The sequence below is a fragment of the Vibrio gazogenes genome (genome assembly GCF_023920225.1).
GTDB lineage: Bacteria > Pseudomonadota > Gammaproteobacteria > Enterobacterales > Vibrionaceae > Vibrio > Vibrio gazogenes.
In genome coordinates, this window is the sequence record NZ_CP092588.1 from 980,414 (window position 1) to 1,038,084 (window position 57,671).

60 protein-coding genes, 1 pseudogene and 1 riboswitch (3 of these 62 only partly in view) are annotated in these 57,671 nt (G+C 45.4%); of the genes and pseudogenes, 27 read left to right on the plus strand and 34 right to left on the minus strand.

Annotation, left to right across the window (positions count from 1 at the left end):
- From MKS89_RS20015 to MKS89_RS20025, 3 genes are all read left to right on the plus strand, one after another.
- Positions 1-234: the 3' portion of a MerR family transcriptional regulator gene (locus MKS89_RS20015; protein ID WP_072955324.1), read on the plus strand. It extends 126 nt beyond the left edge of the window; the window shows 234 of its 360 coding nt (coding positions 127-360); its start codon lies off the left edge, out of view; it ends in the stop codon at positions 232-234.
- A 48-nt stretch (positions 235-282) separates the two neighbouring features.
- The gene (locus MKS89_RS20020) at positions 283-858 is read left to right on the plus strand and encodes an NAD(P)H-dependent oxidoreductase (RefSeq protein ID WP_072955323.1); all 576 of its coding nucleotides are present in this window, start codon (positions 283-285) and stop codon (positions 856-858) included.
- A 381-nt stretch (positions 859-1,239) separates the two neighbouring features.
- Positions 1,240-2,877, plus strand: a complete 1,638-nt coding sequence (locus MKS89_RS20025; protein WP_072955321.1) for a phosphoethanolamine transferase — start codon at positions 1,240-1,242, stop codon at positions 2,875-2,877.
- Between the two features lie 115 nt (positions 2,878-2,992).
- On the opposite strand, the gene MKS89_RS20030 is transcribed toward MKS89_RS20025, so the two are convergent.
- The 14 genes from MKS89_RS20030 to MKS89_RS20095 are packed head-to-tail and all read right to left on the minus strand — an operon-like array spanning position 2,993 to position 13,553.
- Positions 2,993-3,799 carry an ATP-binding cassette domain-containing protein gene (locus MKS89_RS20030; protein WP_072955317.1) on the minus strand — a complete coding sequence of 269 codons (807 nt, stop codon included), beginning with the start codon at positions 3,797-3,799 and terminating at the stop codon, positions 2,993-2,995.
- Positions 3,799-4,473 carry a cobalt ECF transporter T component CbiQ gene (gene cbiQ / locus MKS89_RS20035; protein ID WP_072955316.1) on the minus strand — a complete coding sequence of 225 codons (675 nt, stop codon included), beginning with the start codon at positions 4,471-4,473 and terminating at the stop codon, positions 3,799-3,801. Before cbiQ ends, MKS89_RS20030 begins: the two co-directional genes overlap by 1 nt.
- Positions 4,457-4,741, minus strand: coding sequence for an energy-coupling factor ABC transporter substrate-binding protein (locus MKS89_RS20040; protein ID WP_021021057.1), 285 nt, complete (start codon positions 4,739-4,741; stop codon positions 4,457-4,459). The genes cbiQ and MKS89_RS20040 overlap by 17 nt, the downstream gene beginning before the upstream one ends.
- A complete protein-coding gene (locus MKS89_RS20045) occupies positions 4,738-5,493 on the minus strand; it encodes an energy-coupling factor ABC transporter permease (protein WP_072955314.1) in 756 nt (251 codons plus the stop codon). The genes MKS89_RS20040 and MKS89_RS20045 overlap by 4 nt, the downstream gene beginning before the upstream one ends.
- Before the next feature lie 11 nt (positions 5,494-5,504).
- Positions 5,505-6,332: a cobalt-factor II C(20)-methyltransferase gene (locus MKS89_RS20050; protein WP_072955313.1), complete on the minus strand. Its 828-nt coding sequence runs from the start codon at positions 6,330-6,332 to the stop codon at positions 5,505-5,507.
- Positions 6,329-7,174, minus strand: coding sequence for a sirohydrochlorin cobaltochelatase (cbiK, locus tag MKS89_RS20055; protein WP_072955312.1), 846 nt, complete (start codon positions 7,172-7,174; stop codon positions 6,329-6,331). Before cbiK ends, MKS89_RS20050 begins: the two co-directional genes overlap by 4 nt.
- A complete protein-coding gene (cobK, locus tag MKS89_RS20060; protein WP_072955309.1) occupies positions 7,149-7,970 on the minus strand; it encodes a precorrin-6A reductase in 822 nt (273 codons plus the stop codon). Before cobK ends, cbiK begins: the two co-directional genes overlap by 26 nt.
- Positions 7,967-8,692 carry a precorrin-3B C(17)-methyltransferase gene (locus MKS89_RS20065; protein WP_072955307.1) on the minus strand — a complete coding sequence of 242 codons (726 nt, stop codon included), beginning with the start codon at positions 8,690-8,692 and terminating at the stop codon, positions 7,967-7,969. Before MKS89_RS20065 ends, cobK begins: the two co-directional genes overlap by 4 nt.
- Positions 8,677-9,771 carry a cobalt-precorrin 5A hydrolase gene (locus MKS89_RS20070; protein WP_072955305.1) on the minus strand — a complete coding sequence of 365 codons (1,095 nt, stop codon included), beginning with the start codon at positions 9,769-9,771 and terminating at the stop codon, positions 8,677-8,679. Before MKS89_RS20070 ends, MKS89_RS20065 begins: the two co-directional genes overlap by 16 nt.
- The gene (locus MKS89_RS20075) at positions 9,758-10,525 is read right to left on the minus strand and encodes a cobalt-precorrin-4 methyltransferase (RefSeq protein WP_072955302.1); all 768 of its coding nucleotides are present in this window, start codon (positions 10,523-10,525) and stop codon (positions 9,758-9,760) included. Before MKS89_RS20075 ends, MKS89_RS20070 begins: the two co-directional genes overlap by 14 nt.
- The gene (locus tag MKS89_RS20080) at positions 10,522-11,097 is read right to left on the minus strand and encodes a decarboxylating cobalt-precorrin-6B (C(15))-methyltransferase (RefSeq protein ID WP_072955300.1); all 576 of its coding nucleotides are present in this window, start codon (positions 11,095-11,097) and stop codon (positions 10,522-10,524) included. The genes MKS89_RS20075 and MKS89_RS20080 overlap by 4 nt, the downstream gene beginning before the upstream one ends.
- 28 nt (positions 11,098-11,125) lie before the next feature.
- Positions 11,126-11,743, minus strand: coding sequence for a cobalt-precorrin-7 (C(5))-methyltransferase (locus tag MKS89_RS20085; RefSeq protein WP_072955297.1), 618 nt, complete (start codon positions 11,741-11,743; stop codon positions 11,126-11,128).
- Positions 11,740-12,876: a cobalt-precorrin-5B (C(1))-methyltransferase CbiD gene (cbiD, locus tag MKS89_RS20090; protein ID WP_072955295.1), complete on the minus strand. Its 1,137-nt coding sequence runs from the start codon at positions 12,874-12,876 to the stop codon at positions 11,740-11,742. Before cbiD ends, MKS89_RS20085 begins: the two co-directional genes overlap by 4 nt.
- On the minus strand, positions 12,873-13,553 hold the full coding sequence (locus tag MKS89_RS20095) for a cobalt-precorrin-8 methylmutase (RefSeq protein WP_205409138.1): 681 nt from the start codon (positions 13,551-13,553) through the stop codon (positions 12,873-12,875). Before MKS89_RS20095 ends, cbiD begins: the two co-directional genes overlap by 4 nt.
- A gap of 159 nt (positions 13,554-13,712) precedes the next feature.
- A riboswitch (cobalamin riboswitch) is annotated at positions 13,713-13,907 on the minus strand.
- A gap of 320 nt (positions 13,908-14,227) precedes the next feature.
- Between MKS89_RS20095 and cobA the strand changes: the two genes are divergently transcribed.
- A complete protein-coding gene (gene cobA / locus MKS89_RS20100) occupies positions 14,228-15,013 on the plus strand; it encodes a uroporphyrinogen-III C-methyltransferase (protein WP_072955292.1) in 786 nt (261 codons plus the stop codon).
- A 13-nt stretch (positions 15,014-15,026) separates the two neighbouring features.
- Here the strand turns inward: cobA and MKS89_RS20105 are convergent, their stop codons facing one another.
- On the minus strand, positions 15,027-15,635 hold the full coding sequence (locus MKS89_RS20105; protein WP_072955714.1) for a histidine phosphatase family protein: 609 nt from the start codon (positions 15,633-15,635) through the stop codon (positions 15,027-15,029).
- A 444-nt stretch (positions 15,636-16,079) separates the two neighbouring features.
- Between MKS89_RS20105 and MKS89_RS20110 the strand changes: the two genes are divergently transcribed.
- Positions 16,080-18,113: a starch-binding protein gene (locus MKS89_RS20110; protein ID WP_072955289.1), complete on the plus strand. Its 2,034-nt coding sequence runs from the start codon at positions 16,080-16,082 to the stop codon at positions 18,111-18,113.
- A gap of 99 nt (positions 18,114-18,212) precedes the next feature.
- Here the strand turns inward: MKS89_RS20110 and MKS89_RS20115 are convergent, their stop codons facing one another.
- A complete protein-coding gene (locus MKS89_RS20115; RefSeq protein ID WP_072955286.1) occupies positions 18,213-19,205 on the minus strand; it encodes a hypothetical protein in 993 nt (330 codons plus the stop codon).
- Positions 19,206-19,513: 308 nt separating this feature from the next.
- Between MKS89_RS20115 and MKS89_RS20120 the strand changes: the two are divergent.
- Positions 19,514-19,624, plus strand: a pseudogene (locus MKS89_RS20120) (IS110 family transposase); the annotation flags it as partial.
- 77 nt (positions 19,625-19,701) lie between these two features.
- On the opposite strand, the gene MKS89_RS20125 reads toward MKS89_RS20120, so the two are convergent.
- On the minus strand, positions 19,702-20,325 hold the full coding sequence (locus tag MKS89_RS20125; protein ID WP_072955284.1) for a LysE family translocator: 624 nt from the start codon (positions 20,323-20,325) through the stop codon (positions 19,702-19,704).
- A gap of 132 nt (positions 20,326-20,457) precedes the next feature.
- A complete protein-coding gene (locus MKS89_RS20130) occupies positions 20,458-20,937 on the minus strand; it encodes a YehS family protein (protein ID WP_072955281.1) in 480 nt (159 codons plus the stop codon).
- 360 nt (positions 20,938-21,297) lie between these two features.
- Between MKS89_RS20130 and MKS89_RS20135 the strand changes: the two genes are divergently transcribed.
- Positions 21,298-22,047 (plus strand): 5'-methylthioadenosine/adenosylhomocysteine nucleosidase, encoded by a 750-nt coding sequence (locus MKS89_RS20135; RefSeq protein WP_072955275.1) that lies wholly within the window; start codon positions 21,298-21,300, stop codon positions 22,045-22,047.
- Positions 22,048-22,360: 313 nt separating this feature from the next.
- Here MKS89_RS20135 and MKS89_RS20140 read toward each other — a convergent pair whose 3' ends face one another.
- The 3 genes from MKS89_RS20140 to MKS89_RS20150 all read right to left on the minus strand — a co-directional run bounded on the left by MKS89_RS20140 (position 22,361) and on the right by MKS89_RS20150 (position 23,826).
- Entirely contained in the window at positions 22,361-22,774 is a 414-nt protein-coding gene (locus tag MKS89_RS20140) for a GNAT family N-acetyltransferase (protein WP_072955273.1), read from the minus strand.
- Positions 22,775-22,864: 90 nt separating this feature from the next.
- Positions 22,865-23,380 carry a hypothetical protein gene (locus MKS89_RS20145; RefSeq protein ID WP_205409139.1) on the minus strand — a complete coding sequence of 172 codons (516 nt, stop codon included), beginning with the start codon at positions 23,378-23,380 and terminating at the stop codon, positions 22,865-22,867.
- A gap of 230 nt (positions 23,381-23,610) precedes the next feature.
- Positions 23,611-23,826 (minus strand): hypothetical protein, encoded by a 216-nt coding sequence (locus tag MKS89_RS20150; protein WP_072955270.1) that lies wholly within the window; start codon positions 23,824-23,826, stop codon positions 23,611-23,613.
- 664 nt (positions 23,827-24,490) lie between these two features.
- On the opposite strand from MKS89_RS20150, the gene MKS89_RS20155 reads away from it, so the two are divergent.
- Entirely contained in the window at positions 24,491-24,691 is a 201-nt protein-coding gene (locus MKS89_RS20155) for a hypothetical protein (protein WP_072955268.1), read from the plus strand.
- Between the two features lie 218 nt (positions 24,692-24,909).
- Complete coding sequence (locus MKS89_RS20160; RefSeq protein WP_072955265.1) at positions 24,910-25,113, plus strand: hypothetical protein; 204 nt, start codon at positions 24,910-24,912, stop codon at positions 25,111-25,113.
- 55 nt (positions 25,114-25,168) lie between these two features.
- Here MKS89_RS20160 and MKS89_RS20165 read toward each other — a convergent pair whose 3' ends face one another.
- Positions 25,169-26,050, minus strand: a complete 882-nt coding sequence (locus tag MKS89_RS20165) for a HEPN domain-containing protein (protein ID WP_072955711.1) — start codon at positions 26,048-26,050, stop codon at positions 25,169-25,171.
- A gap of 273 nt (positions 26,051-26,323) precedes the next feature.
- Between MKS89_RS20165 and MKS89_RS20170 the strand changes: the two genes are divergently transcribed.
- The 6 genes from MKS89_RS20170 (at position 26,324) to MKS89_RS20195 (ending at position 31,677) form a co-directional block, all read left to right on the plus strand.
- Positions 26,324-26,530: a hypothetical protein gene (locus tag MKS89_RS20170; protein WP_072955262.1), complete on the plus strand. Its 207-nt coding sequence runs from the start codon at positions 26,324-26,326 to the stop codon at positions 26,528-26,530.
- Between the two features lie 439 nt (positions 26,531-26,969).
- Positions 26,970-27,962 (plus strand): ABC transporter substrate-binding protein, encoded by a 993-nt coding sequence (locus MKS89_RS20175; RefSeq protein ID WP_072955259.1) that lies wholly within the window; start codon positions 26,970-26,972, stop codon positions 27,960-27,962.
- On the plus strand, positions 27,959-28,972 hold the full coding sequence (locus tag MKS89_RS20180) for a FecCD family ABC transporter permease (RefSeq protein ID WP_072955256.1): 1,014 nt from the start codon (positions 27,959-27,961) through the stop codon (positions 28,970-28,972). The genes MKS89_RS20175 and MKS89_RS20180 overlap by 4 nt, the downstream gene beginning before the upstream one ends.
- The gene (locus MKS89_RS20185; RefSeq protein ID WP_072955253.1) at positions 28,965-29,993 is read left to right on the plus strand and encodes a FecCD family ABC transporter permease; all 1,029 of its coding nucleotides are present in this window, start codon (positions 28,965-28,967) and stop codon (positions 29,991-29,993) included. The genes MKS89_RS20180 and MKS89_RS20185 overlap by 8 nt, the downstream gene beginning before the upstream one ends.
- A gap of 150 nt (positions 29,994-30,143) precedes the next feature.
- Complete coding sequence (locus MKS89_RS20190; protein WP_198298238.1) at positions 30,144-30,908, plus strand: ABC transporter ATP-binding protein; 765 nt, start codon at positions 30,144-30,146, stop codon at positions 30,906-30,908.
- Positions 30,886-31,677 (plus strand): IucA/IucC family C-terminal-domain containing protein, encoded by a 792-nt coding sequence (locus tag MKS89_RS20195; RefSeq protein ID WP_205409161.1) that lies wholly within the window; start codon positions 30,886-30,888, stop codon positions 31,675-31,677. Before MKS89_RS20190 ends, MKS89_RS20195 begins: the two co-directional genes overlap by 23 nt.
- Before the next feature lie 144 nt (positions 31,678-31,821).
- On the opposite strand, the gene MKS89_RS20200 is transcribed toward MKS89_RS20195, so the two are convergent.
- The 3 genes from MKS89_RS20200 to MKS89_RS20210 form a co-directional block, all read right to left on the minus strand.
- Positions 31,822-33,921, minus strand: a complete 2,100-nt coding sequence (locus MKS89_RS20200; RefSeq protein WP_072955251.1) for a TonB-dependent receptor — start codon at positions 33,919-33,921, stop codon at positions 31,822-31,824.
- Between the two features lie 193 nt (positions 33,922-34,114).
- The gene (locus MKS89_RS20205) at positions 34,115-35,029 is read right to left on the minus strand and encodes an alpha/beta hydrolase (protein WP_072955248.1); all 915 of its coding nucleotides are present in this window, start codon (positions 35,027-35,029) and stop codon (positions 34,115-34,117) included.
- Positions 35,030-35,155: 126 nt separating this feature from the next.
- Positions 35,156-36,028 (minus strand): PhzF family phenazine biosynthesis protein, encoded by an 873-nt coding sequence (locus MKS89_RS20210; protein ID WP_072955245.1) that lies wholly within the window; start codon positions 36,026-36,028, stop codon positions 35,156-35,158.
- Between the two features lie 300 nt (positions 36,029-36,328).
- Here MKS89_RS20210 and MKS89_RS20215 point away from each other — a divergent pair, with 300 nt between their 5' ends.
- The 4 genes from MKS89_RS20215 to MKS89_RS20225 all read left to right on the plus strand — a co-directional run bounded on the left by MKS89_RS20215 (position 36,329) and on the right by MKS89_RS20225 (position 38,938).
- Complete coding sequence (locus MKS89_RS20215) at positions 36,329-37,213, plus strand: fatty acid desaturase family protein (protein WP_072955243.1); 885 nt, start codon at positions 36,329-36,331, stop codon at positions 37,211-37,213.
- A complete protein-coding gene (locus MKS89_RS20220; protein WP_072955241.1) occupies positions 37,213-37,821 on the plus strand; it encodes a LysE/ArgO family amino acid transporter in 609 nt (202 codons plus the stop codon). Before MKS89_RS20215 ends, MKS89_RS20220 begins: the two co-directional genes overlap by 1 nt.
- Positions 37,822-37,823: 2 nt before the next feature.
- Positions 37,824-38,066, plus strand: coding sequence for a 2Fe-2S iron-sulfur cluster-binding protein (locus MKS89_RS21005; protein ID WP_039837567.1), 243 nt, complete (start codon positions 37,824-37,826; stop codon positions 38,064-38,066).
- Between the two features lie 191 nt (positions 38,067-38,257).
- Positions 38,258-38,938 carry a B3/B4 domain-containing protein gene (locus MKS89_RS20225; protein ID WP_072955238.1) on the plus strand — a complete coding sequence of 227 codons (681 nt, stop codon included), beginning with the start codon at positions 38,258-38,260 and terminating at the stop codon, positions 38,936-38,938.
- A 165-nt stretch (positions 38,939-39,103) separates the two neighbouring features.
- Here MKS89_RS20225 and MKS89_RS20230 read toward each other — a convergent pair whose 3' ends face one another.
- A complete protein-coding gene (locus MKS89_RS20230) occupies positions 39,104-39,724 on the minus strand; it encodes a TetR/AcrR family transcriptional regulator (RefSeq protein WP_072955236.1) in 621 nt (206 codons plus the stop codon).
- A 94-nt stretch (positions 39,725-39,818) separates the two neighbouring features.
- The gene (arcC, locus tag MKS89_RS20235; RefSeq protein ID WP_072955233.1) at positions 39,819-40,727 is read right to left on the minus strand and encodes a carbamate kinase; all 909 of its coding nucleotides are present in this window, start codon (positions 40,725-40,727) and stop codon (positions 39,819-39,821) included.
- A gap of 281 nt (positions 40,728-41,008) precedes the next feature.
- Here arcC and MKS89_RS20240 point away from each other — a divergent pair, with 281 nt between their 5' ends.
- The 3 genes from MKS89_RS20240 (at position 41,009) to argF (ending at position 44,670) form a co-directional block, all read left to right on the plus strand.
- Positions 41,009-42,412, plus strand: a complete 1,404-nt coding sequence (locus tag MKS89_RS20240) for an APC family permease (RefSeq protein ID WP_072955231.1) — start codon at positions 41,009-41,011, stop codon at positions 42,410-42,412.
- Positions 42,413-42,423: 11 nt separating this feature from the next.
- Positions 42,424-43,515, plus strand: a complete 1,092-nt coding sequence (gene aguA / locus MKS89_RS20245) for an agmatine deiminase (protein ID WP_072955228.1) — start codon at positions 42,424-42,426, stop codon at positions 43,513-43,515.
- A gap of 108 nt (positions 43,516-43,623) precedes the next feature.
- A complete protein-coding gene (argF, locus tag MKS89_RS20250) occupies positions 43,624-44,670 on the plus strand; it encodes an ornithine carbamoyltransferase (protein ID WP_072955225.1) in 1,047 nt (348 codons plus the stop codon).
- Between the two features lie 245 nt (positions 44,671-44,915).
- Here argF and MKS89_RS20255 read toward each other — a convergent pair whose 3' ends face one another.
- Complete coding sequence (locus tag MKS89_RS20255) at positions 44,916-46,310, minus strand: DHA2 family efflux MFS transporter permease subunit (protein ID WP_072955223.1); 1,395 nt, start codon at positions 46,308-46,310, stop codon at positions 44,916-44,918.
- Positions 46,311-46,444: 134 nt separating this feature from the next.
- Between MKS89_RS20255 and MKS89_RS20260 the strand changes: the two genes are divergently transcribed.
- The gene (locus tag MKS89_RS20260; protein ID WP_072955703.1) at positions 46,445-47,374 is read left to right on the plus strand and encodes a LysR family transcriptional regulator; all 930 of its coding nucleotides are present in this window, start codon (positions 46,445-46,447) and stop codon (positions 47,372-47,374) included.
- Positions 47,375-47,544: 170 nt separating this feature from the next.
- Here MKS89_RS20260 and MKS89_RS20265 read toward each other — a convergent pair whose 3' ends face one another.
- A complete protein-coding gene (locus MKS89_RS20265; protein ID WP_072955220.1) occupies positions 47,545-48,153 on the minus strand; it encodes a TetR/AcrR family transcriptional regulator in 609 nt (202 codons plus the stop codon).
- A 380-nt stretch (positions 48,154-48,533) separates the two neighbouring features.
- On the opposite strand from MKS89_RS20265, the gene MKS89_RS20270 reads away from it, so the two are divergent.
- On the plus strand, positions 48,534-49,985 hold the full coding sequence (locus tag MKS89_RS20270) for an APC family permease (protein ID WP_077316576.1): 1,452 nt from the start codon (positions 48,534-48,536) through the stop codon (positions 49,983-49,985).
- Positions 49,986-49,990: 5 nt separating this feature from the next.
- Here the strand turns inward: MKS89_RS20270 and MKS89_RS20275 are convergent, their stop codons facing one another.
- A complete protein-coding gene (locus MKS89_RS20275) occupies positions 49,991-50,491 on the minus strand; it encodes a DUF2938 domain-containing protein (protein ID WP_072955218.1) in 501 nt (166 codons plus the stop codon).
- A 95-nt stretch (positions 50,492-50,586) separates the two neighbouring features.
- Between MKS89_RS20275 and MKS89_RS20280 the strand changes: the two genes are divergently transcribed.
- Positions 50,587-50,976, plus strand: coding sequence for a helix-turn-helix domain-containing protein (locus MKS89_RS20280; protein ID WP_072955215.1), 390 nt, complete (start codon positions 50,587-50,589; stop codon positions 50,974-50,976).
- A 1,047-nt stretch (positions 50,977-52,023) separates the two neighbouring features.
- Here the strand turns inward: MKS89_RS20280 and MKS89_RS20285 are convergent.
- Both MKS89_RS20285 and MKS89_RS20290 read right to left on the minus strand, forming a co-directional pair.
- Positions 52,024-52,278: a hypothetical protein gene (locus tag MKS89_RS20285; protein WP_077316234.1), complete on the minus strand. Its 255-nt coding sequence runs from the start codon at positions 52,276-52,278 to the stop codon at positions 52,024-52,026.
- A gap of 90 nt (positions 52,279-52,368) precedes the next feature.
- The gene (locus MKS89_RS20290) at positions 52,369-53,997 is read right to left on the minus strand and encodes an MFS transporter (RefSeq protein WP_072955209.1); all 1,629 of its coding nucleotides are present in this window, start codon (positions 53,995-53,997) and stop codon (positions 52,369-52,371) included.
- A 414-nt stretch (positions 53,998-54,411) separates the two neighbouring features.
- Here MKS89_RS20290 and MKS89_RS20295 point away from each other — a divergent pair, with 414 nt between their 5' ends.
- Both MKS89_RS20295 and MKS89_RS20300 read left to right on the plus strand, forming a co-directional pair.
- Positions 54,412-55,821, plus strand: a complete 1,410-nt coding sequence (locus tag MKS89_RS20295) for a poly(ethylene terephthalate) hydrolase family protein (protein ID WP_072955206.1) — start codon at positions 54,412-54,414, stop codon at positions 55,819-55,821.
- A 282-nt stretch (positions 55,822-56,103) separates the two neighbouring features.
- Positions 56,104-56,997, plus strand: coding sequence for a HEPN domain-containing protein (locus tag MKS89_RS20300; RefSeq protein ID WP_072955700.1), 894 nt, complete (start codon positions 56,104-56,106; stop codon positions 56,995-56,997).
- A gap of 171 nt (positions 56,998-57,168) precedes the next feature.
- Here MKS89_RS20300 and MKS89_RS20305 read toward each other — a convergent pair whose 3' ends face one another.
- Positions 57,169-57,671: the 3' portion of a hypothetical protein gene (locus MKS89_RS20305; RefSeq protein WP_021021564.1), read on the minus strand. 7 nt of this gene lie beyond the right edge of the window; only the last 503 of its 510 coding nucleotides appear in the window; its start codon lies beyond the right edge, outside the window; its stop codon occupies positions 57,169-57,171.
- Positions 57,663-57,671: the end of a two-partner secretion domain-containing protein gene (locus tag MKS89_RS20310; protein ID WP_252518344.1), read on the minus strand. The gene runs 21,576 nt beyond the window's last position; 9 of the gene's 21,585 nt are visible here — the last part of the coding sequence; the start codon falls outside the window, past its right edge; its stop codon occupies positions 57,663-57,665. The genes MKS89_RS20305 and MKS89_RS20310 overlap by 16 nt, the downstream gene beginning before the upstream one ends.

Genomic DNA, 57,671 nt, shown 5'->3' on the forward strand with positions numbered 1-57,671 from the left:
AGTCTGATCAAGATTATTAAAGAAGCACAAACACTTGGGATTCAACTCTCCGATCTGGTCGCCTTAAAAAGTGATCAAGAAGATTTAGACTGGGCATTAGTGAGCGATTTTCTAGTTCAGCAGCAAAAAATCGTTGAAGAAAAAATAAAAACATTAGAAATACAAAAACAGCGTATTGCCGATTATCGCGTTTCGATTGACCAGTGTATTCGAGGGGTTGACTCTGACCTTTAGGTCAGAGTTTAAACTACCAACCTCGATACACTACGGAGCAATCAGATTATGAAAAAAATTCTCGTCATCAATGCCAACCCCAAATCTAGCAGTTTTTGTAAATCCTTAACGGAAAAATATACATCAGTTGCGGCAGACAAACATGATGTCAAGCAAATCCACATTGGTGATCTGAATTTCGAAATCAGTCTAAACGAAGGGTATGATGAAATAGCAACCTTAGAGCCTGATTTATTAGATTTCCAAAACAAGATTCAATGGGCAGAACATATTGTCATTATTAGCCCGGTTTGGTGGGGAACAATACCAGCAAAATTCAAAGGTGCGATTGATCGAACCTTTTTACCCAATTTCTCATTCAAATACTTAGAGGGTAAATTGATTCCTCAAAAGTTGTTGAAAGGACGAACATCTGAGCTGATCATCACCCTTGATACGCCACCTTTCTGGTACCGACTTCTCTATGGTAATCCGATATACAAACAGTTGAAGCATGCCATTTTAGACTTTTGTGGTATAAAAAATACCTCTTCGACGTATTTTGGTCCAATGATAAACTCAAGTGACAACCATCGGGAAGCTTGGTTGAATAAAACCGCGCAACTGGCAAGCAAAATAAAGTAACAGTGTATCGTTGAACAACCCCAATGCATGAGTTAATACGCATGCATTGGGGGCTCTGTTATTTGACTCACGCCTTTCAACTGACGTTTCTCTTCAGCGATTTCCGGTCCAATGATTCCGTGTCATTACGATTTATCTGCCCAAATTTCAATACGATAGCCATAAAATCCCCACCCATCCATATTACAGGCCGATGACACCAATACGAATCAAATTGAGTATTGATCTCAATTATATGGATCTTTTTGTTGACCAGATCACACCTTTGACTATAAGTTTATGCAACTTTTCATACGGAATTGAATCATAGGTAATTGAACCGATACCAATCAATGCTGTAGATATTTCTCAGTAATACTCTGACTAACAAGCCATGAAAAAATGAAAATAATAAATACGATCAAACAATTAAAATTATCTTATCATGCAATCACAATCATCATTGCTATTTATTTTTCGGTTATTCTAAATCTGCCGATATATAAATCACTGCATGAGATTTTTAATCAATTGGATGCAGTTAAAACTGGGTTCATTATTTCTATTCCATTCTTTTTTACTTTTGCTTTAACCATTATTTTCAGTTTATTTTCATGGCCAAAAATAACGAAAATATTCTTTTCTATCCTGCTGTTAACATCGAGTCTTGTCAGTTATGCCACTTACAATTATGGCACGATATTCAATGCTGAAATGATAGAAAACCTGATTGAGACTAACGTCGGTGAGGCCTCTTCTTACCTTAGCCTCAGATCGGTTCTTTGGTTTCTTGGTCTGGGAGTCTTACCAACCATACTGTTAATCTTAACCCCGATCAAACAGGAAAGGTTCCTCGCTTTATTGACGAAAAAATTGGGGATTATTTTAATCTCTGGATTAGGAATTGGCCTGATTGCTTCAGCATATTATCAAGATTATGTATCAGTCGGACGCAATAACGGCTATATCAAGCGAATGATTATCCCAACATATTATGTGAATGGTATCGCTGAATATATTCATCAGACATATTTTTATACACCGTTACCTTATGTCCACATTGGATTGGATGCAAAACAACAGACAGCGGCTCCCGGCCAAAAACCATCCTTGGTAGTATTCATCCTGGGTGAAACCGCCAGAACATACAATTATCACTCAAATGGTTACCCAAGACCCACGACCCCTTTCACCGATGCGCAAGGGGTGATCTCCTATCAACATGTCGCTTCTTGTGGCACAGCCACCGCCGTCTCGGTTCCCTGCATGTTTTCTCGTCTCGACAGAAAAAACTATAATGAGCAACGCGCCTATCATCAGGACAACCTGATCGACGTCTTAAACAGGGCGGGTATCGATATTTTCTGGAAAGAGAATGATGCCGCCAGTAAAGGAATTCCCAAACATGTCAAATATCAGGAGCTGAAACGTAATTCTCATCATCCGTTATGTACGCTTGATGGGTGTAAAGATATGGCTTTGCTCAATCATTTCGAGCAGGATATTCATGCACTACAGGGCAATAGCTTGGTGGTACTCCACTTGATCGGAAGCCATGGGCCGGCTTATTTTCAGCGTTATCCGCAAGAATTTGCGTACTTTCAGCCGGATTGTCAGCGGGATGATATTGAAAACTGTACCCATGAGCAGCTCATCAATACTTACGATAACACGATCCGCTATACCGACTACGTCGTCGCCCAGACGATCGACCGGTTAAAACAATTCTCTGACCGCTATAATACCGCGCTGATCTATCTCTCTGACCATGGTGAATCTTTAGGTGAGAATGGTATCTATCTGCATGGTTTACCCTACTCTATCGCACCGATGGAACAGAAACATGTGCCGTTGATGGTGTGGTTGTCTGATGGGTATCAAGCCGCGCAACATATCGATGAATCCTGTCTGAAAAAACAGGCCGCAACAGTACATGTGTCACAAGACAATCTGTTTGATTCACTGCTTGGCGCACTCAATGTTTCAACCCATCTCTATCGACCGGCAAAAGATATCTTTTCCGCATGCCGAAAAAGATAGTACCGTAAATCCCAAGTCAATCAGATCAGAGGGGGCACAGACCTGCTCTGATCTGTCTCAGTGCCATAGCGCGGATATTAACGCGTGTGTCCCACGGCCTGTATTTGCTTTACCGTCATTGGATAACCGAAGCCTGATTGTACATCTCTTGCTCGCTACGAAATAAAGGGATACCCAATGTCTGATGCATTTTGACCAGCCACGGTTGTTCCAAGCCGATGTTTTCCATCGCAACTTTGTCGAGAAAAATGGTTTCCGGGTTTCCCGCACTCACCACAGCACCGTCGGCCATCACATAAACGTAATCGCACAACTCGTAAATCAGATCGATATCATGGCTGGACATCACAACATGTTTGCCGAGAGAAGCAAATGTCTCAATCAAAGATTTCATCTGACGTGTTCCGATGGGATCCAGCCCGGCAGTCGGCTCATCCAGCAGCAGATACGAACTGTCTAACACCAGCGCACCGGCAATCGCGACCCGCTTTTTCTGACCATAGCTCAAAGCATGAACCGGCTGATTGATCAGGTTTTGACCATCTACCAATGATAACGCATCGCTGACTCGCCGCTCGATCTCTGCTTCATTCACCCTCAGATTTCTTAAGCTAAAAGCAATGTCATCAAAGACATCGGTATAAAATATTTGCTGATCCGGTTCCTGAAACACCAGCGTGACGCGCTGTCGATACTCAAACAACGATTTTTTCGCGTATGTCAGGGGCTGACCTTGCCATAAAACGTTGCCATGACGTGGCCGGTATAAACCAAGTAAGAGTTTAAACAGTGTCGATTTACCACAACCGTTGGCACCGACCACCCCGATGACCGAATGTGCCGTGAAATCCATCGACACATGCTTGAGTACCGGTGAGCCATCCTCATAAGCAAAATCAACCGCTTGAACCGCTAACGTCATTAGAGAAACTCTCCTTGATATAGCTTCACAAAAAGGGATGCTTTCATCTGTTGATGGCGCACCAAGACACGCTGTAACAACATCGCCGCTAACTGTGCCAGAGATTTAAGCCAGTTACGGCGACGGATATAACCAAAGCGCAATGTTTGGGCGGTAAAAATGGCGTGCGCTTCTTCAATCAAAATAAAAATAAACCGATACGTCAGTAACATTTGTTCAACCAGTACCATCGGTAACCGCGTTGCTTTCAGCAACCGGATACACTGGTTGAATGGCGTCGATACCACAAAACAGTAAGTGGCAGCAATCGAACATAAACAACGTATCAATGTTTGCTCAGCCATCCCCCATAACTCACGACTGACGCCGAAAAATCCGTCAGCAACCGGCAGACTGATGATCAATCCATCCGGCTGTTGATGATAGGTCAACACCATCGCAATAATGCTGAAGAGCAAAAATCCGGCGGGTAACCGCAACCAACGCAGGTATTGCCTGAGCGTGATCCGGCCACCGACACAAGTCAGCAGCATCAACAACAGAAACAGTCCCCATTGATAAACAACCGGTAGTGTGAGAGCCAGAATCAACGTGACGAGATAAAACCAGCCTTTGTACACGGGGGGCACATGAACCCACCGACTCCGATAGGCATACTTATCGATGAGTAACATGACGACGCCGACGCCCTTGATAAAAGCCGAGAATATAGAAAATCACAGCCGAGCCAAGCGAACCCTGTAGGGTAAACAGCAGGCTTTCAATTTCACCGCTGGCCGGTTCGAATATCGGCTCAAGCCACGGCTGATAGTCAGGCGCTATTTCGGTGATGACCGACTCTGCTTCACCGTCTGAACCACCAAATTCGCCCGGAACACCTAACACAAACGGCATTACGATCAACAGGCCGATCATCAATATAATCAATACATTCTTTTTCATCTCAGCACACCTTGTGTTTTTCCGAGCAACGCCCGTTTACTCAGTTGTTCATAAATCAAAACCGTCAGTAACCCTTCCGCAATGGCAATTGGCACCTGAGTCAGCATAAACACCCCCATAAATTTACTCACTGAGGCGACCATCCCTAACTGCGGATCGGGGAATGCTAAACCCAGTTGCACGGAAGTGACCAAATACGTTGCCAAATCAGCACCGGCGGCACACAAAAACACAGCAATATCCTTTCTGAGATTGAGCCGGTTCGCCGTAACCCACAAAGCGTATCCGACCAAAGGCCCGATCACCGCCATTGACATGCCATTGGCCCCCAAAGTTGACAGACCACCGTGTGCCAGTAACAACGCCTGAAACAGCAAAACGATCCCGCCGAGCAGCGGTACCACCATAAACCCGAACAGAACCACCGCCAGACCTACTCCCGTGGGGTGGGAGCAACTGCCAGTCACCGCCGGCAGCTTGAGCGCGGACAAAACAAAAATAAAGGCCCCACACAGCGCTAACAGCACCTTTTTGTCACTGTCGTTGGCAACCAGATGCTTCAATTTTCTGATACTCAAGATCAAAAATGGCAGAAAGAGTACCCACCAGCTCAGCGCCCATATCGGTGGTAAAAATCCCTCCATGATATGCATCGCATTCGCACTGATGGGGAACATCAAGCACGCCACTGCTCCGAGACATGGCCCAAAGGGTTTGTAGGAGAGTTGAGAGAACAAGCGTTGAGAAAACATAAGTCAGTTCCTTATCTATTATCTGAGACGGCGGAGAACCTTTGTGGTTGGTCACCATGATTGGTCTTCACGAGACCCCGGTGGACGAAACCTTGATGGGCGAAACGCCGATTCACTAAAATGGTCGAAAAGTAAGGCAGCGGGGTGTCGCTACGAATCGTGCTCAGGTCTGGATAATAGATTTCGTTGTCCATTGACGCATTCGCCATCAAAATGGCACAGGAGAGCAATCCCTGTTCATCCAGTAGGGTGCGGATTTTTTCAAATCGCCCATACACTTTCATCAACACCACACATTCATGCTCGGTCAGCGCTCGGCGCAAAACCGCTTCGTCCGCCGTGCATGACATCACCGCCATTGATTGTTGTTCCATACAAAGCGGGAATTGTCCGCCGGCAGCAATGGCAGCAAATGACGTGATGCCCGGCACCACTTCAATATCCAATTGTGGCGCAAGCCGTTCGAGCAAGAACACCCAAGTGCTGAACAGCATACTGTCACCCAAAGTGATAAAACCGACCTGCTTCCCCGCTGTGACATCTTGTGCGATTTCTGCGGCAATGCGATCCCAGGCCTGATGCTTGGCTGCTGCATCGTTGGTCATCGGAAAGTGGCGCGCTTGGATCACCACGTGTTCCCCCAGATACTCGCGCACAATGGACAAAGCAAGACTGTCCCCCTGCTGACGCCCGGCCGGTGCGTACAATACATCGAGATGACCCAAAATCCGGGCAGCGCGGACGGTGATTAAATCACTGGCTCCCGGTCCGGTGCCCATGGCAAATAACTTTCCACCATTTTTGAACTTCCCACCATTCTGTAATTTGCCACCACTCATGCGATAGGCTCCTTGACATCCGTTGCTGGCATAACGATGGCCGAGCGTTGATCGCCAGACGGCTCCGGTGGCGCGGCAACCGCAGCTAAATGGTCAATAAATAACTGACGAATCAACGGATTTTCACCTAATCCCTGAACGATCGGTTCGGCGGCAATCCCAGCCTGTTGAATCAGGACTTTCCATGAGTCCGCTTCATCGGAGGCCATGTCATGAATCGCATGGTCACCGGCTACCAGCATCAATGGCATCAAATAAACTTTCCGTACCTGCGCCTGTTGCAGCCGCTTGATAACGGTCTCGATCCCCGGATAACTTTCCACCGCACCGACCATAAAAGGTCGCTGATATGTTTGCATCATATGGTCAAGGCACGCATAAGCTGAAAACGCATGATGTGTCGTCCCGTGTCCCATCAACACCAAGCGTTCATCGCTCGCAAGTGGCGGTGACTGGTATTCAATCGCATCAATCAAGCGGTGATAATCATCATCGCCACTCAACAATGGAACACCGATGTCGATCCGTGCAAACTGGTCTTGAAAATGCGCGACTTCACGGACGATCTTTTCATATTCGTCACCGTTGATAATATGGAGCGACTGGATTAACACATCCTGATATCCGGCACGTTTCAGCGATTCCAGAGCCTGACGCGGGTGATGAATGTCCATCCCATCCCGCTGCGCTAACTTGTTAATAATCATCGATGAGGTAAAAGCCCGAAAGAAATCCCGGTCGGGAAATGCGTCCGCCAAAGCTTGTTCACATGCCTCAATATTTTTTTGCCGTGCTTGCGGATAACTGGTTCCGAAACTAATCACTAATAGTGCTTTTTTCATCAAATGATTCCTTCTGTTGCCATGAGCGGAACAATGCTTCGCACGCGTCAAGGTCGTGTAATGTTTCAACATAGTGGGTCACAAAATTCAGGGGAGGACGTTGAATCACAATGCAAGGGATCCCCAGTGACAGACATGGCTCCACTTTTTCGGTAAAGCCACCGGCCTGACCGGACTCTTTGGTGATCACCACATCCGGCTGGATCATGTCATACAGCGCGTGATTCATCGCTGCGGAAAAAGGACCTTTCATCGCAATAATTTGCGCATAGCTAAGCCCCAAAGACTCACATTCCGCGACCACTTCCGATGTCGGCAACACACGCGCATATAAGGTTTTATCGCTCAGTAATTGCCGGAACCGGGCGAGATCTTTACTCCCGGTGGTCAACAACACGTTCTGCTGTTGCGGGGTGATGCGTTCACAGGCTTCCGCAATACTGCGGACATAGGTGAGCAGCGGATGCGCATCGACATCGACCGGTGTCGGACGCTCATAGCGAATCACCGGACACCCCGTTTTCAAGCTGGCAGCTACGATGGTTTCCCGTAATTGCTGCGCATAAGGATGAGCGGCATCAATCACACAATCGACCTGATGCGTCAATATCCATGAACTCATCGTTGCGGTATCCAGCCGGCCTTGAATAACCGGTGCGCCCAGCGACTGTACCGCAGCCAGCCCTGTCGGGGTCGCCACGGACAGTGTATAGCGGATACGACATTGCGCCAGCATCCGGCAGAGGATGGCTGCATCGGACGTGCCGCCAAAAACCAGGACATGGTCGGGGCTCATAACGTATATCCTCGTGGTGTAATCATCAGCCCCTGTTCAACATAAGTGGACTGATTGCCGACAATCACCATCGTACGCATATCGACCCGTTCGAAATCCATAGCTGCCAAAGTGGTCAGCCATTTGGTTTCTTTACGACGTCCGGCTTCTTTGACGACCCCGACCGGTGTGTCCGGTGCTTTATAGGGAGACATCAATTCAAATGCATGACGTAAGTGCCCTTCCCGCCCCCGACTGCGCGGGTTATAAAAACAGATCACAAAATCAGCGGCTGCGGCTGCGTTAATGCGCTTGGCAATCACTGACCAAGGTGTCAGTAGGTCACTCAGACTGATATGACAAAAATCATGCATCAGGGGCGCCCCCAACGCAGCACCGGCAGCAATACTTGCGGTCATTCCCGGCACAACCTTCACTTCAACATGCCACGTCTGCTTGGTCACCATCTCCAGAATCAAGCCAGCCATGCCATAAATCCCGGCATCGCCACTACTGATAAGCGCAACGGTTTGACCCGATTGTGCAATCTCAAGGGCGACCTGACACCGTTCAATCTCTTTACACATCCCGGTTTTAATCACTGGTTTATCACCCACCAACGCTTTAACCAGATGGGTATAGGTTTTATAGCCCACGATCACGTCAGCCGCTTCAATGGCAGCGCGCGCCTCTGCGGTCATCATCTCTAGGCCACCGGGGCCAATGCCTACGACATATAACATGATTTCATGACTCCATAGGTCAGGGTAATACCTTGTTGTCTTAGGGTTTCCCCCAACAGACAACCGTCACTGAGCAGCCAGGCTGCCGGTTGAGAAACACATCCGACACCCACAGTTTGTTGAACGAATTCCGATTGAGGAAATTGTGCTGAACACGAACTTAATTCGGCCGCGCTGAATAATTTGAAGGGCACCTGATACTGCTGCGCCAGATGTTGCAATGCCGGCTCATCACATTTGAGATCAATACTGCCAATCGCAGCCACAGCGAGCGGATGAATATTGAGGCGTTGCAACTGTTGCTGAAAGAGGGTCAGTAGCTGTACGGAAGACACGTTTTTCCGACACCCGATGCCGGCAACGAGGCGTCTCGGGATCAGCTGAAAGCTGGGAATGGGCCAGTCCGGTCGCATCACTTGCATCGACACATCAATCAGCGCGGACAACGCATAACGGGCAACATCGTGTTCTGTCACAAGGGTCAAACCGCGAATATCAAACTGACGGATATCAAAACCGAGTGTCGCTTCGAGCCACGGATCAATATAAAGCCCGACCGTGTGCCCACTGACCAGCAATTGGTTTACGGTTTTGGTCGCAGCATGCAACTGCTCACTCGCGGCGTTCAACTGTTGTGCCAACAGATCGAAAGCACAGGTTTGATTGACATCCGTTGCCGTCGAGATCACCGGTTGCGCTCCAAGACTGTCAGCCACCTGTCGAGCCAGCTCATTTGCCCCACCGATATGCCCCGACAACAGACTGATCACAAATTGTCCTTGTTCATCAATCACTAACACGCCCGGGTCGGTGAATTTATCTTTCAGTAGCGGCGCGATCATTCTGACCGCAATCCCACAGGCACCAATAAAAATCAGGGCATGATCACAATGAAACCGTTGGGCGACCGTCTGCTTTAAATTACCATCAAATGGCAGGAATCCAGCCTGTAGGTACTTCTCCGCGCAGTAGCAATGCATCGATAACGCCGATAAAGCCTGACGAAGCCGCCGGGCAATCTGCTGACCGCCCGGTGTCAGGCTAAACAGTGAAACGGAACGTTCGCTAACGGTATTCATGACAGAACTCCGCATCATAGAGTTTGGAGTAGTGATACTCTGCCCCCAGAAAGCGACCGACTAAGATCAAAGCCGTTTTGTGAATCCCCGCATCCGTCACGGTTTGAGCGATATCGGCAAGGGTGCCTTTCAGGGTCTGGCAATCCGGCCAAGTGGCTTTATACACCACAGAGACGGGGGTATCGAGCGGGTATCCCCCCTGTACCAATTGTTCAACAACGGCAGCGATGCCCTTGACTGACAGGAAGATCGCCATCGAAGTTTGATGGCCGGCAAAGCGAGCCAGCGACTCCAGCTCCGGGGTTGGTGTCCGGCCAGCCATCCGGGTAATAATCAGGCTCTGCGAGACTTCAGGCACCGTGTATTCAACCCCAAGTTCAGCTGCGGCTCCCAGAAAAGAAGACACCCCGGCAATACAGCGAAAGCCTATCTGCTGTTTTGCCAGTTCTTCCCCCTGTTCTCGCACCGAACCATACAACGACAAGTCACCGGTTTGCAGTCTCACCACCAGTTTATTGGCGTGAATACCGTCAACCATCAGTTGAATAATTTGCTGTAAATGTAAGGCAGCACTGTCATGGCATTTTGCTTCCGGCTTGCAGTAATCCAATAATGCCGGATTGATCAGCGAACCGGCATAAATCACCACGTCCGCCTGTTGCAGCAAGCGATAACCTTTCAGGGTAATCAGCTCCGGATCTCCGGGTCCGGCACCTACAAAATAGACTTTGCTTTTATCCAGTGTCTCCGTCATTGTGCGCTCCCTTCAGTACACCTGGTACACGACATCACAAACGTGGGGTTATTGGGTTTGAAATAGTAACTGCTGCCCAACGGGGTCATCGGAGACACCATGATCTGGGTACAGTCCAGATCCCGGAGCGGGCCGTGTTTCAGGTGCTCTAACGCCTGATGCAGATTGTCTTGCAGAATAAATGTCATCACTAACCGGCCTTGTTCCGTCAAATGAGCCAGAGCCCAGTCAATGATCGCCGTGAGGTTGCCGCCACTGCCGCCGATAAATATCGCATCCGCGCCTCCCGTCAGATCACAAGGGGCAATAGCCTCAATCAGCGCAATCCGCTCGACGGCGTGGTGTTTGATGTTTTGCCGCATTACTGCCAGCGCCCGGGCATTTTTCTCAATGGCGGTAACGGCCAACTCAGGAAAACGCAGGGCTGCTTCAATCGCAACACTTCCGGTTCCCGCCCCGACATCAATCAACCGCTGCGCCCGACCGAGTTCTAATCGATCAAGCACGACAGCGCGGACTTCCTGCTTGGTCATCGGCACTTTGTCGGCTCTCAGAAATTCGCTATCTTTCATCTGTTTCTCTTTCGTTCAGTCCATTTGTTCAGTGCATTCGTTCAGGGGATTCATTGAGCACAATGACAACATTCATGTCATATGACCGCTGCACCTGTTCTGCCCGAAGCATCGAAATCCGTTGATTGGCGTAGCCCAGATTTTCACCAATAATAAAGGTCCGCTTCAGTTGCCGGATAAGCGCTTGCTGAGCAATGCGATACGGCCCGAGATATTGATCCGTCACCAATGCGACCTTGTCGTGTGCAAACAGAAAATCGAAGTCCGGTGACTGACCATGACTACTGGTGATATACAGCTCGTTCATATCCATGCCGATTTCAGCAAACAACATCTGAATCGAACTGATACCGGGAATGACTTGCCGCTGAGCGGGCGGAAAATGCTGGCAGATACGTTTACCGATCCCAAACAACATCGGGTCGCCCGATGCCAACACCACCACCTGACGGGATGAAATCTCAGCCAGAAATTGCATGGCTTGGTCGATACTGCCCGACATTGCTATTTTTTCACCCTGAAAATCAGGAAACAGCTGCAATAGTCTCGGCCAACCGACCAACACCTCAGCACGGTCAATGAGCTGACGCGCAGCCAGCGTGAGCATGTCATCTTTACCGGGGCCGAGACCAACCACATAAATCATTGGTAATCCTCCAAAATTGTGTCAATCGGACGATGACAGCCTAAGATCTGATTGTCATAAGAAAACAGCACTACATCGCAACAAAACGGGTGACTGGCATAACGCAGCATGTCCGCAACCCGTGTACAGATCCGCTGCGCCAGCGCGGTATAAACGGCCTGATAGCCATGCTGTTCAATCAGTACCAGTGCTTCTTCTGTGGTCAGGCAAGCATAAACTTGTTGCAGCAATGCATTCGGTGCCCCCAGCAATGCCAAATGGGTAACCAGCGTTTCCAGACGCGCATCGGCAACATGCGAATGGGTATGAAAAACCCCGGCAGCAATCTTAATCAGCTTGCCGATATGCCCGACTAATAGAACCTGCTCGAACTCAAGACGACAGGCCTCTTGCAACATGTAGCCGACAAAATTACTCATGGTGACGACCATCTCGTGATTCAGATGCAACTGTTGACGCACAAACCGTTCGCCATGGTTGCCCGGGACGAGAATGACCCGGCGGTGACCTTGGGCTTTTTTCTGTTCCAGTTCAATGGCTAACGAGCGTTTCCAGCTCTCTTCAGACATTGGCGTCACAATGCCGGTTGTGCCGATAATCGAAATCCCATTTTCAATGCCCAGCTTGGCATTGTAGGTTTGTTTGGCTCGCTCAATACCTTCCGGTGCGAAAATCTCAACCGTGACGCCTTGGTTCGGCCCGATAACCTCACGCACCGCTTGTTCAATCGTATGGCGCGGGGTTTTATTGATGGCCGCTGCACCGACCGGCAAACCAACGCCCTGACGTGTGACGATGCCGATGCCTTCGCCTCCCGTAATATCAATCGATGTGCCGGAATTGCGTGTCACCCGGGCAAAAATCAACATGCCATGCGTCGCATCGACATCATCCCCGCCATCTTTGCGAATCGCAGCGACAGCCTGAGACTGCGCGACAGTCGCAGCTTCAACACTCAGATGCAGTGGAACACCGGACGGTGTCACAATCGAGACTTGATCAATACATTGTTGACGCAGCAGCATCAGTGCCGCGACTTTCGCAGCCGCAGTCGCACACGAGCCGGTGGTATAGCCTTTGCGATATGCTTTACCGCGATGCCAGACCAGATCCTGAGCCGTCGGTTCAGTCATCGTCCCTCCTGCATGTCATACAGCACCGCGTTAACAATCGCGGCGGCAACATTACTGCCGCCTTTGCGCCCCAGCGCAGTAATAAAAGGGAAATCACTGTCATACAGGGCTTGTTTTGATTCAGCCGCACCGACAAACCCCACCGGAACGCCGATGGTGACAGGCCGCTTTGCTCCGGCACTTTGCAATAATTGAAACAGTGCCGTCGGGGCGTTGCCGAAAACAAACACCGCATCGTCGCTTTCAGCCAACGCCTTTTCTACCGCAACCATCGACCGGGTTTTACCCTGTGCTTTCGCTATCGCAGCGACATCCGGATCGGCAATATAACAGCGCACTTCACAGCCGAATTGACGGAGCAGTGATTTATTCATCCCGGCGAGCACCATGGTGGTGTCGGTATAAAACACACACCCAGCCGCAATCTGAGCTTGCAGCCCGGTCAGAACCGTTGGCGAGAATTTTAAGATCTCCAGCCAGTCAAAATCGGCGGTGGTGTGGATCGCCCGGGTAATGATTTTTTGCTCAAGCGGATGGCGGAAACGATAGGTCGGAAAGTCAGTCTGGATGATTTGATCAATGATCTCGAAACTGGTCGATTCGATTTGCTGAGGTTGCTGAATAAATGACGGCGCTTGCGGCCCTGTTGTCATGTTTTGATTTTGCTTCGCTTTCATATCCCACCAATCACCTGTTTTACAAAAAAGGTTTCACTGAGCAAGATTTAACCAGACCGGTTGAACCAAGCTCTGTTTTACTGGTGAATTGCGGGTATAAAGCAACCGCCCCCAAATCGACGATTTGGAAACTGCACCTTACTCGCTTCCCACCGAAGGAGTTACGGAATTGCTTTGACTCGTCTTCTGACTTCGCGTCAACCTTCCTGATCCCTTCCCGTTTGCACAGTGGTTTAATCAGGTCGTCAGCATTACAGTAGCGGGGGCTGTGGAGGAATTTCACCTCACTTCCGGCCGTCTCCAAGTCACCTCAATATGTTGCGATTCATTCATATCAAACGCTTGCAAAGCATCATGTTAAGAGGTGTTGGATAACGGATTCGCATCAAAGCAATGATGTTTATTCGTATCAACACCCTGACATAACAACGCCAGATTACATTGATAATCATCAATTTATCGTCACATAACCAAAGCAATGCTGATTCCTCAGCAGTCCATCACCTTCCCAAAAAATATTCATTGCTGGCATATAACCCCCTTCTGGATCAACGATCTTTTCTGACGGGCAGTGTTCAATAAGCGAAGTGTTCAATAAGCGAAATGCTCAATAAACGAATCGTTTAATCAGCGTAACGGTCACTCCGACCAATGAATCAACATGAGGTAAGACGATGAAAGGCAAAGTATGGTTGGTAGGTGCCGGTCCGGGCGATCCGACATTGCTGACCGTGAAAGCACTTTACTGTATCCGTCAGGCAGAAGTGATCGTCTATGACCGTCTGGTCAGCGATGAAATTTTGCAAGAAGCACCACCCCACTGCAAAATGATCAATGTCGGTAAGCTGCCTAATTATCACCCGATCCCTCAGGATGATATCAATGACTGTCTGATCCAGTTTGCGTTGCAGGGGCACAATGTGGTGCGGCTGAAAGGTGGTGATCCTTACGTGTTCGGCCGCGGCGGCGAAGAAGCCGAAGCACTGGCCGCATTCGATATTGCATTTGAAGTGATTCCCGGTATCAGTTCAGCGATTGGCGGACTCGCCTATGCAGGAATTCCGGTCACACATCGTGACTGTGCGTCGTCTTTTCATGTAGTCACCGGCCATTTGCAACAGGGGAAAGATCCGCTCGACTGGACACAGTTTTCCAGACTGGACGGAACGCTGGTGATTCTCATGGGCATGAGCCAAATCAAGCATATCTGTCAACAACTGATGGATGGCGGTAAACCGGTCAGTACCCCGGCGGCTGTGGTTCGTTATGCCAGCCGGGACAATCAGCAAGTGGTCACGGGCACTGTTGCCAATATTGCCCAGCGTGTAGAACAAGCCCAGATCAAATCTCCCGCATTGATTGTCATTGGCGGTGTTGCGGCAAAACATACCACGCTTTCGTTTCAGACAACTTGTCGCCATATCAGTGAGTTAGAAGCGTTCATGGCGTCATCGTGGTGAGAACAATCGACCTTCAAACCGTTAACGGACATGCAATATTGTTAACGGTCAGATAAGCCTGCCCCTGATAGCGGTTGAGGGTGAGATGTGTGACGCTCTGATTCGCAATCGCCAGTCCGGTGTACCAGCGCGGATTCTGCCAGTCCAGCCCCAGCACATGTGCCAGGATAAAACGAATCGGACCGCCATGCGTAATAATCAAACTATCATGCTGGCATTGCTCAATCAGGGCCTCCCACGCTTCGGTCACACGTGCTACACCGTGAGCCAATGGCTCAGCATCCGGCAGGGGCGCATGTGCCGGATCCGCCCAAAACTTTTCTAAGGTCTCCCATTCGTCTTGCAACGCATCGAACGGCACGCCATCAAACCGACCAAAATTCTGCTCTTTGAACCGTTCATCCACGGTTAAATGCAGCGCCGGATCCAATGCAGTTAATTGTTCCGCCAGATAGCGACACCGGGTTAAAGGCGAGGTATAGATGGTCTGAAACTGATAATGGGTCAGTAAAGCACGCGCCATCGTTTGTTGAGTCACTTCATCGACACCGACATCCGTATGCCCGTTCAGTGCTGGCTTCCCCTCGGTTTTCCCATGTCGCAGCAAATATAAGTGAATCATCTCATGTCCTTTGATATCCGATTCACTCAGCATATCAATTTCTGTAAAAAGCGCTCAACTATTTTGAGGATGAGCACGCAGAAGCCGAACGATGGCTGCATCATCCGGCAAGCTGTGTTGTTTCAAGATACTGTTGTTTCAAGATGCTGTGGCTTCAGGATACGGTGGTTTCAGGATCCTATGCCCTTTAGCATCGATTCACGCCTCTCATCCCCGAATCAGTGACAGCTCTCACACAATAAACGGTTGATGCAATTCTACGCCTGTCGAATTCCTCCCCATCATCTGCAGCCGTGGATGAGCTCTCCGCTATGATTTGTTTCTATGATAGGTGTTGTTGATGTGTTGCTGCGTGAATATGAAAACCCTTGAGTGACACGTTAACGAAACCAAACACATGTTGATGGAACAATGAACACCAATTGGAATGGTTAGGACGAGAATATGAATCACAAACTATTAACCGGAATAATGCTATGCGGCAGCCTGTGGGGGCTATCGCCAGTGTACGCACAGGATGCGCCCAAAACGACTTTTGTTCATTTATTTGAATGGCACTGGTCAGATATTGCGACGGAATGTGAAGACTTTTTAGGGCCAAAGGGGTTCGCGGCCGTCCAGATTTCACCACCGCAGAAAAGTATCGACAACGCGGCGTGGTGGTCTCGCTATCAGCCGATGAGCTATCAGTTCGACAGTCGCAGTGGCAATCGCGAACAGTTCAAAGATATGGTGAGTCGGTGTAAAGCGGCTGGTGTCGATATCTATCTGGATGCGGTTATCAATCATATGGCAGCGTTAAATCGGAGTTTCCCCGATGTCCCTTACGGCCCCAACGATTTTCATAACTGCACGGACAATATTAATTACAACAATCGCTGGCAAGTACAAAACTGTGACTTGGTGGGGCTGAACGACTTAAAAACCGAATCAGACTATGTGCGACAAAAAATCGCGGACTATATGAATGATGCCATCAGTATGGGCGTTGCCGGTTTCAGAATTGATGCGGCCAAACATATTCCGGCAGCCGATATTGCTGCGATTAAAAGTAAACTCAACGGCAATCCATACATCTTTCAGGAAGTCATCGGTGCTGGCGGCGAACCGATCCAACCTTCAGAATATGTTGGCAATGGGGATGTCACGGAATTTAACTTTGCTCGCACTCTCGGCAGTAAATTTAAAAACGGTCACATCAATGAGTTAAAAGAATTAAATCACTGGAGCGGCTGGCTCCCCAGCGATGATGCGGTTGTCTTCGTCACCAATCATGATGATGAACGCACCAATGCCAGTAATGAACTGACCTATAAAGATCAGGGCAATTTATACATGCTCGGCAATGTCTTCATGCTGGCCTACCCTTACGGCTATCCGAAAATCATGTCCGGTTATCAATTTAACCACAGCGATGATGCACCGCCGGCAACGGGTGTCCATTCAGGCAATGCCTGTCGTTTTAATGGTGGCGACTGGATCTGTACCCATCAATGGCGCGGCGTCGCAAACATGGTGGCCTTCCGCAACGAGACCGCATCACAGCAGCAAGTCACTCACTGGTGGGATAACGGTAGTAATCAAATCGCATTCGGTCGTGGCGGGCTGGGATTCGTCGTGATTAACCGCAGTGATACCGCGGCATTAGACAAAACCCTGAGCACCGGCATGCCTGAAGGGGACTACTGTGACATTATCTCCGGTAATTTCGATTCGGGTAGTCGGGCGTGCAGCGGCAATATGATTCATGTCGATAGTCAGGGCAACGCCACATTTCATGTATCTTTACAAAATGCTGCGGCAATTCACGTCGGTGCTAAAATCTCAGGCGGAACCACACCCCAACCAAACGAGCCGGTTCCTGCAACAGCAGTGAGTGAGCATGCAATCTGCTACTACGATAAAAACACCACTTTTAACCAACCATCTCTGTACTATTGGCATGTCGAGCCAAGCGATGCATTGGCAGCGACAAGCTGGCCCGGTGTCGCGATGGCGAAAAATGGTGACTTTGCTTGTTTTGAGCCCGCGACCAAGCTGACAACACTGAATGTTATTTTCTCGGACCAAGGCGCCTCGCAAACTGCCGATCTCACCACGCAGTCCGGTACTTGTTACTTCAACGGCGACTGGAAGTCACTGCGTGAGTGTGGTTTTTCACTCAAACCGGGAGAGGGTGGCAATCCGACGGTGCAAAACAACAAAGTGTGTTATGACAACCAGCAAAATTTTGCTCAGCCTTATCTCTATTTCTGGAATGTCGAGGCCACCGCTCCGGTCAATACCGTCTCATGGCCGGGCGTGGCCATGACCGCGGAAAACAACAGCTATTGCTATGATTTCCATCAGACGTTGTCTTCACTGAATGTAATTTTCAGTGACAATGGCAGCCGCCAAACCGCTGACCTATCGGCAACACCGCCAAAGCTCTGTTACAAGGACAATCAGTGGCATGAGATGAGTGCGTGTAGTTCTTAGTAAAAACGTATTCACATCCTTATGGCACGCAACACATTCGCATTAAGGATGCGAATTTTAGTTAGAGAACGATTTTTATGCGCGTAGTTAGTTGATTTATCAACAACACGCGCTAAAAAATCGTTTTTGAAGCCGAAAATTTTCGACTGCACAAGTTTTAATTTTTTCCCCAGATAATCCCCCGAAACCTCTAAGATCCAATGCACCCAGACAAAATATATAAGCACACAACATGGCAAAATAATAACTTCTATATCGATCAAGAGAAGATTTGCTTGTCCTGAATGGACTAAGCACTGCACCATGAGAACGCTCGTTTCTCATATTAAATAATAATAGTGAAAGTAAGAATTCCATTCTCTTGTTGGGCGTCGGTAGATTCTTCTCATCTGCAAGATCCAAGCATTTATAGGACGCATCCTTCGCTCTTTGCGTGGCCTTTTTACCGGATAAATAAAGCTTGAGAAAACTTGCTCCTTTGTTGATCCGCTCAGTCGATATAATACCAGTGGGCTCACCCGAATCATCTAATGCAAATCGCTTAATAAATTCATCATAAAATTGAGTACCAAGACAATAGCTGGCACGATCGGTTAATTGCTTACTATTACCATCGGCAAGAAAGTGTGCCTCACAAATTCGTTTTACGAGAAAACGACATGTCATGAGCGGAATATTTTCACACACCAGATCGATGATCGACTCCCAATCTCCCCTTGCTTGATTAAGAAGTTTCTGAGGCAGGCCTTGAACAATGCCTTTAATTCCTTTCCCCGAAAAGAAATAACCGCCAGCTTCGTCAATCACTTTAAAGCAATGATCAAACATATAATCTGGTCTGTAAGGGAGGAATTCCAATCCGTCGATTAAGTGACCGACACATGTTTGATATATCGGCTCATCACCGTAACCAAGCTGAACGGGAAAAAAAGGAATCAGCCTATTTGCTTTGTTTAGCATCTCTTCAAACTTACGCTCAGCTTTAAACTGAACAATTTCAGGGTATTTATTGTGGCAATGAACCCGTTCTTTCTTGAAATCCAAAATCAACCTCAAACAGTAAATAAATGTGGCACTTGATGCTGATTTCATCTGTGCTACCCATTAACTAAAAAACACCTATTCTGAACCCAAGAATATAGCGCCCAATGAACGATTGAGTTTAACAACAAAAACCGACGTAGTCCTTATTACATACCTTCGTTAAATACTAAATATGGCCTGTATTTGTGCTTTTGCTCTGGAAACTTCTGTTTAGGCTTCTGCGCAGATAATCAGGGTCGGATTGACTCACCCTTGCATATTGGTAAGAGTTACTGGCGCACAGGATGCTGATGCTACGGGAAAACGCGACGAATTTCTTGCTTTATCTTTTTGTAAGTTGTGGTGAAAGCGGGTGATACAAAGGTAAGCGAATCATTCAGGAAGAACGAGCGCAAATTCGTACTGGTCTTGACATGGCAATGCTGTCTGCGTTGCAGTCCAACCCCGTAATTAAAACGACTTATCAGCATCATCCTGAAATTCATCAAGAGCGAGTCCGGAGAAGGCTACGCTTTTGGTAGCCGGAACCTATTTAATTGGCTTGTTAAGCATGGTTACTGGAAACGAGAGCTGCACCAAACCCAACAAAGACCCCGCCAGTAATACGGTTAAACCATACTAAAGTTTTCTTTCTCTCCAGGTACTTTCTCAATTTAGAGGCCAATACAACATATGTGGCTAGAAACAAGAATGAACATACGGCGAATGTACCGGCCAATAAAGCAAATTGTGAGAAAACGGGTTGATCTAGATTGATAAATTGAGGAAATAAAGCCGTATAAAAGGCGATAGCTTTGGGATTACTGATACCTACAAGATAGGACTCGCTAAATATTTTTAAACGACTGGGGGCTGTAATGACTAATTTTTCAGTATGTTCCGTATGAGATAGAGGTTTAGAGCACCATGCCTTTACACCTAAATAAATCAGATACAAGCCACCTATAACTTTTATAGCAGTGTACAACAACGGAGACGCTAGAATTACGGCGCCTAAACCTACCGCCGACACTGAGGCCAAAGTGAGCATTGCTACAACATTGCCGACAACACCTATAAGTGCTTTTGAAAATCCATATTTTGCGCCATTTTTAATAGACAAAAATATCGCAGGTCCGGGGCTAGCTGTCGCTACAATACATATACCTAAATATATAAAATAGTCCATTAATTTATACTACGTATATATGTAATTAAAGCATAACGTTCCGTTTGATTGTGTACACCAATAAAATTAAAGTGTTTGTGTAACGCTAAACAGCAACCGCCAACGATAAACCACTTCAATTAAATTGGCTTGTTATGATTCGGATTCATCACCACTTGGGCGCAACTGATGCTGAAGACCTAACAAGAAGTTGCGAAGAATTTGGTCTTTGCACTCTCTATAGTGCTTATTATCCGGCTTACGGAAAAATGCACTGAGTTCATGCTTACTTAAACGAAAATCTACAAGTTGCATAATCTCTAAGATATCTTCCGCTTTCAAGTTCAAAGCAATGCGTAACTTCTGGAATACGATATTATGAGTTAACTTCTCTTCTGGCTTAGGCTGTTCACCTTCACGTTTACCACGCTTAAAATTGATAAAACCGTTCAGAAATATAGCCAACTCGGTGTCACTAAGTTCAACAAAAGACTCATCGTCTTCTTTTTTTAGCCAACGAATGACTTGTTCATCTGTCACAGTAAAGTCTGCTAAAGAGAAGATTTCAGTCATTACATTGTCTTTTAAATCAAAGGTATAACGTACACGGCGTAAAATATCATTATTGGTCAAAATAGTTCCTAGTTTCAGGTAAATCCAGTGCTATCAACACGATTACTGGAAGACTTGGATTTTATCAGATTTACGGCCTGCTCCCTACCCATTGTGTCCATTTGAGAGAAAATCATAACGCCTTATTCACCAGCGAGTAATTTGGCGTTGTTTTTAGCAGAAAACAGCGACTGAATAACCACCGTTCTCCTAGACAAATTTCGCCTATTCTTTGGACTGCAAATGCTATCCGTAATCATTCTATTCTGATGAACACATACATATACGACCTCTATACGAATAGTCAGTCCGACGTGAGCAAACGATTGCCCGAGTGAAGCATGTAGCGTAATATCTCCATAATTAACAAGGAGGTTTTTCATGTTTCGTATTTTTGCCCTATTGCTAACACTCTTTTCTTTTAACTGCTTTGCATCTGTAGCGCGTATTGCCATTGTTGGTGCAATGGATGTAGAAATTGAAGGTATTCTGCCCAAACTAACAAATGTTAAGCACAAAACCATTGGAAACCATATTTTTTATATTGGTGAACTAAATAAGAAGCCAGTCATCGTTACAAAATCTGGTGTCGGAAAAGTAAATGCAGCGCTCACTACAACATTGCTTGCGTCCAAATTTAATGTCACTTCAATTATATTTACTGGGATTGCAGGTGCTTGCTCTCCAGATTTAGAACCTATGGATGTAGTCATTTCAACGGCATTAGTGCAACATGATGTAGACTTAACAGCTTTCGGTAACCCTATAGGCTTGCTTGATGGTTATGAAAATCGAGAATTCTTACCTTCTGAGTCACTGGTTAATCAAGCATTGAAGGCTGCTCATTCTGTTTTAGGTGAAGATAAAGTAACAACAGGAACGATTGTTTCTGGTGACCAATTTATAGCAGATAAGAAAAAAGTAGCATTTTTGTATCAAGAATTCCAAGCTAAAGCGGTTGAAATGGAAGGCGCAGCTCTGGCACAAGTGGCTGATCAGTTTAATATCCCTTACGTTGTGATTCGTACTATTTCAGACAAAGCTGATGGCTCTGCATCACTTACTTATGATGAGATGAAAAATACAACCGCTCATAACTCGATATCAATTCTACTGGAAATGTTCAAATAAACTTTAGATTAACTGGTTGAAACCGATGCCATCATAACAATTTGATGGCATCATCCAGAGTTGGCAGTACGCCATCCCCCTTCGATTGAGAACTTTTCTTAATCTTTAATTAGATACTTACGCCCATCGAGCCTTTGTTACCAACAATTAGTAAAAATACTGAAAATGCAATGACACATTCTGTCTCTGATTAATTACGTTAAACCACAATTGGACACGTGATGAATCTGATGCTCTAAAATGTTTCTGTCAGATTAGGAAAAGGATGTTGATTCCTTGAGGTGCGTGTCCTGCTTATTTCTGTGTTAGCTGCTTATGCCATTTGCTTCGTTAAATAATGTCGTGCATGTGATACTGGATACTGCTCTAAAGACATCTGACATTCATAGCCGAGCTTTTCATAAAATGGTTTGGCTTGAAAGCTAAAGGTGTCCACCAATGAGAACATGCATCCCTTTGATTTTGCATAGGCTTCGAGCTTAGCCATCAACTCACTACCCATTCCAGAACCGCGTAATTCTTTATCTACCCAAAGAAAATTAACTAGTAGCCAACTCCCAAATATTTCGGCAGTTACGCCTGCGACTTTCTTCCCACGTTCAGTGATGTAGTACGCGATTTTATTACGCTCTATTCCATTCAGATACTGTGAGTTATGTTCAACCAAACCATCTCTAATTTCATTAATGCTCTCGTCTGAAGGAGACAAATCTAATTCAAATTCCATACAATTCCTCTTGGCAGCTAACGCTTGCAACAGCAGCTAACTAAGAGCCTGAGCAATTAGTTAGTCTGATGCTTGCTCTTGTTATCTGCTTCAGTAAAATACGGCACCAAGACTAACTATTCCTTTTATTTCAGAGACAATATCTACCCCATCAACTTCTTCGCATAGTTTTAGGAATCGATCGTAGCCATATTTGTTAGGAAGCAATACAGTAGCTTCAGAAAGATCAAACTTAAAGTTTCCCGGAAGCCGCCACTCCCTTTCATGAGTCCAATCGATAATTTGATCGTCTCGATTCAAGTCGAATCTAACTATTCTCCACCACTCATCTTCAGGCAGAATTTCTTTTGCTTTGCTAGTTGTTTCATAAACTACCGGTCGCCCACCTTTTCGAAACACGTAGGATTTTGGAAACATTATCCCGACTCCGACATACCGAACTTTGGCATGTTCGTTGTCTTTTCTATATTGCTCCTCGGTATGAATATTTTGGGCCAACGAATATAAAGGGGCATCTTGAAAGCAAGTAGCAGAGATGTCACCGCAAACAAAGCCACTTTCTGTAGTCGACCCTCTGATAACTCCAGATTTTAGAATCTCGACCAAAATATCTACTGGTCCTTTCTTTTTTCATTAATTTCCGCCGAACGTGTCAAATGAACTACTTGTGACGAAATGTCGCTTCTTGCTGCAACCCGACTTGTCCATAAATCAATATCGTATGGCACGATTTACTCCTTGCAGATAACGCTTTTGTTCAGCGGTGCCCTTGTAGCACAGCGAAAGGGCATCCGGTGGAGGGCCCGGAACGAACTGGAACTCTTGGTTATATGACCTTATGAGCCACATTCGCTACATTTCCATCCGCCAATTTTCGTGTTCAAAATCTTCCACACAATTACAAGAACTAACCAGACACCAGTGGTTGCCACGGTCAGTACTAAATGGACCAACAGCATGAAGCCACTGGATTTTGAGTTATTTCTGAAATGCTTAGTTGTTTCTCCACATTTTTTACAGTATTTCAACTGCTCTTCAATGTACGTTGCCATATTCCTGTTTCCTTCAACTACTCCTAAACTACTGTGTCGGTTTACTCACCGGCCACGGTAAAGATGCCACGCATATAACAGTTTATTATACAGAACCACTCTACAGAAATACTTCTGTATAACTTACTGACACTCGATGAAATTTTTGTCCTAATAGCATGGAAATACAGACAAAATGCCAGTAAAAAAATATCACCACGTCAGAAACCACAGCACAACGCTGTCTAACTCACTCACAAATGATTGACTAACGTTCCCACCCTTAGACACATCTCGGATAAGCCCCATTTGTTCGCGAATAAGCATCGAAACACCGTACATAGCATTAAATAAGTTGCAGAAAATCGCCAGAAAAAATTGACATAAACATGATATTTTTTGATATAGATAAAATTTGAGGTGCAGCGGTTTGGTGCGCGATTAATTTTACCGATTTCAATGGCTTCTTCGACAGCGCCCCAGAGACTTTTGCCCAGCAGCAAAAGTCCCCAAAAGTGCCTTGAGTTTAAGTTCAGCACACGTAATCAGGGTCGCTTTTATTCGCTCCTGCTCACGAAAAGCTAAAAATTCTTCCCTGAATTTTTACCCTGAGAGTATCGATCCTATTGGCTTTTTGCTATGTTTCACCCAACTCAAATCAACCACCCAACCAAGAAAACCATTCATGGAAGAATGGTTAGGCTTTTTCGGGCAGGACGCCCGTAAAAGGTGGTTCTGGACAACGTGTGACCAAGCAAACAAAAAAGATTTTCTGGTTCGTCTTTCATCTCTGAAAGATGAACTGGCGCACAGAACACCGATGCTACTGAAATCGCAGAACATAATTGTGCGTCAAATCTGGAGAGCCGGAGGCGGGAAAGATTAAAAATGGAGATGCAGCGGTTTGGTGCGCGATTGATTTTGCCGATTTCAATAGCATCTCCAACAGCGCCCCAGATACTTTTGGCGTTCCAAAAGTACCCAAAAGAACGGTTTAGTTCGTGGGCGCTGGCCGGGTCGGATTGATTCGCTCCTGCTCAAGCAATCCTGAAAAATCGTCCTGATTTTTCACCCTGAGCTCTGTGACCAAATTGGCTTTTTGCTATGTTTCACTCAATCCAAATCAACCACTCAACCAAGAAAACCATTCCGGGAGAATGGTTAGGCTTTTTCGGGCAGGACGCCCGTAAAAGGTGGTTCTGGACAACACGCGACACCGCCAAACAAAAAGATTTTCTGGTTCGTCTTTCATCTCTGAAAGATGAACTGGCGCACAGAACACCAATGCCTCTGAAATCGAGAAACTAAATTGTGCGGCAAATTTCGGAACCAATGGCTAAGCAAATCAAGGTTAAAAGTGCGCTCAAACCTCTCCTATCCTCTCCCGACAAACCCGCTCTGTTAATGCCTGCAAACGCTGTACTTCGGTTGCCAGATAATGAAGCTCTTCTTCAGTGATTTCGTAATGTTCGGAGTAGCGAGCTTCGATATAAGCCCGTTGCAGGCGGCGGAAACTGCGGCGGTGAAACTTGTTGTCGAGCGGGAAAATTGTTGTAAATTCAGCATCGATTTGAGCACACAGCTTGCTTAGTTTTTCAATATTGTGAGATTTGGGTAAGTAGTTGGTACAAGTAAGTAGGGTACACGCTAGATAACGTTCGGTTACTTGGTGCAACATAAATGCGGCGTTAATTAAATCATCCTCAGACATGGAAAACTCGTAATTACGAGAAAAACGATATGCTGAGTGAGACCACTGTCCATAATGCTTACGGGCGATTTCCCGTTTTTCTGCCTCAGTTAAATCCCCTGGCTCTACCAACGGTTTCGGTGTGGCGGCAAATAGTTCAATCCCCTCTTCGCGAATATCTTTAAAGAAATAATGGCCCTGTTGCAGTCGATTATTCACTTCATTCAAATCATGCACAATCAAACCCAGCGGTGCAGAGGTGACTTTACGGTCAATCAGTTCTTTGGCGCGTTGCCAGACCACATCGTCATCCACCATTACCGCTTTATTCACAATCACCAGAATATCGTAATCACTGATATAACCATTGACCGGATCCTTGACCCAATTCCCCTTGGCATGGCTGCCAAACAGGATGATTTTCAGAATACGAAATTCACTTTTACTACCCGTTTTGCCTTGCAGATAATCGTCTAACGTGTCACGCAGAATGGTTGAGATCGTCGCCAGCTCACGCTGTTTATATTCGGGCAGATGGTCGAGGGTTGTTTTCATAATCGTGACATGGGGCTGGTTGTGGATGAATGCCGTTAGCATAAAAGAAGGGGCTGACAAAGAACACCACCAACTCTCATTTTGCGCATATTGCTGATTAAAATGCGATTCAATTCAAAGCTGTAGCGAATTCTAGCCATTCACAACCTTTTGGTATTCAACGCTGTGAAGGCTGAGTGTGTCTAGCGTCGCCCTTAGAGATGGCCCCATATGGCATTAAAATACAAAACGCCCGATGAAATACATCAGGCGTTAATCTCAAAGTGACAACCTATGTTAGGACAAGTCTATCGTCACACCTTAGGTTCGTCATGTGAGTGGGTGTCCAATGATCTTGTTTCTTTGTCTCAGCAGGAATGCCTCAAACTCTGCACTGAGCTGGAAAAGAAACCCAGACTCTGGGTCGGTTCAACCGAACAGCTTAATCTCGCGAAACAACAGCTCAAAAAGCAGAGAATGCTCGGGATTCATATTTCCTGAACAATACCGTTTAATATCAATTCAGTTGCCACACTCGTCATCCATTCAAACCGGTGATTCATCTCTATCGGCACGCAAAACTGCCCTTAATTATTCAATACCCCGACATAAAATCGAGCAAACAATCATTCACTTCGAGAGCTAGTTTAAAGACCTGGAACGACTTCAACCTCTAACGAATCCACTCCTTGAGGTGCGTGTCCTGCTTATTTTTTAAATTACAAGCTTAACGCGATCTCTTTACCAAGCAACTAATGGTGTTCTGTCGGGCTATCACAGGTAAACAGATATTTTTTTAATCGTTGCAGAGGCTCAATGTATCAAGTACAAATCCGCTTAGGTGTCGATGAATCATATACAGATTTGACTAAAGCATCGAAAACATGTAAATAACAATACTTATCATTATCATAATCAAATGCTCAATAAGGCCTTATGAATGCGCATTCGCAGTGTTGTTGCTTTCGTTAGTAAAATCGTTAGTCAAATTATTTTAAACCCTGTGCTTCTCCTCCCCCTCTGCCTATTCTCCAGCTTTTTTGCTTATTCAGGAGAGGTTGCGCCTCAATCCGTCGCTCATGCGATGGGGAACACTGACATTCCTCAGCAACCGATTCGTATCGTCACTTTATTTCAAGGCGCGACAGATTCTGCCATTGCCTTGGGCCTTCGTCCGATAGGCGTCGTCGACGCTTGGGCCGAAAAGCCAACATATCGGTATTTACGTGAACCGTTAAAAGGCGTCGTACATGTGGGTCTGGAAACACAGCCTAATCTGGAAAAAATCGCAGCCCTTCATCCAGACTTGATTATCGGCTCGAAATCACGCCATGAGAAAATTTATCCTCAACTCTCACAAATCGCGCCAACCATCTTTACTGAAAATGTTTACAACTTTAAACGAACGCTGGCACTTATCGCCAAAGCAACAAGGCACGAATCAGAAGAAGCGAAGCTTTTAGGACAGTGGCACAGCCGTGTCACACAATTCAGAGCAAAGCTTCAGGGAAACAATGCAAAATGGCCAATCACAGCATCGATCATCAATGTCAGAGCCGACCATTTACGTTTATATCTACAAGATAGCTTCCCGGGAATGGTATTAAAGTCGATCGGATTTCAATTCCCAAAGGCAAATGATTTCGCGGGTTGGGGAATGAAACTCAAATCAAAAGAATCGTTGCCCACCATAAATGCAGATGTGTTTTTCATCATTCCCCAGTCTGACGATCCAGCCGTTCAACAGAATTACCGAAGCTGGAGTCACCACCCATTGTGGAAGATCCTTAATGCCCCGAGAAATGGTGAAGTGTACATCGTTGATAGAACGAGCTGGTTGTTGTCTGGCGGTATTTTGGGCGCCAATCTGATACTCGACCAGCTATCCAATCTTTATCATCTCAAATCAGAAGAGCAATCGCGTTATTTATGAAATTGATTCAATCGAATTATCGTGACCGCTTAGGGATCGTCTGTTTATCGCTGCTCCTCATTTTGATTGCTTTTACAAGCAGTATGCTGGTTGGACAGTACCCGATTCCATTCACCAAGGCATGGGGCGCACTTTGGTCAACTGACCCCAACTCGATTGATCATGTCATTCTCACAACAATACGCTTATCTCGCAGCTTGATTGCTTGTTCTGTTGGGGCCGGTCTTGCTGTCGCTGGTGTTCTGATGCAGTCTCTGACCCGTAATCCATTGGCTTCTCCGGCGGTTTTCGGTGTTAACAGCGGTGCGGTTTTCTTGATTGTTTTGTTTACAGAATTTTTGGGTGTCGGCTCACTTGATAACTATATCTGGATCGCTTTTGCAGGTTCTGCATTAGGCGGGGGGCTGGTGTATGGATTAGGCTGTATGGGGCGTGATGGTCTATCTCCCGTGAGAGTGGTCATTGCCGGTGCCGCAATTTCAGCGCTATTTATGGCCTTTACTCAGGGCATCCTCATCATCGGGCAGGAGGGATTAGACAGTGTCCTATTTTGGGTTGCGGGTTCTGTCTCCGGGCATGAATTATCCACCGTATCCCCCTTTTTACCTTATATATATCTAGGGATACTTGCTGCCATCTTACTTTCCCCACATATCAATGTGTTGCTATCCGGAGACGATATCGCAACAGGGCTGGGGCAAAGTATCTTCTTGCTTAAAATCGTCCTGAGTCTGTTGATCGTCAGTCTCGCAGGTCTTTGTGTCTCCATCGCCGGAAACATTGGCTTTATTGGCTTAATCGTCCCGCATATGGCAAGAGCGATCGTCGGTAACAATCATCAATGGTTACTGCCTCTTAGTGCGATTTGGGGCGCAATATTGTTACTGCTGGCGGACGTTTTGGGGCGGATCATTCTGGCACCACAAGTAATACCGATTGGTGTGATGACCGCATTACTGGGCGCCCCTTTCTTCATTTTCCTCGCCCGGAAAGGACATCGTTATGGATAAACAAATAACAGTACGCCGTCATTGGCTATCTTTTTCTGTATCCATATCAGATCTGACCGTTCTGTTTATCTCTTTATTATTCACTTTATTGGTGATGTGGTGCTCGTTGGCGATAGGTACACTGCACGTTGATGTGAGCGCGACCTTATTGAACCGGTTTACCCCTGATGCAACCTCTCCATTTGTGGTCGAAATGTTGCGCTTGCCTCGTATGTTAATGGCTGCGCTGGTTGGGGCTGCGTTAGGGTGTTCAGGGCTTGTGCTTCAATCTATGATCCGCAACCCACTGGCCTCTCCGGATATCATCGGGATTACCAGTGGCGCATCTGCCGCCGCAGTATGCTTTCTCTTTTTTTTCAAAGCGATACTGAGTATCGAGTGGTTACCTGTTTTTGCAATTGGTGGTGCATTCATCACCAGCTTATCGATATATCTCATGTCCTGGCATAAAGGTGTGACGCCGATGCGATTGATTTTAGTTGGCATTGGGGTATCGGCTTTCATGGGTGCGATTGTAACTTTTCTCATTGCGGTCAGCTCAGAATCAACAAGCCTCACCGCCTATATCTGGCTGACAGGCAGTGTCTATGGGGCCAGTTGGGATGATGTGAAAGCACTCGCGGTATGGGTTCTCGTCAGCCTGATTCTTTCTCTGTTCTTTGCCCGCAGAATCAACGTACAAGAACTGGGAGACCAAACCGCTGTCGGTCTGGGGATTCAACTACAGTCCACCAGAGTCTGTTTGTTATTTCTAAGCGTCGTCATGGCAGCACCGGCCATCGCCTATGCAGGGGCGGTAAGCTTTGTGGGTTTAATTGCGCCTCATATTGCCCGCCGTTTTGTCACACGAAGTTTTGCCTTATTAATGCCAATGACTGCCTGCACCGGTGCCTGTTTGGTGATGCTGGCTGATTTATGTGGCCGAACTTTATTTCAACCGTTAGATATACCGGCAGGTGTATTTGTGTCGGCTATCGGTGCGCCATTCTTCATTTATTTGCTGTACCGTCAGCGCTTTTAAGATAAGAGAGACATTGAATTGGTGACTTCTTTGCAAGCAAACGATCCGTTAGAAACCGATCTGTTAGAAATCGATCCGTCAGAAGCAGAATCGTCAAAAACAGCGCCGTTAAAAACAGAAAGCCTGTTACTTGGCTACGGTAAAAAAACGATAATCAACTCGCTTAATTTAACGATCCAACCCCATCAGATCACGGCTCTGGTCGGAGGTAATGGTTGTGGTAAATCGACTTTACTCAAATCACTGGCTCGCCTACTCAAACCACAGGCGGGCGAGATATTTCTCTATGACAAGAATCTCAATCAGCAGTCCGGTAAGGCCGTGGCCCGACGGTTAGCGATTCTGCCCCAAGGCCCTGTTGCGCCTGAAGGACTATCCGTTGAGCAATTGGTCAGGCAAGGCCGCTACCCGCATCAAAATTGGTTAAATAGCTGGGGTGAAAAAGATGAACGTTTGGTTCAAAAAGCCTTGCTAGATACCAACATGCTAGCATTAGCCAAACAAAGCGTTGAGTCTCTGTCTGGCGGTCAGCGACAGCGAGCATGGATAGCCATGGCTTTGGCGCAAGATACGGATGTCCTGTTACTTGATGAACCGACGACTTATCTGGATCTCACCCATCAAATAGAAATTTTAGATCTGTTGTTTGAATTGAACCAAAAGCAGCATTGCACCATTTTGATGGTTCTTCACGATCTCAACTTGGCTTGCCGTTATGCGCACCAAATGATTGCAGTCAAAGATGGCACCGTTTTTCGGCAGGGCGCTCCCGAAGATATTCTCGATGTTGATATGGTTGAAAGCGTATTTGGTATGAAATGCCACATCACCCGGGATCCTCTGTTTGGTACCCCGATGTGTATCCCATATGGTAAAGGACGTTCTCTTTCTGATGACAACAAAAACAATGCATAACGAAAACCATTCCCTACTCGGTAATGAATGGGAAAAACTAGAAGAACTCGGGTTGAGGGACAGTCGCTGTGCGGCTTTGCTATCCGTTGATACGCTCACACTACTGGACGATGAAACCTGTCTGGAGGTTCTCAGACAAATACAGCCCGAAATTGGTGCCCCTGACTTGAAAGTGACGGCTTCTCTGGTCATCAAACGCATTGCTTTTCTAACCTTAGCGCCAATGCTTTATGCGATGTCTTGTTACAACAAGGGCTTAGATGTATCGATTGAGAATTGTATTTTTGAATATCCATTGGAAGACCGGCTGTGGCGCTCCAAAATGCCGCTTAAAAATGTTCAGGTTACCGTACCGTTACAAACGAGAGACCATTGGCGTCAAACCTTATTGACGCAGGCTTTTCAAGGCAATTTATCTTTATTAGTGACCCAACTGAACAAGTTAACCCGGGTGCCATCGGCTGTGTTGTGGGAAAATATCGCGGTACGTATTTTCAGCATTTACGAAAGATGGATCCTGAGCGATCTTTCCCAGCCACAACAATTGATGATCGCACAATCGGATTTAGCCTATTTACTCGATAAAAACACGACGGAAATCTATAACACACCAGCCAACCCTATCGCTCGCTATCACACTGAGCCATCCATGTCTGAGAATCCATCGAAGGCTGTCAGGGTTCGGCGTACCTGCTGTTACTACTATAAGGCAACCGAGCCGATGAAATTCTGTCGTAATTGCCCGTTACTGTGTAAAAGAAAACCGTAATCACAGAGACCATCATCCGTATAAAAAACGCCACCTTCATTCAAATGAAGATGGCGTGTCAGATAATCAGAGGGGTTGTTGACCTTTCGTGGTTGAATTTTGTTCAATCTGAACGGGTATTGATCGCGGCGCGGGGCATGGCCCCTAGAAGTTTAGTCCATATCCAATCGTGAGTGTGCGCCCTCTTCCCTTGAAGTAAAAATCATCATCTTGATAAGCACTTTGCGAATAATAAGTGAAATAATCTTCATTGAGTAAGTTCGCGACAGAGACTCTCAGTTTTCCGACCGGCAGCGTGTATTCCATGGAAGCATCAACTAATGTATAGCCATTGAAATTAAGTGCCTCGTCATCGAATGTCCGGTCAAAATTATGATTCGCTTGCAGCATTGTGAAGAGATCCGGTGTCCACTGTGCCGTCCAGGCAATACGTAAACGGTTTGGTGGGATATCTGCACCCGTCAGTTTCGTATCAACTTGGTTATCACCATCAGTATCTGATTTACCCTCAATATAAGAATAACCCGTCACGAATCGATGTTGCTGATTGAACTGATAACCCACTGATGCTTCAGCACCTTTTATTTCTTTTCTTTCCCGCTTGATCGTATATAAACCGCCATTGTTAACAATACGGCTTCCTAGCTTTGATATGGATTCGTAGTAACTGATTTCAAAATCAAGGCTATCTTTATTGATACGAAAACCACCTTCGTAGTTATCTGTGATGATCGGTGAGAGGTCGATCAAATCATCGACGTCTTGTCCGGTTTTTTTCACACCACGAAGTACTCTCCCGACATCTGGCATACCAAAGCCTTGAGAGTAGTTGGCAAAGGCACTCACACTTGGTGTCAGCTTAAACACCGCTCCCGCGTTATATACTGTTTTATCAAAGCTCGGAGAGCCCCCATCAACCGTCACGCCGTTTCGAGCTGCAACCGTCTGATAGGTTGGTATATCAAGCTTTGCGTTCTCGTATCGCACACCGGCTTGCAGCACTAAGCGCTCGATTGGTTGGTATTCCAGTTGTAAGAATGGTGCGTAATTATAGTACGTGGTTTCCGGCACATAGGTTCGCCCGGTCAGAATGAGATTCTGGCTTGTGGTGTCTTTCAAAAGGTCGAGACCACCCGTAATATTCAGTGTTTGGTTCAACAACCCTTCCTTCGATAAACTGAATTTAGCCCCAATTTTATCCGACTCATTTTGCGACTGATCGTAGATCTTTTCTGGTGTGCTCGGGTCTTGGAAGCTGGAAGACGTTGTTGCACCATAGCGCCCGACAAAACGCTGATAAAATGTTTGCGCCTTGAGTGACATACCCGAGAAATCGGTATCGGTATAAACCAGACTGTAGGTTTGAACATCATTTAACGCAGCTTTCCCAACCGGGCGACCTTTCACAGAGGATGTCGCAATGCCGTTATCCCGATCTCCCGGCACGCCGGTATAATTCATTTGCCCTTTAACTTGATATTGGTTCACAGCAAATTGCAGGTTTTCACTATCACTAAACCAATATCCTAATTTCACAAACCCGTCATAACTACGAGAGTCCATCAGATCACCGCGAACCGTCGCCGAACCGACATCATTGCCATTGGCATCTTCGAAAATGCCCTGAACATCCCCAGTCACGCCGACCAGATAGTCCCAATTATCTTTGGAGCCTTTGGCATTGTAAGTTGCCCGGTAGGCAAGTGAATCGGTGTCTGCATCGTTCGTCGGGGTTGTTAATTGCAAATCAAAATGTTGCTTCAGTGGCTCACTGGTATTATTTGATTTGGTAATGAAGTTAATAATAGCGCCTGTGGCTCCGAGTCCGTGAATCGCAGTGGCGCCATGGATAACTTCGATTCTTTCTACCATCGATAAATCAATCGTGTGTGCTGAACGACTTCCCTCTCTCAACGGGTTCGACTGAGGAACACCATCAATCATATACAGGACGGACCGTCCCCTGAATGTCTGACTGCTATTGTTGAGTTTTTGAGTATTAGGAGAATATGCCGGCAACAAATTTGATAAGACCTGAGAACTATCACTGGTCAGGGCCAATTGCTGTTCAATTTTCTCCTGCGTGATAATACTGACAACTTGTGCAGAGTTTTCCTGCGTCAAGTCGGTCCGACTCGACATAACAACCATTGTTTCTGTTTGTGGGGCTTGAGCCACTGCGTAAAGGGGGATTAAAGTTGAAACCGTAATTGGTAGCAAAAGCTTCTTGTTCGATATTTTCATTTACGACTGCCTTATTACTTTATTTAGAATAAGGATTATAATGATAATTATTATCATTTCTAGTTATAACTTTATAGATAACACTATATCGATAGAAGCGACGCTGTTGTTTGGTGCCCAGTTGCCCCACGAGAGCATCATTTAAAACCACAACTGACAACTGGAAATGCACCCATTGGATCGCCTGTTATGTCTAATTTTTGATTTGGTTTGAAACTGCAGCGATACAGCGCTTTGCTGAACCACTGACGCCAGAAAGCTGAAAGAAACCATGGATAACACCCAAATAACGCTCGCAGTATGCTTCAACACCTTGTGAAAGCAATAACTTGTAAAGTCGCTCACCTTCATCACGTAACGGATCAAACTCTGCTGTGATGATAGCCGTCGCCGGTAATCCACTGAAATCACAACTTAAAAGATTAAGCTCTGGTTCAGCCATGACTCTGGAGTCACTGTTTGCGTATAAATCAAACCCGGAAAGCAGCATATTGGCCGTGATAATATAATCCGCCCCGTTTTCTCTATAACTCTGTGAGTTACCTGTTGGATCCAACATTGGGTAAATAAGAATTTGCTTACGTGGCAACCACGGCTGCAACTTCTTGAGCCTGAGCGTCGTCGCCAGAGCCAATTGCCCACCGGCACTGTCACCAACAAAGACTAAATGCTCTGAATCACCACCATACTTGTGCCCATGCGCCTTAATACCAAGTACAGCTTGGTAGACATCATCGTGCGCTGCGGGGTAAGTATGCTCCGGCGCAAGCCTGTATTGAATACAGACAACTATCGAGCCGGACAGGAGTGCGATTTGCCTTAACTGAACATCATGCGTCGCAAAACCACCGCTGATAAAACAGCCGCCATGAAAATAAACCGTAATCGGTAAGTTCGCCCCATTTGTTGGCTTATAAACTTTAACCTGAATACCATTCACTACATCTAAGAATTCACTTTCTATTTTAGGACTCTCGCCAGCTAAGGCAGTGCTGCCAATATAGCCAGCACGCCGCTCTGCAATCGTTAGCTTTGAGGGGCAAGATTTACCATTAGATTGGAATTCTTCAACTAGCTCTCTGATGCCAGCCTCTAAGGAATTGGTCATTTTTAACCCTATCACTAAAAAAACCGAGGGATAGTATACCAATAGAAAGTTATGTGTATATATACAGTTTAATGTTGTTTGGCTTGATCACTCGTTGCCCTGCCCCCAAAGCCACAAGAATAAAAATTAACACACGGAGATTGTCCGCTCCCCGAATGTTTGCGCACAACCACCAACCGAAACTTTGATAATACCAAACTCATTTGATTCAACTGACGCTGTAAGTCTCGAGGTTTTCCCCATTGCCCGACCTTGCTCGAACGTGAAATGGTTAACGGGCCCGCCATAAAGATGCTTGGTCAGATAACATGCAAGTGCACCATTTGCACTCCCGGTTGCTGATTCTTCGGGAATACCAAATAAAGGCGCAAAGTTTCGGCAACTTGCGGTTAATCCGCTACTTTCATCGCACAGTTCAAACACATGCATCCCCGTCACCTGATGTTGTTGTGAAAAATCCCTGAGTAAATCTTCATCCACTTGGATTTTATCAAGGAAGCCACGGGGTAATGGAACAATAATGTCGGGCAATCCTGTCGAGATCACCTCAACCGGTAATTGGGTTGACTCCAGCAACGCAGCATCAATACCGATTAACGCTGATACAGATTCGTAATCAAGAACATGAAGATATTCCGGTAAGTTCTGCTCCATGACGACATAACCATTTGACGCAACCGTAACACCGAGTCGCCCCGCTTTGGTTTTTTGTGTGTATTCCCCATTGGTGATAATCCCCTTTTGGTACATGACTGAAAATGCGGCTAATGTTGCGTGCCCGCAAAAATCAACTTCATCGGTTGGGGTAAAAAATGACAGCGCAAAGTCTACGTCATCATCCTGTGATACAAATGCAGTCTCGGAATAACCAACCGCATTGGCTATTTCTTGCTTTTCTTCATCTGACAGATCATCGGCATACAACACCACCCCCGCAGGGTTCCCGCCAGAGCCATTTTCAATAAAAGCATTCACTAAAATAACTTCAATGTCTTTCAATCTCTTTCTCCTGACTTACTACAACTCAATCAACAAAACTCACATTTAACCAAACGGCAACCAATTTAATACAAACTCATTGCATTTTCGAATCAATCTGATTAGATTAGGCTCCCAAATAGGCTTAGTCGTTTATTTGCAATTGAAATTAAAGGATTTTGTTACGATGAACGTGTTAACCACTCATTTATTGTCATTCAGGCTGACTGATACAGAATTAGTCAAGACCGAAGAAAGCCCTACCTCAGATAAATTTTACTTTGATACTCAGTTCCAACGTTCAAGTGAAGGAGCATGGTCATGTCAATAAGCGAAAGTTCACTCACTGAAAAGGAACATAAAGAGTTCTTCAATCTCTTTTTCACGCCATCGCTCACTCAGTTTGTCGGCAGGTCGTTGCTCTCGACACTGATTGCCTTTGCGGTTGCTCTCATGGCAGCCAAATATTGGGATGGCAACAGTTTAATCACATGGCTATTGGCAGCTCTCGCTGTCATATTATTCGCGATAAACCTTCGATTCCAAGAAAACTTAGTACATAGTGGCAGCCATTATTGTGCCAGTGACAACCATACTATTAACGACTTATTGGTCAATATCTTCGCTGGCATCCAAGTTTTTCAGTTAGTCAAAGCCTATCGAATGAGCCATGCAATGCATCATGCCTATTTTGGGGAGGAAAACGATCCATGTATGGCACGATATAAAAATCAGGATCAACCATTCACAAACATGGTTGCCATGACATTCAGCTTTTATAAACAAATTCATGCCAATAAAGCAGTCATATTGATGACTGTCCTTTATTACGCTGGTCTATACGCCTTGATAGCACAGTTGGCTTCAAGCGAGATTGCAGTAAGATTGACAATGATTGCTCTGGTGGCCTTTTTTTTAGTTTTACCTGCGATACGCTACATCGCTGAAATGGCGGAACACGATTATACGTTGTCTGATTCTGAATTAGGTTCAACATTCAACAACTTATCCTTTGTCGATCGCTGGCTGTTCCATCCGGCCTCTGATGGCTACCATCTACTTCATCATCTCTATCCTACGCTACCATTTTGGAACCACAAAAAAGCGCACGAATTCTTAATGGCGCGTGATGAAAAGTACATGAACGGATATCATCGAACATCAACCGTTGAAAAATTCAAATCACTAATAGGAGAAAAGGCGTAATGGAAGCATTCATTGCAGGGATCACGCTGGGTTTTAGCTTAATTTTGGCAATCGGCTCTCAGAATGCCTTCGTCCTCAAGCAAGGCTTAAAACAGCAGTATGTTTTTTCAATCTGTATTTTTTGTGCACTATCCGATGCAATTCTGATCACCATTGGTGTCTATGGGATGGCAACTATTGTATCGCTACTGCCTCAATTTTCTATCGCTGCTAAATATTTTGGGGTCGCCTTTCTGATTTTTTACGGCACGCAAAACTTACGCTCAGCCATATGGCACAGTGGATCATCTCTCTCCGCAGAAGGTAGTGACGGATTACCATTCACCAAGGTTATTTTAACCTGTTTAGCGTTCACATGGCTCAATCCACATGTCTATCTTGATACGGTTCTTTTGATTGGTTCAATTTCCACCAATTACGCAGAACAACAGTTGTTCTTTACCGTGGGCGCGATTATGGCTTCATTCATATTCTTCTTCGCCTTAGGGTTTGGAGCAAGGTTGCTCACGCCAATATTTTCTAAACCGGTCTATTGGCGTGTTTTAGACGGTGTTATTGCATTATTTATGTACTTTATTGCATATAAGCTAATCGTAATGGAAATATAAATATGTTTGGACTGTTTAAAAAAATACCCGTTGATATCGATGACAAAGCTTATTCAGCAAGCAAGAAATCAACGCTGCTTCGCGTTTGTTTAAGCAATGGGATAAATATTCAGCATAAATGCCAGAGTGGGATATGTAAGAAATGCGCGGTTGTCGAGCACACAAGCCAAGGTGATATCACCGTCCTTGCGTGTCAGAGGATCATTTTACCCACGCAAACCAATCGGTTTAGCACCATCAAGTAAGCGCAAACGTCAACGTGACCAGAACAACGATGCTGAATAAAGACGATGTAAACGGGTTAATAGACATAATCGATGATATGCATCATATAATAAACGCCAGAGTGAACCATTCTGGCGTCGTGGCTTGATAACCTGTTATCGCCTTAACCATCGGTCAATATCATCAATCAATAACCAAAGGAATGAATCTCATGGTAGTGATAGTACCGTCGATTGACGATCGAATTTATCATATCGCCCCAAAATTTAGAGCATTGAGCATTTCCGTTCAGGGAACCCCCATCCAGAATCCGGAGTACGCAAAGCAGGTTCTGCAAGCGGCTTGTACATTTGTGATTGAGAGCGACTACGCATGGGCAGAGTCTCACATTGATGCTTGGGGAGATGTTTTTCGTCAATTTGGTTCGAAACCGAATCGAACACCATGCTCTGCGGCAGCACTGAGAAAGCGAGTATTGAAAAACGGCGGCATGGAAAGCATTGATCCGATTGTGGATATCTATAACGCGATCAGTATTCAATATGCGCTTCCTGTTGGCGGAGAAAATATTGATGCTTACCAAGGAACACCGACACTCACGATTGCCGACGGGACAGAACGATTTGACACCATGAAAGATGGTTCGCCAACGACTGAATCTCCAAACGCCGGAGAAGTCATATGGCGTGACGCGATCGGCGTAACATGTCGCCGTTGGAATTGGCGACAAGGGCTCCGAACACGCATTGAATCAGATACCCGCAATATGTGGTTTATATTGGAAAGCCTACCCGAAATGCCATTAGAAAGCTTACAGCAAGCTGGTCAAGATATGGTGAAACACTTACGGATACTGATGCCTGACGCAATCATTGAACAAACCAGCGTGTGACAAACAACACGGGGGAATTCGTCTCATCAACCGATGACAGACAATTGATATAAAAGGTTAAACGGTCAATACTGAAATTAAAAATCTTAGTTAACGCCCAATCAGATGTAAGGAACAAAACGCAAATTTAATGTTTATATACCCAAATGACCTCAAGATGCAGTTTCAGCGAGAATTACTGGGGTATATCCGTTGCATTTGATTGGGAAGATACAGTCCTAAATAAGCTTGAGTTAATCTGACCGCTTCTTCTGCCATATCTCTTTGTATACAGCCGTGCTCTCTATATGAAAGCGAGTAAACCTTATCCGCAGTTTGCAGTGCGATAGCAAAAATATTAATATTTTCAGGCAATGCCGGAAGATTAAAATAACGGTGATAGATATTTTCGACGCGTTTACCTAATGCGAAATCATTTTCCACATCAGAATGATTGATACTGGTGAACGTATGCCGACTCAATATTAACTTTTGTGCAATCGCATTATCTTCATAATATTGAACATATCCAGATTCAATCATACGGTTAATATCAGACCAATGTTTAATTTCATCCGGTTTTATACAACTATCTAATATAGCATCGAAATCTGTAAATACATCCGCCATCAGTGATTGGAAGAGACATTCTATATTTGGATAGTGATGATATACCGTTGATGTTGCGATGCCACATTCTTTGGCAATATCGTATATCGAAATATCGTTCGCTTCTCTGCGCTCAATAAGATTCATCACTGCATGATGTATTCTATCCAATTTTTTCTCTTTGCTAATTTTTTGCATGTAATCCACCCTATGATTCAATAGTATGGATAGAGATACCCGGACAGTCGGGTATCCATATCGCTTTGATCAATGATTGGCATTGAGCCGTTCATTAAGGATGAATATGAGTTCCCGAGGTGCCTTTAATAATATCCGGAGCGTAATAGAGATCACCAATATGTGCGGTTTTTCCTGTTTGTTGAACAAACTGGCAGCAAGCATCAACCTTGGGTCCCATGGAGCCGGCAGCAAAGTTATAGCCTTGAATTTCTGCCACCGAGACATCATGCAGCTGTTGTTCGTTTTCTGTTCCCCAGTCTAAACAAACATGAGTGCCATCCGTCAGAATGACCAAATGTTCTGCACCAATTTCTTTGGCAATCAGCGCTGCACTCATATCTTTATCGATGACTGCTTCAAAGCCTTCATAAGCATGATTTTTCTCGATCACTGGCGTACCACCGCCGCCACCACAAATAACCAGATGATCTTTTTCAAGTAAATCTTTAATTGCTTTAATTTCTAATACTTCTTTGGGTTTTGGTGATGGTACAACCCGACGCCAATATTGACCATCGGGTTTAACAACCCAATTATTTTTATCGGCCAGAGCTAAAGCCTCTGCTTCGTTATATACTGGCCCAATAAATTTAGTCGGGTTTAAAATAGCAGGATCATTTGAGTCTACGACCATTCTTGTCAATATTGTTGTGGTATATTTATCATCAATCGCGGCATTTAAACCCTGCTGAATTAAATATCCAATCATACCTTGCGTTTCAGCACCTAATACATCGAATGGATAAGACGGACAATCTTTATAAGCATCATTTTGCAATGAAAGCAGGCCGACTTGTGGTCCGTTACCATGAACAATCACTAACCGGTAGTCTTTACTTAATTCAGCGAGTGATTCAGATGTTTTGGTGATGCTCTTTTTTTGATTATCACAACTCATTATTTCACCACGTTGAAGTAATGCATTGCCACCGATAGCAACAACAATAATTGGCTTGTTCATAACAAATTCCTCTTTAGAATTTTATTCATTTTATATGTGTCGTGTATGCACATTGATAGAGAATATTTATTCATGCTAGTCGAAGAGAAATAAAACTAAAATTGATCAGAGTCAATATTCCGAATTTATCGATTATTTTGAATTAAAAGTGTTACCTCTATTTTAATCTATCCATGAAAACTTCAATCAAAGCCGATAGTGAATTTTTATCACAGTGTTCAGGTCAATATTCAGTCAGTCTTAATCAAAAGCAGCAACGACTTCTTTGAAGGAGAATGACTATGAGTACTGAGCAAAAAGGAAAAATGGGGGTCGCCAGTATAGCGTTATTTACGTTATGTGCGGTGCTCGTTGTCGATACACTCACGGCTTCCGCGAGCATCGGTGTAAGTGCTATCGGTTGGTGGGTGGTAATGTTGATTTTCTTCGTTATCCCCTATGGATTAATCACTTCAGAACTAAGTACAGCCTACCCTGGTGAAGGCGGGATTTACGACTGGGTTAAGTCAGCTTTCGATTTCAAATGGGCGGTACGGACCACTTGGTTTTACTGGATAAACGTCGGTTTATGGATGCCCGCAGTTTACATCATGTTTGCCGGTATGTTCGCCGAACTCTTTATGCCTGATCTGTCATTGTGGGGACAAATTGCGATTTGTATCGCTCTGACCTGGTTAACGGTATGGATCTGTAATGTCTCGGCAGATATTGGGGTTTGGGTAACCAACGTTGGCGCAATTTTGAAGATTATTGTTATCGGCACGGTCGGTGTGGGCGGTTTTATCTATGGCATGAAACACGGTGTTGCCAATGAATTTTCGCTCCAAACAATGACACCAGGTGTTGACTCTGCGGTCGCGTTCTTACCTGCGATTGTCTTTAACCTCATGGGATTTGAGCTGGTCGCAACAATGACTTCAGAAATGAAAGATGTTCGCGACATGCCTAAAGCGGTGTTCCTTTCTATCGGCATTACAGCATTTTTATACATCTTTGGTACGGTCGGTATTTTGATGGCGTTACCCGTTAAAGATATTGGATTGGTCGCCGGCTTGATCGATACCTTTAAAACCTTGTTTGGTGGCGGTGCAATGGGTACAGCAATGGTTTATGTCCTCGGGGTTTGTGCTCTCCTGACGCTGATCGGCAACATGGTGAGCTGGACAATGGGCGCAAGCCGGGCTGCGGCTGAAGCTGCACAAGAAGGTGAGTTACCGGCGGCTGTAGCAAAAGTATCTGAGAAAGGCTCTCCGGTTGGGGCAAATAACATTACGGGAATCGTTTCCACCGTGGTCATTATCTCTTACGCGTTTTTCGCACAAGGGAACGACGATCTGTTCTGGTCCGTGTTTGCTTTCTCAAGCTGCATCTTCTTATTGCCTTATTTATTCATGTTCCCAGCGTACTTGAAACTTCGCGTTACGGATAGCAGACATGAGCGACCATTCAAGGTCCCTGGTGGCCGGGGAATGCAGTGGTTAATGTCAATCGTATGTTTCTTGGTCGTTTTTCAAGCCGTAATTCTTTTCATCTTCCCGGAAGCGCTGGATTTGGAAGTGGCTGACTGGAATTACACCGCGCCTGTCTTGATTGGCGTCATCGTGACCATTGTGATGGGTGAGTGGATTCTATCAGGCGCACTGAAAAGAAAACAAAATGAATTAAAACAGCAAGATACTGAATGAGGAGTATTGAGATGAGCAAATTATTAGCGACAACCCCAAAACAAGACGGCTTCAGAATGCCGGCTGAACATGAACCTCACAGTGAAGTGTGGATGGCATGGCCTGAGCGGACGGATAACTGGCGTGATGGCGCCAAACCCGCTCAGCGAGCTTTCGTTGAAGTCGCGACACAGATTCGCGTAACCACACCGGTTACCATGCTGGTGAGTGCAGACCAATATGATAATGCCGTGTCTCGTCTGCCTGATAACATCAGAGTGTTAGAAGTCTCAACCGATGATTCCTGGATGCGTGATATCGGCGCCAGTTACGTCGTCAATGATAAAGGGGAACGCCGTGGTGTTGACTGGGAATTTAATGCCTGGGGCGGTTTTGTTGATGGTCTCTACTGGCCTTGGAAACGCGACGACCAAGTCGCGCAGAAAATGTGTGAAATTACGGGAGACAGCCGTTATCGCGCACCGATTGTTTTAGAAGGTGGTTCAATTCATGTTGACGGTGAAGGCACACTTTATACAACGGAAGAGTGTTTGCTGCATGCAAGCCGGAACCCGGATTTAACCAAAGAAGTATTGAGCGACATTCTCAGTGAACACTTAAATATCGAAAAGATTATCTGGTTACCTCATGGCTTATATAACGACGAAACCAATGGTCACGTTGATAACATTCTTCACGTCGTGAAACCGGGAGAAGTTGTTCTGACCTGGTGTGATGATGAGAATGACCCTCAATATGCAATTAGCCGTGAAGCTTATGACTGTTTAACCCGCCAGACCGATGCGAAAGGACGAAAAATCGTGGTTCACAAGCTTCCCATGCCTGGCCCGCTATTTATGGAAGAAGACGAAGCATCCGGGATCGATATTGCCGCAGGCATGGAACGTGAAGCCGGAGAGAGACTTGCTGCATCATATGCCAATTATCTGATTACGAACCACCAGATCGTATTTCCATTATTAGATGAACGTTACGATATGGACGTAAAACATAAATTAGAAACGCTCTATCCAAATTATAAAGTGAATGGGGTGAATGCTCGGGAAATATTATTAGGCGGCGGAAATATTCACTGTATATCACAACAAGTGCCGGCAGTTTAATTAATCACGTTTAATTTAAACGCCCTATCAATTGAATAACGAATTAAATCTACTTTGTGTAGGTGTGAATATCTACACCCCAAATTCTGATCAAGAAGGAATGATATTATGAAATTACCATCTTCAAGCGCGACCGATCTCAACAAAAAAAATATGGAACACATGGTGTCGATGAAAGACTTCAGTGTCGAAGAAATGGATCGCATGATGGAATTAATGAGCTATTTAAAAGAAGCGCGTCAAGACAATGCGATTCCTCAATTATTTAAGGGTAAATCTGTCGCGATGATTTTTGAGGCAGGCTCAACGCGGACCCGCGTGTCTTTCGAGGTGGCAGCGACACTATTAGGCGGTCATGCGCTGTTCTTATCGCCAAAAGATATTCACCTTGGCGGCAAAGAGTCGATTGATGATACATCACGCGTGCTGTCTCGTATGTGTGACATCATTATGGCGCGTACCAATAGCCCGGAAACATTGGATGGCTTACTGAAAATGTCGACTGTCCCCGTAATCAATGGGCTCGATACGCGTTTCCACCCCACTCAGATGTTGGCAGACCTATTCACCATTAAAGAACATATCACTGACGGACGGGCTTTGTCAGACTTAACGCTGGCGTTCATGGGGGATGCGACGGATGTGTGTCGTTCACTGATGCTCACTTGTGCGAAATACGGAATGGGCTTTAAACAGATTGGTCCGAAGAAATACCATATGGAGCAAGCGTGGATTGATCTCGCCGAAGCGTTCTGTGCTGAATCTGGTGGCCATATCGAAATCACTGATGATGTCGACCAGATTCGTGATTGTGATGTGGTGTACGGTGATAGTTTCTACTGGGTCACTCAAACGGATGAGAAAGCAGAACGCTTGGCGGCATTCATGCCTGATTATGTGATTACAGAAGAACTCATGGCGAAAGCAAAACCGGGCGCCATGCTCCTTCACTGCCTACCGGCGAACGATCAAGAAGAAATCACTCGTGGCGCACTTGAAAGCGAATACTCTGTTGCGTTCGATGAAGCTGAAAACCGTTTAACCGCACAAATGGCAATTTTGGTTTATTTCACTCACAAACATACTCATCTGCCATCAGCAGATGTGGTGAAGAAACACGAAGCAAAAATTGGTGATTTTTTAAAAACGTTGTAACTCACTCGATATAAAGAAACGATCAGCTAAAAGGTATATTCGTTTCCGAATGAGACAGATGAAAGAGGTGGTTATTACTGCCTCTTTCATTGATCTATTTCTCGCCATAGAATGGCTATGACTCAAATCTCTGCCTTGCCTCTGAGCCCAGTGATTCTCGCTGAAACTGCATCTTAAGGTCATTTGGGTATAAGTGTTAAATACATGGCTCAACCATCAATGAATAAAAGATGAATCTACCCTATTTATTTTTTAATCCGACTCACACTAAATAAAATCGCTAAAAATACGGAGCCGGAAGCAAACCACAACCCTAGGTGGACTATATTTCCGGAAGATGAGGCAAGAGAATCTGACTGGGATAGTATGATACCAATCACCGCAGTACCAAGACATTGACCAAATGTTCTCATCATCGCCAGTACTCCGGAAGCATAACTACTATAATTAGCCTTCACATTTGCCATCATTTCACGATTATTGGGGCTTTGAAATAAGCCGAAACCAATACCACAAACTAAACTTCTCCACGCAATATCTAAAACTGACGGCGTTTGTGGGAGACCAATCAATAGCAGCGATCCAATCCCAAAAGTGACAAGCCCGAACGTTGAAATCATTGCCGGATTTTTCTTATCGGCCAGCCTCCCTGCATGTGGTGCCGCAAGAATAATACCGACTGGCCATGGCAGGAAAAGCAGCGCGGATGTTAGAGGACTGTAGCCATAAACACCCTCATATAAAAATGGCAGTGCAATAAAAATAATCCCCTGAGCGATAAACGAAATGAAAGATGTAATCGCTGATAGAGAAAAACGTTGATTTGAAAATATGTCTAACGGTAATAACGGCGCAATGGTCCTACGCTGACGATAAACGAATGCCACACCACTCACTAGCGCAGTTACCGCATAAAATAATGCCTGTTGTTCGCTATCACTGGTTGCATGTTTAGAAAACGAGTTGGCACACAAAATCGTGCTACCCAACATGATGACAGAAAACAATGCACCGATTTTATCTAAAGGACGTGTATCAAGCTGAACTGACTGAGGAAGAAATCGTTTCGAAAAAACGACGGCGACAACACCGAGCGGGGCATTAATCATAAACAGCCACGGCCAGCTTAACGTAACCAACAAAGCACCACTGACTAATGGTGCGACTGCGGTACATGTAGCAACTAATAAGGCGTTCATCCCTAAAATCCGTCCGAGTAATCGGGTGGGGAAAATCGTTCTAAGGAGTGCCGGCGCGATACTGAGCGTCGCGGCACCACCAATCCCCTGAATAAAACGCATGACCACCAGCTCTGATAATGAAGAAGATAATGCACATCCCACAGAAGACAGCGTAAAAAGAATCAATCCCCCGATAAACTGCTTACGAAAACCGATACGAGTCGCCAGAGCCGAAAAAATAGCTAAAGACATCGCCACAGCAAGTAAGTAACCATTCGCAACCCAAACTGCCTCTGAAGCACTGACACCGAGTGATGTTGACATCTGGGGCAATGCTATATTGATCATCGAACCATCAAAAACATTCATCGTCGTCGTAATCATGACGGCCAACATCGCAAATAATCGTTCTTTACCGGGCAATCCGTCATCGCCCGCTTGACTCATAAACAGTGCCATATATTGCCACCTCTTTTCTTTGAAAGATTAAAGTTTAAATTGCTATCATACAAGGCGGAAGGTGCATCAATTTCATTATATAGTTGCACCAGACGCCATATCATTTAGGTGCAACAACAATGCAGGGGAAAACGATGACAATGCCTGATATGAACTTACTCGCTGCACTGGACGTTTTACTTGCGGAGCAAAGTGTCGCAGGGGCAGCAAATCAGTTATCTTTAAGTACCTCAGCGATGAGCCGGACATTAGCCCGATTACGTTTAATCACGGGCGATCAACTGCTGGTTCGTGCCGGACGAAAAATGGTATTAACCCCTTATGCTGAGTCGATTAAAGAGCGGACAAGACACGCCGTGTTTGAGGCGCTCAATATTCTTCAGCCAAATATTCAAGCTGTAGATTTACCCACACTTGAACGGACTTTTACCATTCGTGCCAACGATGGATTCATTGAAACGTTTGCAGCAAAACTCATCACTCACATGACTAAACATGCACCACAAGTCCGGCTACGATTCATGCCAAAACAGCAAAAAAGCTCTGAGGCTCTGCGAGAAGGTAAAATCGATTTAGAAATTGGTGTACTCAAAAATATGGGGCCTGAAATCCGCATCAAAGCCTTATTTTATGATCACTTCGTGGGTGTAGTCAGAAAAGGACACCCACTGAATCAATGCAAACAGGTAACGATACAACAATACTGTCAATTTAGTCATATTATCGCCTCCCGAAGAGGTGATTTTTCAGGCCCTGTCGATGAAATGCTCAAAGCACAAGGCGTAGCGCGCCATATCGCGGCAACGGTCCCCAGCTTTCCTGCTGCACTTGAAGTCGCCAGAAATTCAGATTTAATCGCCTTAGTGCCAGCTTCATTTTTGTTCAATGAATCACTGAACTCCGGTGAATCTGGTTTATGGGGATTTGAGCTGCCAGTACAGACCAATGACATTACGATTTCTATGATGTGGCACCCCCGCTTACAACTAGATTCCGCACATATCTGGCTGAGAGAGCAAGTCGATAAAGTTTGTCGGGAAGCAATGGAAAAACGTTGGTTTTAAATGACGGTTTTAAAGGACTAGCGATAAAGGCAAATGATATCAATAACATGACATTGATAACGACTAGACGAATGACATAAGTTAAACCAAAACTACACTTATAGAAATGTTGCGAGCTGATGATCGAACACATCATGGAACATCAACGAGTTAGCGCAATCCCTTTGGTGTTATTTTTCCACTTTGGGAAGCACTTGCGGTAAGTAAGCCCCTAAATAGGCTTCTGTGAGAATAATCGCTTCTCTTTCCATCTCTGGCGCAATGTCCCCGTCTTCTCGATAGTTCATTGAATAGACTTTATCGGCAACCTGTAAAGCAACCGCAAAAATGTTGACGTCCGTGGGGAGCGGCGGCAGAACGAAATGTTCCCGATAGATGCTTTCGACTTTTTGGGCCAATAACTGATCATTCTGCGCATCAGCATGGCGGATTGTCATGTAGGTATGCTGCCCTAATAGCGTGTGTTGGGCGAGCGGACTCGTGCGGTAGTAGTCAACAAAGCTTTTTTCGATCATCCGGTTTATATCAGACCAGTGAGTGACTTTATCGCTATCGACCGCTTGGTTGAGAACGGTTTCGAAGTCGGTGAACACATCATCCATAAGTTCACACATAAGGGCTTCAACATTGGGATAGTGGTGATACACACTCGATGCCGCGATACTCGCTTCTTTGGCAATATCGTATATCGATATGGTATTTACATCCCTTTTTGAGGCTAAGTTGATTGCTGCGCTTCGTATCCTTTCCAGCCTTCGCTCTGTTGACTCTTTTCTCATCTTTTTATCTCTAAATTCATGCTAGATGCTACTTCTAACGCTCAACTTTCATTCTAGATTGAAAGTGACCATTACCGCTTTAAAGATGTACGTCACGAATCAAACCATACTAGCATGATCTGGAAAACCAAGTTTGATGCTCGATTCTCATTTTACAGCGGATCATTGCGGGAATTGCAGCTTTCAGTACGATCAGGATAACTTGACTAGAATCAAGTTTCTGTTTTAACGGACGTCGGATATTGATTAATCTGCACTCGCTCAAGATTTTATGCCTGAAAACAAATGAGCACCGGATAAGTGATTTGAGTAACAAGATTACCCCCGTGAAGCTTTTACTATGGTGTTAGTAAGCTTTTAGTCACTAACGGAGACAGAGCATGAGTATTCAGACACAAGATCAGCAAATGGGGATAGGTAGTGTCGCTCTGTTTAGCCTATGTGCCGTGATTGCAGTGGATACTTTATGTGCATCCGCAGCAATTGGCGTCAGTTCGATTGGTTGGTGGGTCACCACGCTGATCATTTTTATCATTCCCTATGGTCTCATTACCTCTGAACTCTCCGCATCTTATCCTTGCGAAGGTGGCATATATGACTGGGTCAAAAGGGCCTTTGGTTCCTGCTGGGCGATGAGAACAACGTGGTTTTACTGGATAAATGTCGGCTTATGGATGCCGGCAGTTTACATCATGTTCGCTGGCGTATTTTCTGAACTGTTTAACCTCGATCTTTCTTTATTTTCCCAAGTCGCGATTTGTATTGTTCTGACTTGGGTAACCATTGCAATTTGTAACGTGTCAACCAACATCGGTGTCTGGGTCGTCAATATCTCAGCCGTATTGAAAGTGGCGGTGATCCTCATTCTGGGGGTCGGTGGTTTTATGTATGCCGCCCAGTATGGCATCGCTAATCAGTTTAGTTTTTCTGCCATGTTACCGAGCTTTGATTCCGGTATCGCCTTTCTGCCTGCATTAGTCTTTAACCTCATGGGCTTTGAGCTCGTTGCCACCATGAGCAAAGATATGAAAGATGTGAGCGATATGCCCAAAGCGATATTTTTAGCCATTGGTATCACCGCATTTCTTTATATCTTCGGCACGCTAGGCATTTTAATGGCGTTGCCGGTGGAAGACATTGGTTTAGTGTCGGGAATGATTGCCACACTGCGACAGTTGTTCGGAGATTCGGTGTTTAGTAGCAGCATGGTCTACATTGTCGGTACCATGATTTTACTGAGCTTTATCGGCAATATGGTGACTTGGACAATGGGGGCGGGAAGAGCAGCGGTAGAAGCGGCAAGAGAAGGTGAACTGCCTCAGATGATTGGCCAGTTACATGAAAAATACCATACCCCTTCAGGCGCAAATAAAATAACCGGTATCGTTTCCACGACGGTGATTGCTTTCTATGCGTTGTTTGCACAAAACAGTGATGGCCTATTCTGGTCGGTATTTGCGTTTTCCAGCTGTATTTTCTTAATCCCTTACTTATTTATGTTTCCTGCTTATCTGAAACTCCGTTTAAGCGACTTGGCAACACCACGCACCTTCAAAGTACCCGGAAATATGCTTGTACAGTACACCCTGACCACCGTCTGTTTTCTGGTCATTGTACAAGCATTGATCCTGTTTATTTTCCCTGAGCTCATTGATTTCAGCATTGACTGGCGTTACAGCGCACCGGTATTGAGTGGCGTGATTGTGACGGTTTTAGTCGGAGAGTACATGCTAAAACAAGCTGAGTTGAAGAAAGGCTTGCGAGTAAAAATATTGCTCGCCCAACCGATAGCAAACGAAGCAAGTCTGCGGTGTTTGAGTTATCGGCATTGATTCAATCACAGGATGACACTACCTATGTGAAGACTTAAAGCGCTCCCGAATAAGCCGATACCATACGCACTGTGTGCTAAGAAACTTAACCACCGTGCTTTCCAAGGCCTTGGGGTTTGACTGGCAGCAACCCCAAAACCAAGACAAGGCTGAATGAGACAAAAAGGGAATACCAGCGTGACAATACCAGTGAACATCGCAGGAATCACACTCGGCTCAGTTAGCCATCCTTTTCCCCAAATGAATACATGAGTCAGCGCAAAAACAATCCCTATCACGTAATGCAGCACCCAACCTAACGGCTTTTCTCCCCGAATCGATGGCGTCGCCATAATGGGTCGATGGACGAACTGTCCTTTAGGCATGAATGCCAGCCAACGGGCGATCAGTGCATAGTTCAGTGGTGGGCTATTAAATATATTTTTTTGTAACCAACCCCAAACATCCATGATTAACGTAGCACCGATGCCAACCAATATCGCTTGTAAGCCCATTGAAGTTTCCATTCTCATACTCCTCACACGTTGTACTTTTATTAAGGCTTGTTATATTGGCAGACACCATACAACTTAAAGTTGACTTTAAGTCAATAGGGTATTTTATGGATATTGCTGACGTGTCTCGAGAATCGGGATTAACCCCCTCAACACTAAGATATTATGAAAAAATCGGACTGATCCGCTCCAATGGCAGGAAAGGATTGAGGCGACAATATGCCCCGAAAATTTTGAATCAATTGAATATTATTTCACTCGGACGGATGGCAGGATTATCGCTCAATGAAATCGCCACAATGTTTGACACTGCGGATGATTTGGCGATTGACCGAAATTTGCTCATGCAAAAAGCGGTAGAAATTGATATTCAGATCAAACGCCTGAAAATTGTACGAGATAGTCTTAAGCATGTGGCAACTTGCCCACAGTCATCGCATTTAGACTGCTCATCATTTCAAAAACTGATGAAATCAGTGAAGCGTTATTTGTCTTGAGGCTTGCAGAGGGAAATATTTGTTGAGACACACCCTCGGGCAAAGGTGTAGGCTCATATGGCATAGGTAGCTTATCAGGACACACACCTTAAAGTGCGTCATATTTCGGTGCCGGAGGCTAGGCAAATAAAACTTTCGTGCAGGTGTCTGGGACGCAATAACATTCATCAATTTCAATGGCATTTTCGACAGCGTCCCAGAGACTTTTGCCCAGCAGCAAAAGTGCCTTGAGTTTGAGTTCAGCGCGTGTAATCAGGGTCGGATTGATTCGCATCCTGCTCAGCTCTTTTGTTAGGGAATTGCTTAAAATTCATCCATAAATTTTACCCTGAGATCATCGATCAATTTAGCTTCATTTATTCAGTGTTTTACTTTATTAAAATCAACCACCCAACCAAGAAAACCATTCACGGATGAATGGTTAGGCTTTTCCGGGCAGGACGCCCGTAAAAGCTGGTTCTGGACAACGTACGACCAAGCCCAACAAAAAAGATTTTCTGGTTCGTCTTTCATCTCTGAAAGATGAACAGGCGCACAGCACACCGATGCCACTGAAATCGAAAAACGGAATTGTGCGTCATGCCTCGAAGCCAAAGGCGACAAGAATCACCAGACAAACCAATAAAACCGAACCCCGTCGCATTTCCCTAGGCAACCCATCTAAAACCATGACAAACAGTGTTTTTTGCCGCTCGCTTCTTTTATCCTATGAACCATTCAATCCACACAGACCGAATATCGATTTATGAAAACATCCCTCGACCATTTTCCCGCTCGACAATAAATTCCACCGCCGCTGCTTCCGTCGACTGCAACGCGCCTATATCGAAGCCCGCTATTCGGAGCATTATGAAATCACCGTGGAAGAATTGGCGTATCTGGAGGGTGAGGTACAAAAGCTGCAAGGATTGGTGGAACGGGTTTGTTTGGGGCGGGTTGAGTGATGGGGCTGGACCCTGATGGTTCCAGCTTGGTGGGCGCTGCCTCTATCTGGGTTTGTGGAAATGGGGGCGTGACATAGGATAATGAACAGTCTCAATCTCTACATTATCCCCAGAAAATTAGTAAACTTTTAAGAAGATTGCGTTCACTTTCTGAAAACGGAGTGTAAATACCATATACTTTTCTGTAAGCCATAATAAGACGATGAATCTCTCGCATTGGTATAGTCTTTCTAGCCCTAGAATCTCCTAGTATCTTTAATAGCTCAGTTTTTTCATCGTCGTGTAATACAACCCTACTTATGAGCTCCTCTAGTTGATCTAATGCATCACTAACAGGAATATCACATCTACCAGTCATTTTATCACTCCTCTGGTAAGATCTCAGAACTATTATACTCCAGCACTTCACCATCTGCATGCAGCTGTTGAGCTCCCTCCTTTACCAAATTCATCGCCAAAATAAGGACACACGCCATAAGTAAATCCATCCCTTGAATGTGTGTGTCCTGCTTATTTTCTTGTTTAATGCTTCACGGCTTTTGCCGGGAGCAATCGGAACCACCTGAAACAGATCGAACAGCCATTTGAGATACCAGCGTTGGTAGATAGTCTGATCCATAACGAAGTGTACACGTCTCGGGGATGCCATCTGCACAATTGCCCAGTCCAGCCAGCTGATATGATTACCGAGCAGCAACGTTCCCTGACCGGCTTCCGGCAGATTGTTGAACCCCAACACTTGCAGACGGTATTTGTGGCCGAGTAATTTAGTCATCACCGAACGGACCAGAACTTCCGGTAGCAGAATGATGGCAGCCAACGCAACCAAAGCACCAAGGCCGAATAATCCCCACAAAATATAGCTGACATCGAGTTCCTGCGTTGTGAACGCGACCGTGACTGCCAAACATAACAACATGCCGACATTCTGAATGAAATTATTCCCGGCCAGAATTTTACCGATCTGGTCTTCTTTCGCGTGGAACTGAATTAATGCGTTGAGCGGGACCAACATAAATGAGCCGCCGATACCGATAGTCAGGAAAATACCGCCAAGCAAAACCGATGAGGTGACCTGTGGCAGCAGAAATAGTCCGGCACAGATAATCAGAGCACCGGAGGGGATCAGCGCCAGATTAATGTGATTGACGGAGTGTTTTGAAGCAAATGAAGAACCAAGCATCATACCGACAATCGCCATCGCAATAATACTTTGAATGATAAAGGTATTATCCATAGCAAGGTGGCTTTTGGCGTAGGCCGGGAAAGCAGCAATCATTACCTGACTGATCGAAAGAAACAGGGTTAAGCCGATGACTGATTGCCAAATCGCTTTTTCCTGAAACAGGAGGGTGAGATTCCGGCCTAACGTTTTACCCAGAATGTAATCTTTCCAGATAAATGCTGGTTCTTGTATCTGATGCCGAGCGCCATCCTGAGGTGTGTGTCCCCGTAAGTGATCTTTTCCCGGTAAGCGGAAAGCCAGCAGACACTCGATCAGAGAACCGATGACCAGTAACCAGCCTAATGGGGCGATGTCCTGAAGAATCGCTCCCGGCTGAAGCGGGGTTTCAGGGGATAATTTCAGTTCGAACAGTGCGGAAAAGACGGCGCTCCCGGCAAGAATGGCAATCATTGAAACCGCCTGAACCCAGGCGTTGCCGTTGCTGAGTTTTTCTGCACCGACCAGCTCTCGGATGTAACCATATTTTGCCGGAGAATAGAGCGCACTCTGCACTGCGAGAATAAACGTCAGGGCAAAGGATGCATAAAACCAGCCCTGATAATAGCAGAAGGTAATCATCAGGGTGATGAATACCGCACATAACGCGCTGATTTTCATCACTTTGGTTTTTGCATAACGATCCGACAGGTAGCCGGATGGGGTAAAGAGTAATACAAAAGGGAGCAGAATCAGTGCATTGACGATCGCAGTCATCAGCACCTGCTGGTGATCTGACAATGTTTTGAACAGGGTATTCTGCACGACGATTTTATGGCCTAAATCGACAAAAGCGTTCATGAAGGCAACCCATAGGAAGGTGACAAAGCCTCTGACAGTAGTAGCGTTATTCATACTTATTCTCCAATTTAATCGAACAGTGTTCAATTGATGGGGAAAATTTAATTGAACACCGTTCGATTGTAAAGGAAATTTTTGCATTATTTTTTACCGGAGAGATTAACCAACACCTACCCAATATTCTCACACGGTTGTCTCTGCCTCAGCAGGATCAAATATGCACAATGAGTACAGTGAAACACACTCCATGCATCTTTTTACTACAAATATGCAACCATTTGCTATAGTTGTTTTAGCTATTGTACATTTTTTAACCAAAGGTGTTTCCATGCCTGTGTCAATAGCGTGTTAGCTCATTATCTGTTGGTAGTCTGTGAAAGAACGGCAGATTAAAAAGTTGAAATCCAAACTTCAGTTGGTTTACCAAAAAATTGTTTAATTGGAATAAAAAAACAATAAGGAGATACCATGAAAGAAAATCATAAAATTAAAGTCACCTCCATCATGTATATGATAGTACTGATGCTGATGGCTGTCGGAATCAAAGGAGCCTTTGCTGAAAATGCCATTATCAACGGCACGTATTCTTTGATCGTTACCCAAAGTGGCAAGGCGCTGGACACCTCGCAGTGGGGCACCATAGACGGTACGAACATTACTCTGAATGACTATTGGGGCGGTGAATCCCAGAAATTCATCATTACTCCCGTCGACGGAATCTGGCACCGGATCACACCAGTTATCGCGCCAGACCAAGCGTTCGACGTATCCAAATGCAGTCCGAATGTCGGTGCCAATATCCAAACATGGAGCTATGAGGGTGGCGCCTGCCAACAGTTCCGATTTGCTGAAACTGGAAACGGTACTTATCAGATTATTACCCGCGGCACAGACATGAGCCTGAATGTTAATAATTTATCCGAGGAAAACGATACCAACGTCATGCAATCGACCAGCACTGGCAAGGAAAATCAGATATTTACACTGCGCCGTCACGCCGAGAGCCACATTAGTGGAAATTGCCCGGATGGAGCCATCTGTCGTGATGAAGAAGCCCCCGGCTTATACGACGGAAAAGGCCCCTATAATGTCAGATCATACGAGCTTCCCGGTGCCTATGTCACCTTGCCGGCAACAGCCAGGGTATATTATCCCGCCAATGCAGAACCACCCTATTCAGGCATTGTGTTCTGCCCACCGTTTATGACCAAACAGATCGCTTTTGCTGCCTGGGGTCCCTGGTTTGCATCTCACGGTATGGTTCTTGTCACCATGGATACCACCACCATTTTTGACCAAGTAACAGCCCGAGACAATCAGCAATGGCGAGTCGTTAAGGCCCTTAGAAGAGAAAACACCCGTTTGGGCAGCCCTCTCAGAGGTAAGCTGGATACAGACAAAATCGGAATCATGGGATGGTCCATGGGCGGAGGAGCATCTTGGATTAATGCGGGCAAACACAGAGACGAACTTAAAACAGTGATAAGTCTTGCTGGCCACAACATGACCGCCTGGTATAACACTGACATCTATTCCTGGTATTCACCGGAGGAGCTTCTTGATGCAGCTTATGCCAGTGGCAGGTTAATCAAAATTCCAGCCTTGATAATTAACGGTGCCCTGGATACCACCATTCTCGGCGGCCTGGGTCAATCAGATGGCGTTTACCGATCAATTTCAAATACCCCCAAAGTTTTAGCCGTATTAGGTCTTGCCGGTCATTTTGCCTGGGGTTATCCGACTCAGGCAGGTCGAGGTGTGGCATCGCTCGTGCTTGCATTTGAAAAAACCTTTTTGGACGGTGATACACGGTGGGCACCTTATATACAAAAACCCTCAGCCCCCATGAGAAAATGGAGAACAGCTGATCTGCCATAATGTATACCGTTAAACCAAAGCATAACAATCAAGGCTATCGGCGCATCATGTCGGCAGCCTTTTTTGTGGAACCCCCTTACGAGGACAAACCCCCTTACGAGGACACACGCCTTAAAGTGCGTCATATTTCGGAGCCGGAGGCTACAACAAGACAAATCAATAAAACCGAACCCCGTCGCATTTCCCTAGGCAACCCATCTAAAACCATGACAAACAGTGTTTTTTGCCGCTCGCTTCTTTTATCCTATGGCGATTCAATCCACACAGACCGAATATCGCTTTATGAAAACATCTCTCGACCATTTGCCCGAATCCAAACAGCACGAGCTTGCCACCATATCGACCATTCTGCGCGATACGCTGGACGACTATCTTCAGGGCAAAACAGCGAGTAAAAGCGAGTTTCGCATCTTAAAAATCATCCTGTTCGGCAGCCATGCCAAAGGCAGTTGGGTCAACGATCCGGTCAATGGCTATATCAGCGATTACGATATTCTGGTGATTGTGAACAAAGCCGCGCTGGTTGAGGAAGATGTGGTCTGGCAACGCGCCAAAGAGCAGATCGACCGTAAAGTCACTTCCGCACCACTGGGATTGATTGTCCATGATTTGCAGGAAGTAAACGAACGGCTACAGCAAGGGCATTATTTCTTCAAAGATATCCGCGAAGAAGGGATTGAACTGTTTGCAGCCACACAGAAACCGCTGGCAGAGCCGGGAGATTTAACCGAAGCAGAAAAGCAGGAAATTGCCCGTAAGCATTATGAGCAGTGGTTCAAAAGCGCCAATGGTTTCTTTGATCATTTCCAATTCAGTTTAGAAAAAGGGGATGAGAAAATTTCTGCATTCATGCTTCATCAAGTCACAGAAAGACTCTTTGCCTGTACCCTACTCACCTGCACCAATTATTTACCCAAATCCCACAATATCGAAAAACTGGGCAAACTATGCGCCCAAATCGATGCTGAATTTGCGACGATTTTCCCGCTCGACAACAAATTCCACCGCCGCTGCTTCCGCCGCCTGCAACGCGCCTATATCGAAGCCCGCTATTCGGAGCATTATGAGATTACCGTGGAAGAATTGGCATATCTGGAGGGTGAGGTGCAAAAGCTGAAAGGATTGGTGGAACGGGTTTGTTTGGGGCGGGTTGATCCCCAAACAAACCAAAATTAAGGGCGGTTTAGCCAATGAAAACTACTTGTTCAGTACTACTGTATGCCGATATATTCAATTTAGATTTGAACAAAAATCAGACTGGCTCAAAGCACTCTTATCAAGAAGAAAACATCGGTTCTTTAGCGAAGATTACTGTCTGGAACAACAAGTTACGAACCAACGAACCGATTAAGCTTTACGATAGGTAAGCGCCTCACCATTAGGCCAATCGCCCTTCCAACCACATGGCCATCCGCCCTCTAAATAAATAGCTAAAATATTCTCGAAAAACTCATTATTCTTACCTTGTACTGCCCGACTGAACATACAGCCTTTCAGATCTGAAACAATATCATCTAGCAGTTCTTTATGTGATTGATCAAGTTGCTTTTGAATCACACGACTTAATTCATCCAAAATGCTTGATAACTTACTATCTACTTCGGAATATTTTTCTTCATTTTCATAAATGAGCTCCCAAATCTCGCTCATTTTTTCAGAACGTAAATCCGCCCAAGTAAATTCGTCTTCGCCATAGACCTCTTCCCACGCAAACTTCTTCGCCATCTCAAGATCCAAGATTGCTTCACTTCCTGAAGCAATCTGACCTGAGGGCTTGAGAAGCACACCTCTATCTACAAAGTCCAATATCTCAGTTACCAAATTAGAGTTTTCGCCTACTTCTATTTGTT

Coding starts and splice junctions, on each gene's coding strand:
- MKS89_RS20255 (WP_072955223.1), bottom strand. CDS start 46,310: ATGGCACTGTTTATGAGTCAAGCGGGCGATGACGGATTGCCCGGTAAA.
- MKS89_RS20085 (WP_072955297.1), bottom strand. CDS start 11,743: ATGATTTATGTGGTTGGTCTCGGCCCCGGTAAAGATGACATGCTCACG.
- MKS89_RS20075 (WP_072955302.1), bottom strand. CDS start 10,525: ATGACGGAGACACTGGATAAAAGCAAAGTCTATTTTGTAGGTGCCGGA.
- MKS89_RS20300 (WP_072955700.1), top strand. CDS start 56,104: ATGAAAACATCTCTCGACCATTTGCCCGAATCCAAACAGCACGAGCTT.
- MKS89_RS20160 (WP_072955265.1), top strand. CDS start 24,910: ATGTTTCACTCAATCCAAATCAACCACTCAACCAAGAAAACCATTCCG.
- cbiD (WP_072955295.1), bottom strand. CDS start 12,876: ATGACTGAACCGACGGCTCAGGATCTGGTCTGGCATCGCGGTAAAGCA.
- MKS89_RS20065 (WP_072955307.1), bottom strand. CDS start 8,692: ATGTTATATGTCGTAGGCATTGGCCCCGGTGGCCTAGAGATGATGACC.
- MKS89_RS20150 (WP_072955270.1), bottom strand. CDS start 23,826: ATGGCAACGTACATTGAAGAGCAGTTGAAATACTGTAAAAAATGTGGA.
- MKS89_RS20280 (WP_072955215.1), top strand. CDS start 50,587: ATGGATATTGCTGACGTGTCTCGAGAATCGGGATTAACCCCCTCAACA.
- MKS89_RS20115 (WP_072955286.1), bottom strand. CDS start 19,205: ATGAAATCAGCATCAAGTGCCACATTTATTTACTGTTTGAGGTTGATT.
- MKS89_RS20240 (WP_072955231.1), top strand. CDS start 41,009: ATGAGTACTGAGCAAAAAGGAAAAATGGGGGTCGCCAGTATAGCGTTA.
- MKS89_RS20200 (WP_072955251.1), bottom strand. CDS start 33,921: ATGAAAATATCGAACAAGAAGCTTTTGCTACCAATTACGGTTTCAACT.
- MKS89_RS20215 (WP_072955243.1), top strand. CDS start 36,329: ATGTCAATAAGCGAAAGTTCACTCACTGAAAAGGAACATAAAGAGTTC.
- MKS89_RS20170 (WP_072955262.1), top strand. CDS start 26,324: ATGTTAGGACAAGTCTATCGTCACACCTTAGGTTCGTCATGTGAGTGG.
- MKS89_RS20175 (WP_072955259.1), top strand. CDS start 26,970: ATGCGCATTCGCAGTGTTGTTGCTTTCGTTAGTAAAATCGTTAGTCAA.
- MKS89_RS20080 (WP_072955300.1), bottom strand. CDS start 11,097: ATGAAAGATAGCGAATTTCTGAGAGCCGACAAAGTGCCGATGACCAAG.
- MKS89_RS20140 (WP_072955273.1), bottom strand. CDS start 22,774: ATGGAATTTGAATTAGATTTGTCTCCTTCAGACGAGAGCATTAATGAA.
- aguA (WP_072955228.1), top strand. CDS start 42,424: ATGAGCAAATTATTAGCGACAACCCCAAAACAAGACGGCTTCAGAATG.
- MKS89_RS20230 (WP_072955236.1), bottom strand. CDS start 39,724: ATGCAAAAAATTAGCAAAGAGAAAAAATTGGATAGAATACATCATGCA.
- MKS89_RS20185 (WP_072955253.1), top strand. CDS start 28,965: ATGGATAAACAAATAACAGTACGCCGTCATTGGCTATCTTTTTCTGTA.
- MKS89_RS20265 (WP_072955220.1), bottom strand. CDS start 48,153: ATGAGAAAAGAGTCAACAGAGCGAAGGCTGGAAAGGATACGAAGCGCA.
- MKS89_RS20295 (WP_072955206.1), top strand. CDS start 54,412: ATGAAAGAAAATCATAAAATTAAAGTCACCTCCATCATGTATATGATA.
- argF (WP_072955225.1), top strand. CDS start 43,624: ATGAAATTACCATCTTCAAGCGCGACCGATCTCAACAAAAAAAATATG.
- MKS89_RS20270 (WP_077316576.1), top strand. CDS start 48,534: ATGAGTATTCAGACACAAGATCAGCAAATGGGGATAGGTAGTGTCGCT.
- cbiQ (WP_072955316.1), bottom strand. CDS start 4,473: ATGTTACTCATCGATAAGTATGCCTATCGGAGTCGGTGGGTTCATGTG.
- MKS89_RS20135 (WP_072955275.1), top strand. CDS start 21,298: ATGTTTCGTATTTTTGCCCTATTGCTAACACTCTTTTCTTTTAACTGC.
- MKS89_RS20110 (WP_072955289.1), top strand. CDS start 16,080: ATGAATCACAAACTATTAACCGGAATAATGCTATGCGGCAGCCTGTGG.
- cbiK (WP_072955312.1), bottom strand. CDS start 7,174: ATGAAAAAAGCACTATTAGTGATTAGTTTCGGAACCAGTTATCCGCAA.
- MKS89_RS20025 (WP_072955321.1), top strand. CDS start 1,240: ATGAAAATAATAAATACGATCAAACAATTAAAATTATCTTATCATGCA.
- cobA (WP_072955292.1), top strand. CDS start 14,228: ATGAAAGGCAAAGTATGGTTGGTAGGTGCCGGTCCGGGCGATCCGACA.
- MKS89_RS20285 (WP_077316234.1), bottom strand. CDS start 52,278: ATGACTGGTAGATGTGATATTCCTGTTAGTGATGCATTAGATCAACTA.
- MKS89_RS20260 (WP_072955703.1), top strand. CDS start 46,445: ATGACAATGCCTGATATGAACTTACTCGCTGCACTGGACGTTTTACTT.
- MKS89_RS20045 (WP_072955314.1), bottom strand. CDS start 5,493: ATGTTTTCTCAACGCTTGTTCTCTCAACTCTCCTACAAACCCTTTGGG.
- MKS89_RS20275 (WP_072955218.1), bottom strand. CDS start 50,491: ATGGAAACTTCAATGGGCTTACAAGCGATATTGGTTGGCATCGGTGCT.
- MKS89_RS20290 (WP_072955209.1), bottom strand. CDS start 53,997: ATGAATAACGCTACTACTGTCAGAGGCTTTGTCACCTTCCTATGGGTT.
- cobK (WP_072955309.1), bottom strand. CDS start 7,970: ATGAGCCCCGACCATGTCCTGGTTTTTGGCGGCACGTCCGATGCAGCC.
- MKS89_RS20020 (WP_072955323.1), top strand. CDS start 283: ATGAAAAAAATTCTCGTCATCAATGCCAACCCCAAATCTAGCAGTTTT.
- MKS89_RS20220 (WP_072955241.1), top strand. CDS start 37,213: ATGGAAGCATTCATTGCAGGGATCACGCTGGGTTTTAGCTTAATTTTG.
- arcC (WP_072955233.1), bottom strand. CDS start 40,727: ATGAACAAGCCAATTATTGTTGTTGCTATCGGTGGCAATGCATTACTT.
- MKS89_RS20180 (WP_072955256.1), top strand. CDS start 27,959: ATGAAATTGATTCAATCGAATTATCGTGACCGCTTAGGGATCGTCTGT.
- MKS89_RS20095 (WP_205409138.1), bottom strand. CDS start 13,553: ATGAAAGCGAAGCAAAATCAAAACATGACAACAGGGCCGCAAGCGCCG.
- MKS89_RS20225 (WP_072955238.1), top strand. CDS start 38,258: ATGGTAGTGATAGTACCGTCGATTGACGATCGAATTTATCATATCGCC.
- MKS89_RS20105 (WP_072955714.1), bottom strand. CDS start 15,635: ATGATTCACTTATATTTGCTGCGACATGGGAAAACCGAGGGGAAGCCA.
- MKS89_RS20030 (WP_072955317.1), bottom strand. CDS start 3,799: ATGACGTTAGCGGTTCAAGCGGTTGATTTTGCTTATGAGGATGGCTCA.
- MKS89_RS20155 (WP_072955268.1), top strand. CDS start 24,491: ATGGAAGAATGGTTAGGCTTTTTCGGGCAGGACGCCCGTAAAAGGTGG.
- MKS89_RS20070 (WP_072955305.1), bottom strand. CDS start 9,771: ATGAATACCGTTAGCGAACGTTCCGTTTCACTGTTTAGCCTGACACCG.
- MKS89_RS20040 (WP_021021057.1), bottom strand. CDS start 4,741: ATGAAAAAGAATGTATTGATTATATTGATGATCGGCCTGTTGATCGTA.
- MKS89_RS21005 (WP_039837567.1), top strand. CDS start 37,824: ATGTTTGGACTGTTTAAAAAAATACCCGTTGATATCGATGACAAAGCT.
- MKS89_RS20050 (WP_072955313.1), bottom strand. CDS start 6,332: ATGAGTGGTGGCAAATTACAGAATGGTGGGAAGTTCAAAAATGGTGGA.
- MKS89_RS20205 (WP_072955248.1), bottom strand. CDS start 35,029: ATGACCAATTCCTTAGAGGCTGGCATCAGAGAGCTAGTTGAAGAATTC.
- MKS89_RS20125 (WP_072955284.1), bottom strand. CDS start 20,325: ATGGACTATTTTATATATTTAGGTATATGTATTGTAGCGACAGCTAGC.
- MKS89_RS20195 (WP_205409161.1), top strand. CDS start 30,886: ATGACAACAAAAACAATGCATAACGAAAACCATTCCCTACTCGGTAAT.
- MKS89_RS20165 (WP_072955711.1), bottom strand. CDS start 26,050: ATGAAAACAACCCTCGACCATCTGCCCGAATATAAACAGCGTGAGCTG.